Source organism: Lentzea sp. (assembly GCF_035525475.1).
GTDB lineage: Bacteria > Actinomycetota > Actinomycetes > Mycobacteriales > Pseudonocardiaceae > Lentzea.
Genome location: NZ_DATLEC010000249.1, coordinates 57,672 through 108,929, shown reverse-complemented (window position 1 = coordinate 108,929; position 51,258 = coordinate 57,672). Strand labels below are relative to the sequence as shown.

Sequence of the window (51,258 nt, the reverse complement as noted above, 5' to 3'; positions counted from 1 at the left end):
GGCGCCGGCACGGCCAGGGCGGCGACCGCGGTCACGCGGTCCCGCGGGGTTTCAGCAACGCTGGCTCGTGGCGGCAGAGCCCTCGCCGCCCGACCACTCGAGCTGGCCGTAGGCCTTGGTGCACACGTTCAGCGTGTTGGCGCCGGAGGACCACACTTCCTTCTGGTGGTTGCCGCCGCACTTGTAGTCCTCCAGCCCGGAGCTGGTGGAGACGCCGGAACAGGCCCACCACGTGCCGCTGTGCGAGCTGCGGAAGCCCTCCCACACGTAGGTGTAGGACCAGTTCTTGTTGCAGCCCTTGAACTGCTTCACCGACGCGACGGTGGTGCCGCCCGACTTGATGTAGGCGGTGGTGCCGATCTGCGTCATGTCGGACGAGCACGCCGGGTTGGTTTCGGCGTTCGCCGGTGACGCGATGCCGAGCAACGCCCCCATGACGAGCGCGGCGGTGCCGATGGTGCCGGCGATCCTGGTGAACATGCTTCTCCCTCTTGGCGGAACTGTGAATCGGTGCGAGTCAGTCGGTGATGTAGCCGGTCACGGCGAGCCCCTTCAGCAAGCGCTCGACGCGAGGCGGGCGGTGCGGTGCACGCCGCCGGAGTCGACGTAGAGCACCTCGCCGCGGGCGCAGCCGGGCGCGTAGACCATGTTTCCCCAGTGGTTCCCGGGCGTTCCCGGTGCGACGAAGCCGACGTGGTCGCTGCCGGACCACACCGTGATGCGCAGCGCGGAGTCACCGCCGGAGTAGTTCGAGATCCGCACCCAGTTGGTCTTGCAGCCGGGCGACCAGCGCAGCTCCGCGGTGCCACCGGTGTACATGGGCGCGGTGTCGGCGACCGTCGTGCTGCCGCCGCACCCGGCGGCGACCGGGTCCTTGTCGTTGCACCCGCGGCCGCTGCAGGACGCCGCCCGGGCGTCCGGCGCCACCAGGAGCGTGAGCGCGGCTGCTGCGATCAGGGCTGTCGACTTCATGGCGCTGACAATGCCGAAGCGCGCTCACAACGACCTGACAGCTGCACCCGGTCAGGTGTCAGCGGGGTGTCAGAACCGCAGCGCAGCGCTAGTTTCTCCCGGTGTCCGACCACCCGTTGAACGCCGTCAACAACATGCGGCTCCCGGACGTCGCGGCCGGGCCGGGCCCCGGACCGGTTCTGCACGGCCGGGAGCGGGAGCTGGCCGCGCTGCACGAGGTCCTGGCCGACCGCGGCATCGCGGTGGTCACCGGTCCGCCGGGCATCGGCAAGACCACCCTCGCCACCAGGCTGGCGCACGACGTCGCGGACCGGTTCCCCGACGGCGTGCTGCGCGCGGACCTCGCGAGAACGCGCGTGGACGACGTGCGCGCGTGGTTCTCGCGCGAGTTGCGCGGAAGAGGACGGCGGGTCCTGTTGCTGCTCTTCAACGTGCGCGAGGACCACGACCTGGAGGAGTTCCGGAACTACGGCGCGGCGCTGATCGCGACCAGCGTTGAACAGCGGCTCGGCGGCGTCCCGCTCGGGCCGCTGGGCGTCGAGGACTCGCTGGCCCTGCTGCGGACCCACCTCGGTCCGCGCCTCGACGAGGACCCCGGCCAGGCGCGGGCGCTGGTCGAGGCGTGCGGGCGGCACCCGCTGGCGTTGACCGTCGCGGCGAAGCTCGCCCACATGCGCAGAACGGCCCGGCTGGCGACCCTGGTCGAGGAGATCCCGGTGGAGCTGGGTGAGGTGCGCTCGACGTTCGCATGGGCGTACGGGCAGCTCTCCGCAGCCGACGCGGAGGTGTTCCACCTGCTCGGCACCGGCTTCGAGGACGAGTTCTCGATCGACGCGTTCACCGCGCTCGCGGGTGGCGACGCACGGCCGTTCCGCAACAGGCTGCTGGAGCTGCACCTGCTGGAGGACGGCCCCGACGACCGGATAGTCGTGCACGGGCTGGTGCGCGAGTACGCGAGGACGCTGGCGCCACGCGACCCGGAGGCACTGGGCCGGTTGCTCGACCACTACGTCGAGGTCGCGGACTCCGAGCCGGTGAACGCCGCGGCCGCCGTCTTCCTGGCCGACGACCGGCGCCGGGTCGCTCTGGCCGCCCGGCTCGTGGACTCGATGTCGGTGGAGGTGCAGACGGCAGCGGTGGCCGCGGCACGCGCGATCGGCGACAGGGACGGGGAAGCGCTGGCGTTGGCCCATCTCGGGCACGCCTACCTCGACCGGGAGAGCTTCGACGAGGCCGAGGAGTGCTTCGTGGACGCGCTGGAGATCCGCCGGGAACCGCGGGCGTTGAGCGGGCTGGGCAACCTGTACCTGGAGGACGGCGGCGTCGAGGAGGCGACGGCGCTGTTCGAGGAGGTGCTGTCGCTGCGGGTCTCCGAGAGCGACGAGGTCCGCGCGTGCCTGAACCTGGGCCGCGCCACCGGTGAGCTGTCGTGGTTCGAGCGGGCCCGGGACGTCTGCGCGCGGACCGGGGACGCCGAACGTCTCGGACGGGCGTGGAACGGCATGGGCGTCGTCCACCACAGGGCAGGCCGGTACGCCGAGGCGATCGCCTGCTACTCGACCGCGTTGAAGACCTTTGTGGACGGTGACTGCCTGCTCAACCTCGGCCAGGCGCAGGACGCCTGCGGAGAGTCGTCGCTGAGTTCGTACTCCCAGGCGGCCGAGTGCGCGATCCGCTCACGAGATCTCGTGCTGCTGGCCGACGCCGCGCGGTTGCTGCACGAGGCCGGGTACACCGAGGAGGCGCTGCGGCGGATGAAGCAGGCCGAGTCGCTGCATCAGGGGCTGCGCAGGTAGGCCAGCGCGAAGTCGGCGTCGGCCTCCGCCCCGTTCTGGTCGTAGCAGCGCACCTGCACCAGCACCTTCGGCGGGGAGGAGTAGCCGTTCCACGCCCAGATCCGGCAGTACCTCGGCGCCGGACCGGCGGCGCTGACCAGCACGGCGTCGGCCGGGTAGGTCCTCGGGTTGCCGATGCCCTGGTACCAGACGTCGTAACGCCCCAGCGCCGTCCTGGTCACGGCCGGGGTCTCACCGTTGCTGCTCCAGTGGTTCCTGCCGGTGGTGAGGTAGGCGGCCGACGCGGCCGGGTCGTGGTGGATCGCGGCGCCCTCGGTGTAGGTGAGGTTCCAGTCGGTGTCGGCGTCGCACTCCACCCTGGTGCGCGTGGCTTCGACCGTTGTGCGGCACCGCGCCTGGCTTGCACCGACCGCGGAAACCATCGCGAAACCGTTGCCCTTCAACGACGTCACGTCGTACTGGCCCGGTCCCGTGCGCGTGACTCCCGCCGCGCCGCCGCGATAACGCACGGCAGGACCGTCGCTGACGAACACGATGGCGAACGGGAGGTTCTTCCTGCTGCCGTCGGGACTGAAGCAGGCGACGTCGACGAGCAGGTCATCGCCGTCGCCACGGGTGTTCTGGCTCTGGCAGGAAAGAGCCTGCGGGTAACCCCAGCCGTTGCTGATCGCGACGTGCACCGTGCCGTTGGTGCCGCCGAGTTCCGGCAGCCGCACCTCGTACGCGCCCTCGCCCCTGCGGATCACCGTGATGAACCGCTCGACGCCGTTGCGGCGCCAGGTTCCCCACTGCCAGTCGCGGTGCAGCTCGACCTGCTGTCCGACCGGCTGGTCGTACGCGAAGTCCGGCGTGCTCGCGTAGGCCCAGCCGCGCCTCGCCGGGACGCTCGGGTCACCGGGCGCTCCGTTCACCGTGGACGTTCCCGGGATCGGCTGCTGCCCGTTCGTCGTGGTGACGCCGGGAACGGTCGAGCCCACGCTGACCGCCGGTGCGGTGCTGCCCGGTGACGCGGACGGGCCCGCGCCCGGCGGAGTGCTGGCGGGAGGCGTGCCGGACTCGGGAGACGGCGTGTCGTCCAGCGCGGACACGACGTCCTCCTGCTCCGGCAGCGCCTGGGAGCTCGGCAGCGCGAACAGCAGGGCCACGAGTCCCACCACGCCGACCCCGAGCTTGACCACGTTGGGATCGGACAGCACGGGGTGGTCCCTGACGAGGTTCGCCAGCGTCCTCAACGGTCTGGTGACGGCTTCGGGCACGGCGCGCACCGGACTCTGGAAGAACGCGACCCACCTGCGTTCCTCGTCGTCGTCGCGCGGCACCCCGACCAGCCCCGGCGCGGTGTACTCGGCGCGTTCGCGCAGCCGCCGCCAGCTGCGCGGCCGGCAGGCCCTGCACCGGGGCACGTGCTCCTGCAACGCGTCCCAGTCGTCGCTCGTGATCGCCGCGAGCCGCGCGCAGGCGGCCTTGCGCCGCGCCTCGAACACCGCCACCCGCCGCGCGAGGGCGTCGAAGGTCTCCTCGGTGGCCTGCCCGGCGGCGATGGCCTGCCGTTGCTCCGGCATGGTGTCGAGGGCGGCGGCCACCGACGACTCAGGTGTCACTCCGCCAGTCTGGCGCCGGCCGGGCACGCGCGAAATGACCAATCCCTGGACAAATCATGGACGTCAGCGAGCGGTGCGCGAGCGGTAAGCGCACGTTGCGATCGTCGGCGCATGACGTGGTTGCGCAAGCCTTGGGTGGGCCCGTTGGCCTTCGTGGTGGTGGCGTTCGTGGCGTTCTCGCTGCCGCCCTACCTGACCGGTGACCGTCTGCAAGCCCGCGTGCAGTCGGACTGGGGACCGCACTATCCCTTGCTCGTGGTGCACGTCGTGTGTGCGTCGATCGCGATTCTCACGTGTGTGGTGCAGATCTGGCCGTGGTTCCGCACGCGCTTCCCCGCGTGGCACCGCCGCATCGGCCGCGTGTACGTGTGGGCCGGTGTGCTGCCGTCCGGACTGGCCGGTCTGGTGATCGGCTGGATGACCCCGTTCGGCCCGGTCGCGCAGGTGAGCAACGTGCTGCTGGCCGTGCTGTGGCTGACGTTCACGTGGCTGGCGTGGCGGGCGGCCCGCACCCGCCAGTTCCGCGACCACCGCAAGTGGATGATCCGCAGCTTCGCGCTGACCGTCTCGATCATCACGAACCGGATCTGGGGCGTGGTCGCGTTCCTGCTGGTGGCCGGCAGCGTGCCGGAGGCGGAGTTGCCTCAGACGATCGCGGGCATTTCGACGTGGACCGGGTGGACAGTGCCGCTGTTGATCGCGCAGTGGTGGCTGGAGCGCAGGCCGGTGAAGCGCCGTGCCGCGGTCGAGCAGCGTGAGACCGTTCCCGTCTGACGGTTCGGCGACTACGGTCGGCTCGCATGAGGCTACTGCTCGCAGTTCTGATGATGGTCGTCCTCGCGCCGGTCGCGTCCGCGTCCCCGGTCACCCCGACCGCGCGGTGCGAGTTCATCCCGACGCCGGAGAACCCGGCCGCCCGCCCGGTCCAGCCGCCCGGGGCCGTCGTGCCCGCCCGCGGCACCGTCAAGGTCACCATCGTGACGAACTACGGCGTGGTGGTGGCGGACCTCGACCGCGCCAACGCGCCGTGCGGGGTGGAGAACTTCGCCCACCTGGCGCGGAGCTGGTTCTACACGATGTCGCAGTGCTGGCGCCTGACGGACACCACGCGCCTGGGCGTGCTGCAGTGCGGCGACATCTACCGGGCGGAGGAGGGCGGCCCCGGTTACCGGTTCGCCGACGAGGTGACCGGCGAGGAGACCTACCCGCGCGGCACGATCGCGTACGGCAACCAGGGGCCCGGCACGAACGGCAGCGAGTTCTTCATCGTGCACTCGTTCGCCAACATCAGCCCCGTGTACACCGTGATGGGCCATGTCACCTACGGCATGGACACGCTCGACCGGATCGTGAAGGCGGGGATCGTGCCGCGGCCCGACGGTCTGCTCGACGGCGCCCCGAAGAAGCCCGTCAGGATCCTGCACGTCCTCGCGGGGTGACGAGCACCATCCCGGACGGCCGCGTCCCGAGCCGTCCGGGACCGCGTTGTTAGTGTGGCGCGGTGCGGAAGATCCTGGTCATCGGTATCGGCGCGGGCAACCCCGACCACCTGACGGTGCAGGCCGTCAAGGCGTTGCAGACGGTCGACGTGTTCTTCGTGCTGGACAAGGGATCGGTGAAGCAGGAGCTCGTCGACCTGCGCGCGTCGATCCTGGCGGAGCACGTGACGCGGCCGTACCGGTGGGTCGAGGGCCGCGACCCGGATCGCGACCGCACCCCGTCCGACTACGAGGCCACGATCGAGGCCTGGCGCCGGGCCCGCGCGGACGTGTGCCTGGGACTGTTGTCGGAGCTGGGCGAGGACGAGGTCGGCGCGTTCCTGGTGTGGGGCGACCCGTCGCTGTACGACTCGACTCTGGCGATCCTCGACGACCTGCTGGGCCGCGGCGAGGAGTTCGCGGTGGAGGTCATCCCCGGCGTCACGTCGGTGGCGGCCCTGACTGCCGGCCACCGCGTCGCGCTGAACCAGGTCGGCAAGCCGGTCCAGATCACGACCGGCCGCCGCCTGGCCGCCGGGTGGCCGTCCGGTGTGGACGACGTGGCCGTGATGCTGGACGCGTCGTACTCGTTCGAGGGCGTCGACCCGGACACGTGGATCTACTGGGGCGCGTACCTCGGCATGCCGGACGAGATCCTGGTGTCCGGACGGGTCGGCGACGTGGCGGCGGAGATCCGCGCGGTGCGCTCCGAGGCCCGTGAGCGCAAGGGCTGGATCATGGACACCTACCTGCTGCGCAGGCACTGACCCCTACTGCCCCACCAGGCGCCGCACGGAGCGTTCGACGAGCTCGCGGGTCGCGTTCGGCGTGGTGAACGCGAGGATCGACAGGTGCACGACCATGCCCAGCAGGTCGGACGCGCTGAACTCCGCGGAGACCCTGCCCTCCCGCTGCGCCTTCGCGACGGCCTCGACGTCCGCCTTCGGGACGTCGCCGGAGCCGTTCCCGAGACGGTGGTAGGCCACGAGCCTGAGCAACCGCGGCTCGCTCGCGTACGCGTCGAAGAGCCGGCCCGCGTAGCCGGGCAGGTCCTCCGGGGTGACGGGGGCCGACGCGACCAGGCGGTCGACCTGGATCTTCAGCAGCGCGTCGAACAGCCCTTCCTTGCTGCCGAAGTAGGCGTAGATCATCGCCTTGTTGCAGCCGGCCCCGGCCGCGATGCGATCGACCCGCGCACCGGCGATTCCGTGCTGGGCGAACTCGTCCATAGCCGCGTCGAGCAGCCTGGCCCTGGTCGCTTCCCTGTCCCTCACCACTCCCCGCACTTTAACCAACCGGTTGGTTGACAGCGGGCCGCTGAGCCGGAGATCGGCCAGGTACCTTCGGTTCAGAACCACCGAGGGGAGTCGTGTGCACGAGGGGCTGTCGCCGGAAGCCGAGAAGCTGTACCTGGCGATGCTGCGCGGGGGTCGTGTGGAGCACGGCGCGGCGCACGACGAGCTGGAGCGGCTCGGGTTGGTCCGCGACGACGAGGTGCGCCCGCCGCGGTCGGCGCTGGCGGCGATCGCCTCCGGCCACGAGGTCGCTGCCGTCCGGGCCAGGGAGACCGCCGAGGTCCTGGCCGCCGCCTACGCCGAGCACGGTGCGAACGACGTCGACTTCGTCGAGGTGCTCAAGGACGCGGGCGAGGTGATCAGCACCTTCGAGGAGATGCAGAGCCAGGCCAAGTCGGAGATCCGGGCGCTCGACCCCGGCTCGTACCTCAGCCCGCAGCCGGAGGCCAGTTCCGCGCAGCCGCCGGCGTTGGCGCGTGGCATCGGCTATCGGGTCGTGTACGACTCGGAGCTCCTGCAGACGGAGCTCGGGTTCGCGTCGGTGCAGGGGAGCATCGCGGCGGGCGAGCAGGCGCGGACGTTTCCCGGGGTGCCGCTGAAGCTCGTCATCGCCGACTCGGACCGGGCGTTGATCGCCGTGCCGACGGTCACCGGCGGGAACGTCGTGGCACTGCTCATTCACCCGTCCGTGCTACTCAGCGCGTTGATCGAGTTGTTCGAGGCGTTCTGGCGGATGTCCGTGTCGATCACGCCGGGCGGCCACGACGACAGCCAGCAGGAGCCGACGACCGCGACCAGGAGGTTGATGGCACTGCTCAGCGCCGGTCTGACCGACGAGTCGATCGCTCGCGAGCTCGGCGTGAGCGAACGGACCGTGCACCGCCGGGTGAGCAGGGTGCAGCAGCTGCTGGGCGCGCAGACCCGGTTCCAGCTCGGCGTGCAGGCGTCACGGCGCGGGTGGCTCTAGCTACCCAAAGTCACTACCGCACGAACGTTCATCACTCTGTGAACATCTTTCGTGACGGTTTTCAGACATGGCGACTTTCTGCCACCACCCAGGAGTGTTAATCGAGCGTTTTCCCCTTTCTCCTCTGTTGCAAGCGCGGCCTCACACGGCCGTGCGGGGGCAGGAAGGGATCCACAAGTGAGGAAGTACTTCAGAGGCGGCATGGCCGCGGTGGCAGGGGTGTTGGTCGCCACCAGCGTCGTGCTCACGCCGACGGCGAGCGCCGCCGCCAAGGCCGACCCGGACACGCAGGCACTCGCGGGCGCGCTGGCCACCCAGAAGGTCACCTGGGAGGAGTGCGCGTTCCCCGGCGTCGCCGAGGAGACCGTCAAGCAGTTCAAGACCGTCAAGGGCCTCGCCTGCGCGACCGTCCAGGTCCCGCGCGACTGGCACGCCCCGGCCGACGGCAACACGATCGGCATCCGGGTCTCCAAGACCCAGACCGCGTTCAAGGGCACCAGCCGCCAGGGCATCGCGCTGGTCAACCCCGGCGGTCCCGGCGGCTCCGGCCTGCCGTGGGGCGCGGCGATGGCCCTGCGCGCGCCGGTCCTCGCGAGCCAGTACGACTTCATCGGCTTCGACCCGCGCGGTGTCGGCCTCTCCACGCCGCTCACCTGCAGCTACACCGTGCCCGAGAGCACGGACGTCAACGTGCTGAACAAGGCGAAGGTCGACGGCTGCCTCGAGAACCCGCTCACCAAGTTCATCACCACCGAGCAGACCGCTTACGACATGGACTTCATCCGTGTCCTGCTCGGTGAGAAGAAGACCAGCTACATCGGCTACTCCTACGGCACGTGGCTGGGCACCTGGTACGCCTCGACGTTCCCGTCGAAGGTCCACCGCATGCTGCTCGACTCGGCCGTCGACGCCTCGCAGTCGACGCTCGAGAACACCTGGGACCTGCAGCCGCGCACCCGCGACCGCCAGTTCCAGGAGGCGCTGCTGCCGTTCATGGCGCGCCACGACGACAAGTACGGCCAGGGCACCGACCCGATGGAGATCCGCCGCAAGTGGGAGAAGGGCGGCGGCACGCGCGAGTTCGTCGGCCAGCTCTTCGTCGCGTGGTTCGTGATCCCGGCGATGTACGACACCTCGCAGTACCACGCCGCCGCGTCCGCGGTCGCCTCCGTCATCGACGCCACGAACCCGGCGGGCACCGACTCGGAGAAGGTCGAGCAGATCGTCGCGAAGATGCTCACCTACCCCGGCCTCTCCGACGAGAACAAGGCGTTCATCGCCAAGGCCAGGCAGAACGCGCTCGCCGCGGTCGCCAAGAAGGAGCGCGTCGCGGTGAAGGCCACGACCGCCGCCGCCGAGGTCGAGACGTGGGACGCGACGTTCGAGGCGATCCGCTGCCAGGACGGTCAGTGGAACCAGAACCTGCACTACTGGAACTACTGGCTGGCCGACCTGACCGTGAACGCGCCGTTCATCGCGCCGTTCATGGAAACGCCGCTGTGCGCGTACTGGCCGGCCACGAACTCGATGCCGAAGCCGGACAAGAAGACGTTCCCGCGTCTGCTGGTCGCGCAGGCCGAGCTCGACGCCGCCACCGCCTACGAGGGTGGTCTGGCCACGGCCAAGGCCCTGCCGAACGCCAAGATGATCAGCGTCGACAACGAGGGCTCGCACGGCCTGTTCCCGTACAACACGGACTGCGTCGACGACCCGATCACGTTCTACTTCCAGACCGGTGCGACCCCGCGCAAGCAGTTCACCGGCTGCCAGGCGGTCCCGCTGCCCGGTGAGGACACGACGTTCGACGTCGGCGGCAAGCTCACCAACGGCAAGGTGAAGATCAAGATGATCACGCCGGCCGTCAAGCAGGCCAACAAGATCGTCAAGGACCTGCTGAGCGGTTCCTCGACGGCGGCGGCCGACGAGTCGGGCATGCCGGCGAACCTGTAACACCTTTCAGAGCCGCGGCCCTCGGCACGTTCGTGCCGGGGGCCGTTTCCATTCGCCCGTTCCGGGGTTGCCCTTCAGCGCTTCCACCACTTCTTCTTGACGACGTCGGTGATCACGCACGTGATGTTGTCCGGGCCGCCGTTGCCGTTCGCCAGCGCGACCAGCTGCCAGGCAGCCTCCCTGCCGTCCTCTGTGGACAGCAGGATCTCGTGGACGTCGTCCAGGTCCGTGTAGTCCGTCAGGCCGTCGCTGCACAGCAGGTAGCGGTCGCCGATGTACGCCTGGTGCCACGTCAGGTCCGGCTCGTGCGAGTTGCCGGACTGCAGGGCGCGCAGCACGTACGCGCGGCGCGGGTGGACCAGTGCCTCCTCCGGCGTCATGCGGCCCGCGTCGACCAGCGCCTGCACCATGGTGTGGTCGTGGGAGATCTGGCGGAGCTCGCCTTCCCTGAGCAGGTACGCGCGAGAGTCACCGATGTGCGCGAGCTCGAACTCCAGGCCCTCCCAGCGCATCGCGGTCAGCGTGGTGCCCGCGTTCTGCGGCACCTCGACGTCGAGCCTGCGCGCGATCTCGGCCACCGCGGGGCCGAGGTCGGCCCGCCACGTCGCGAGGACGTTCACCGCCAGGGCGCTCGCGAGCTCGCCGTGCTCGTGACCGCCCATGCCGTCCGCCACGGCCTGCAGGTCCGCGCGGACGTAGACCGAGTCCTCGTTCTGCTCGCGTACGAGCCCGGGGTCGGTCGCCACCGCGATGCGCAGCTCGTATGTCATCTCTCCAGTAGATCAGTTGTGAAGTGAGTTCACAAGCAATACGGTTGTGAACATGGATGAGACGGTCAACGCCGGCGACATCGCCCGCCTCGCCGAAGTGGGGCGGGCGGCGGTGTCGAACTGGCGGCGGCGGTTCGAGGACTTCCCGTCGCCGGTCGGCGGGACGGCCTCCAGTCCGTTGTACCTGCTGCGCGACGTCGAGTCATGGCTGCGGAGAAACGGCAAGCCGTTCGAGGTCTCCCCCGCCGAGCGCCTGTGGACCCAGCTGCGCACGACCGACGACCTGAAGCTCGGCGAGGCGCTGGCCCACGTCGACGCGGACGCGGAGACGTTCGAGTTCCTCCACGCGAGGTACGCGGAAGCGCACTCACGACTGCTCAACCCCACTCCGCCCGAGGTCATCGAGGTCGTGCTGGCCACGACGGACGGCGACACGGTGATCGACCCGGCGTGCGGCACCGGTTCGTTGCTGAAGGCGTCCAGGGGCCGCACCAAGATCGGCCAGGAGCTCGATCCCGTGTCGGCGGTCATCGCCCGGCGCCGGATGCCGGACGCGCAGGTCATCACCGGCGACTCGTTGCGGCAGAACGGGATCGCGCACCACGCGGACGCCGTCGTGTGCGACCCGCCGTGGCACGACCGGGCGTGGGGGCACGAGGAGCTCATCGGCGACGCGCGGTGGACCTACGGCCTGCCGCCGCGCGGCGAGCCGGAACTGGCCTGGCTGCAGCACTGCCTGTCGCTGGCGAAACCGGGCGGGCTGGTCGCGGTGCTGCTGCCGTCGGCGGCGGCGTCGCGCAGGCCGGGCAAGCGGATCCGCGGCAACCTGCTGCGCGCCGGTGCCGTGCGCGGGGTGATGACGGTGCAGCCGGGCCGCGACCTGTGGCTGCTGCGGAACCCGGTGGGCCGCGCGCCCGAGCACATCGCGCTGCTGGACGGCCCGGGCCCGGTCGAGCCGAACACGCGCGTCATCGACCTGCTCGACGACGACATCGACCTCAGCCCGGCCCGGCGCGGCGGCACGGACGTGTCCGCCTACCTCACGGCACAGCCGACGTTCGCGATCCCGAGCCTCCCCGAACTGCGGAACCAGGCCGCGCCCCCGATGACGACGATCGGCGAACTGGTCCGAGCCGCGCCGGGCACCCACGTCGTCACGTCCCCCACCGGCGCGACCTACGAGGTCGACCCGGCACGACTGGACCCGGACTTCCTGGAGGGCGCGCTGCGCGCGGCGTTCGCCCGCACCCCGACCGGCTCGACACGGCTCGACGTCCGCCGGACGCAGGTCCCGTCGCTGCCGATCGAGGAACAACGGCGGTACGGCGAGGTGTTCGCGCAGCTCAAGAACCTGGAAGCGGGTCTGCAGGAGGCGGCGGAGCTGGTCCGTTTGGGCTATTCTGGACTCCTGAGCGGGCAGACCAGGCCGGCATGATCGGACCGGATTCACCCGATCGGGATGTCCTGAAACGCTGTTACGGCCGCCTCGCCAACGAGGAAGCGCGCGGGACCAGCGACCCGGACATGGCGGTTAGGCTGCGCTGGTGCTGATCGCCGACCGCTACGAGATCGACGACCTGCCGCTGGGGCGGGGTGGCATGGGCGCCGTGCACAAGGGCCGTGACCTGCGCCTGGATCGACGGGTGGCGGTCAAGCTCCTGCGGCTCCCCGGCAGCGACGAGGAGGTGCGGCAGCGGTTCGCGCGCGAGGCGAGGATCGTGGCCGGGCTGGAACACCCCGGCGTGCCGGTCCTGTACGACTTCGGCACCTACGAGCAGCGCCTGTTCCAGGTGATGCAGTTCGTGGACGGCGTCACGGTGGCCGACCTGGTCGGTGAGTTCGGCCCGCTGCCGGAGGCGTGGGCGGCGAACATCGCCGCGCAGACCGCCGCGGTGCTGGCCACGGCGCACGAGCGCGGCATCTGCCACCGCGACCTCAAGCCCACCAACCTGATGCTGTGCCCGGACGGCGCGGTGAAGGTGCTGGACTTCGGGCTGGCGCTGTTGCGGGAGAGCGACGTCGCGCCGTTCAGCCGGGCCGGCCAGATCCTCGGCACGCCGTCGTACATGGCCCCCGAGCAGATCCAGCGCGGGATCGCCGAGCCGCGCAGCGACCTGTACGCGCTGGGGTGCGTGCTGCACGAGATGCTGACGGGCGAGCAGCTCTTCACCGGGCCGACGGCGTACGCGGTGTTCGACAAGCACGTCAAGGAGCCGCCGCCGCGGGTGGCGGGCGCGCTCGACCCCGTCGTGCAGCGGTTACTGGCCAAGGATCCCGGTGGGCGGCCCGCCACGGCGGTCGGGGTGTTCGGGGATCTGCGGGGGTTCGCGCAGGATCCGCCGCCGTTGCCCGGTTTCGTGCGGGAGGGGTCGACGGGCGCGATGTACGCGAGCGTGCAGATCACCCCTAAATCGAGCGTGCAGATCACGCCGGGATCCGGTTCACCTCGTGATCGCCTGTCGCCCACAGGTGCTGCACCGCGTACGCACGCCACGGCCGCCACGCCTCCGAACGCCTGACCAGCGCCGCGGGCGTCGTGGGCAGCCCCAGCGCCTCGGCCGCCAGGCGGATTCCCAGGTCCGTCGGCAGGAACGCGTCCGGGTCTCCCAGCGCCCTCATCAGGATCGTCTCCACCGTCCACGGGCCGAAGCCGGGCAACGAACCCAGCTGTTCCCGCGCCATCGTCCGGTCCGCGCCCGGCGAGAGGTCCACACCGGACTGGAGCGCGTCCAGCAGCGCGGCCATCGTGCGGCGGCGCGACTCGGGCACGGCGAGCTCGGCGGGGTCGAACTCCAGCGGGAACAGGAAGAGGTCGCCTACCGGAGTGCCGTAGGCCGACACGAGACGGGCGGCGTGCGTGCGCGCGGCTTTCGTCGACACCTGTTGGCCCAGCACGGCGCGGATGGCGAACTCCGCGCCGTCGACCGTGCGCGGGACACGGCGTCCGGGCGCGGCGGACACCAGTGGTGCCAGCAGCGGGTCGGCCGACAGGGCGTCGTCGACCGCCACCGGATCCACGTCGAGGTCCAGCAGGAAACGGCAAAGGTCTAGAGCACTGGCCAAATCGCGAGCATCGGACAACTCCACAGTGCACGCCACGTGGTCGGGAAACGGTGTCAGAGCAGCGATTCCGCATCCGTGGGGCAATCGCAGAGTGCGGCGGTAGACACCGTTCCTCCACTCCTCCACGCCGGGGACCGCGGTGGCGATGAGGTGGCCGAACAGGTTGTCGGGGCACAAAGGTGCTTGAAACGACAACCTTTCCGAGAACGTTTCCAGCCGCATGGGATCCCAGCATGCCCCGATTCCCGCCGGGACGCTGGCGGAAATGAGACATCACATTGGACGGGGCCAACCGGGTGACCTGCTTCGCGGCGCGAAAATCCGTGGCTAGTCTGGCTCCTGCGCCGTGCAACGAGAACAGGTTTCAGCAGGGAAGGGCGGCGTCGCGTGCGATGAGAGCGGCTTGGACGCGGTTGTCGCACCGCAGTTTCGTCAGCAGTCGGCTGACGTGGGCCTTGATCGCCCCTTCTGAGAGGTACATGAGCCGAGCGATGCGCGCGTTCGCCATGCCCTGTGCCAGGTACACCAGCACTTCCTGCTCCCGCCGAGTGAGCAGGCTGATGCGGCTGCGCGCGGCGTCGCGCCGTTCCGAGTCGGCGCCGGTGAAGTGGTCGATCAGCGCGCGCGTCGCGGACGGCGAGAGGATCGCCTCCCCGGCGGCGACCGCGCGCACGGCGCTCACCAACGAGTCGGGTTCGCCGTTCTTGAAGAGGAATCCCGCCGCGCCGGCGCGCAACGCGGGGAAGAGCATCTCCTCGGTGTGCGGCGTGCACAGCATGATCACCTGGGTTCCCGGCACGTGCCTGCGGACCATGCGCACGGCCGCGAGGCCTTCCATGCCGGGCATCGCCGCGTCCATCAGCAGCACCTGCGGGCGTTGGCGGCGGGCTAGCTCGAGGGCGCCGCTGCCGTCACCGGCCTCGCCGACGACCGCGACCCCGCGGGTTCGCTCCAGCACGCCGCGGACTCCCGTGCGGACCAGGGCCTCGTCGTCGGCGATGCCGACGGTGATCGTGCGCGGCTTGTCCACCAGCTGCAGACCCCCAGTCGCCCACGAGGTGCTCGGTGTCAACGTCATGCGTGCTCCCTGTCAGACCGGACCAGTCACCAGTTTGTTCCCGAACGAGAGCCGTCGGAAGGCAGGCATAACGACGAGGTCGCGAACCGTCTCGCGCACACAGGGGCGTAACGGGTCGCCCCGCGCACACCACCACCCACTACCTGCGCATTCGCCGGGCCGGGACGGGAACGCCCTGCCGTTACGGCTGGAGGAGAAGGACTCATGACCAGCACCGGACGTTGCGCGTTGTGCGCCGGCGAGCTGCCTCCCTCCGAGCAGCGCAGGTCCTACTGCTCCAACGCCTGCCGCCAACGGGCCTACCGCCGCCGTGCCACCGTGGCCGCGCCCGTCACCAGGCAGAACCCGCGGGTGCTGTCGAACCTCCCGGCCGCGCGCGACACGTTCGTCGGGCGCCAGCAGGAGCTCACGAAGCTCGACCAGCTGCTGCGCAGGCACCGTCTCGTGACGCTGGTCGGCAGCGCGGGCGCGGGCAAGACGCGGCTCGCCCTGGAGACGGCGGGGCGGTTGCGGCGCGGGCGGACGGACCGGGTCCTGCTCGTCGAGCTCGGCGAGGTCACCGACCCCGGCGACGTCCTGCCGGTGCTGGCGGCCGCGCTCGGCGTGCTCGCCCAGCCCGACGAGCCGTTGCGCGACACCGTCGTCGAGACGCTCGTCAACATGAGGGTGGTCGTGGTCCTCGACAACTGCGAGCACCTCCTCGACACGTGCGCCGAGCTCACCGACGTGCTGCTGAACCGCTGCCCCGGCGTCCGGGTGCTCGCGACCTCGCGCGAAGCCCTGTGGATCACCGGGGAGGTCAGCTTCCACGTCGGGGGTCTGCCCGTTCCCTCGACGGATCGCGACCTGGTCACCACCGCGGCGCCGCGGTCCGAGGCCGTGAAGCTGTTCGTGGAGCGGGCGCGTGAGCGCAAGCCCGACTTCCGGCTGACGGCCGGCAACACCGCCGCGGTCGCGCTGCTGTGCGCGCGCCTGGAGGGCATGCCCCTCGCGATCGAACTGGCGGCGCGGTGGGTGCAGTTGCTGCCGGTCGCGGACATCTGCGACCGCTTGGACGAGCCGCTGGAACTGCTGACGCTGGGATGCCGGAAGTCGCCGTCGCGGCAGCGTTCGCTGCGTGAGGCGATCGACTGGAGCTACCGGCTGCTGGCGCCGGACGAGCAGTTCGCGCTGCGGCGGCTGTCGGTGTTCGACGGCGGTTTCGACCTGGCCGCGGCCACCGAGGTCTGCTCGTCGGAGCGGTCGGCGGAGCCCGTGCTGGACGTCCTCTCCCGGCTGCAGGCGAAGTCGCTGCTGACGGCCGTCACCGGCGCGACGCGGTTCCGGCAGCTGGAGTCGATCCGGTTGCACGCCAGGGAGAAGCTGCTGGCGGCCGGCGAGCTGGACATCGCCTACGAGGCGCTGGCCCGCTGGTTCACCGATCTGTCGGACGTGCTGCTGACGGCGCCGCTGTCGGTGCCCGCGGACGTCCAGCACAGGCTCGACAACCACGTCGACAGCCTGCTCGGGACCGTCGAGTGGGCGGCAGACCGTTCTGACGAACGACTGCTGCTGCTCACCACGGCCCTGGCGGACTGCGCGGCCAGGAGCGGGCGTCTCGGGCAGGCGCGGGTGATGCTGCGCGACGCGCTGCGGCGACCGTCCACTCGCGACGACTACCGCTGCGTCGCGCTCAACCACGCCGCTCGTTTCGCCGCGGAGCAGGGCGACAACGCCGAAGCCGCCGAGCTGTCCGCCGAGGCGTCACGGCTGGTCCGCGCGCTCGGGCAGCCGGCGTTGCTGATGAGCTCGCGCAGCACGCTGGCGGCGGTGCAGCAGTCGTCGGGCGAGTGGGAGGCGTCGGCGAAGAACAACACCGAGTGCCTTCGGGTCGCCGAGCTGCTGGGTGAACCCCTGGCCAGGGCGAAGTGCCTGGTGGACCTGGCGCGCACGTCGTTGTCGCTGGGCAAGCACGAACGCGCCGAGAAGGACGTCATGAAGGCGTTGCCGATCTCGCGCGCGTCGGGCATGCCCGCGCGTATCGCCTCTGCCCTCAGCACACGCGGTGTGGTGGCGTTGGTGCAGAGCGACCTGGACGAGGCCGAACACGCCTTCCAGGAGGCGTTGCGGATGGACGGCATCAACCCGCTGAGCGCGCCGGACGCCTTGGAAGGTCTGGCTGTCGTCGCGTTGATGCGCGGTCAGGCGGAGCGCGCGTTACGGCTCGAAGCGACGGGTCGTGCGCTCAGGCGGTCCGTGGGCGTCGTGCCGGACCCGTTCTGGGCGGGGAAGGTCGCCGGGGCGATGCGCACCGCGCGTCTGATGCTGCCGATCGCGCGCGCCGAGGCCGCTTCGACGCCGCTGACCGCCGCGGAGACCGAGGCGTTCATCCAGGACGACGTGTGGCTGGACCGCACGGCGGGCGAGGCGCTGGACGACCACGAGCGGCGGGTGATCGCGTTGCTCGCCTCCGGCCTGACCAACCAGCAGATCGCGAACCGCTTGAACGTCTCCGTGAGGACCGTGGCCTCGCGGGTGCGGCGGCTGCGGGACAAGCTCGGGTTGCGGAGCCGCGAGGACGTCGTGGCCTGGGGCGCCGACCGAGCGATCGGCTGAATCCCCTCGCAGGGGAATGCTTTGGCACTGAACGACGATCGGGGCATTCGACACCGTTGTCGTACTACTCCATTCGAGTGACGGCAGAGGTCTAGACCTTGACCGGGAAGTGGTCTAAACCACATGGTTCCGGTACCCCCTGCGACTGAGGAGACCGATGTCCAAGTTCCGATGGCATCTAGCTGCTCTCTTCGCGGCCGTGGCCGCGATGGTCCTCGGTATCGTCGTCGTGCCCGCTGCTAGCGGTGCCGGTGGCGTGTCCGCCACGTTCTCCAAGGGTTCGGACTGGGGAACGGGCTTCGAGGGCAAGTACACGATCACGAACAACTCCACGACGGCCCTGACGTCGTGGACCGTCGAGTTCACCCTGCCGGCCAACCACCGCGTCACGTCGCTGTGGGACGGCTCCTACACGGCGAGCGGTCAGACCGTCACGGTCAAGAACACCTGGAACGGCAACGTCGGTGTCGGCGGGTCGGTGAGCTTCGGCTTCAACGGCGCGTACACCGGCACGTTCGGTGCTCCGACCAACTGCAAGCTCAACGGCGCTTCGTGCGAGGCGGGCGGGACGAACCCGACCACCACGACCACGACGTCGACCACCACCAGCACCACGACCACCACCACGACGACGACCACGACCGGTCCGCCGCCGCCTCCCGGGAAGATCAACCTGGGCTACTTCGCGGAGTGGGGCGTCTACCCGGCTCGCAACTACCAGGTGAAGAACATCGACACCTCGGGTTCGGCGAGCAAGCTGACGCACATCAACTACTCGTTCGGCAACGTGAGCAACGGTCAGTGCACCATCGGTGAGTCGTACCCGGCTCTCGAGAAGGCCATGACCGCGGCGGAGAGCGTCGACGGCGTCGCCGACGCGTGGGACCAGCCGGTGCGCGGCAACTTCAACCAGCTGCTCAAGCTGAAGAAGAAGTACCCGCACCTCAAGGTCCTGTACTCCTTCGGCGGCTGGACCTGGTCCGGTGGCTTCGGCCAGGCCGCGCAGAACCCGGCCGCGTTCGCCGAGTCCTGCTACAAGCTGCTCGAGGACCCGCGCTGGGCGAACCTGTTCGACGGCATCGACATCGACTGGGAGTACCCGAACGCCTGTGGTCTCTCCTGCGACACGAGCGGTCCGGCCGCCTACAAGAACCTGATGCAGGCGCTGCGCAGCCGCTTCGGCCAGAACTACCTCGTCACCTCGGCGATCACGGCCGACGGCTCGGCCGGCGGCAAGATCGACGCCGCTGACTACGGCCCCGCGTCGCAGTACATCGACTGGTACAACGTCATGACGTACGACTACTTCGGTGCGTGGGCGGCTCAGGGCCCGACGGCTCCGCACTCCCCGCTCACGTCGTACAGCGGCATCCCGACCGCCGGCTTCAACTCCGAGGCCGCGATCTCGAAGCTGCGCAGCAAGGGCGTTCCCGCCGGCAAGCTCCTGCTCGGCATCGGCTTCTACGGCCGCGGCTGGACCGGTGTGACGCAGGCGGCGCCCGGCGGCACCGCGACCGGCCCTGCTCCCGGCACGTTCGAGCAGGGCATCGAGGACTACAAGGTCCTGAAGACGAAGTGCCCCGCCACCGGCACGATCGCCGGCACCGCCTACGCGTTCTGCAACGGCCAGTGGTGGAGCTACGACACCCCGCAGACGATCACCAGCAAGATCCAGTGGGCTCGCAGCCAGGGCCTCGGTGGAGCGTTCTTCTGGGAGCTCACGGGTGACACCGCGAACGGAGAGCTGATCACCGCGATGAAGAACGCCCTCGGGTAGTCCTTCACCAACGCCGGGAGGGGAGCTGGTCAGCCCAGCTCCCCTTTCGTTTGCCCGAACTCAGCAGAACACCGCGCCGAGGAGCTTCACGTAGGCGTCACCGGGGTCGCCGGGAGCCGGCGCGCTGGTCGCCGACAGCTCCAGGCGCGTCTTGCTGTCCGGCGTGGTCAGCATGTCCGACGAGTAGCCGGGAATGCCGCCGCTGTGGCCCCACACCTTGGTCCCGCACGGCAGCGTCTGCACCGCCAGGCCGAGACCGTAGCCCGGACTCACCGCCGTGGTCCTGCTGATCTCCTGCTGCTGCGCGGGCTTGAGCAGCTTGCCGCTCGACAACGCGACGATGAACGTGTCCAGGTCGCGGGTCGTCGAGACGATCTCGCCGGCCGACCACGCGACGGACGGGTTGAGGCGGGTGATGTCGGACGGCTTGCCGTTCGCCGTCCAGTAGCCGTGCGCGTGCGGGCCCTTGATGTTCGGGTTGTCGCCGGGCACCTCGGTGTCGTCGAGGCGCAACGGCTTCAGGATCCGCTGCTCGACGGCCTTCTCGTACGGCTTGCCGGTCAGCTTCTCGACCAGCAGGCCCGCGACGACGTAGTTGGTGTTGGAGTAGTTCCACCGCGTGCCCGGCTCGAAGTCCAGCGGCTTGGCCGTCGAGATCGCCAGCAGCTCCTGGGGCGTCCAGTGCTTGTAGCGGATCTTCTCGAACTCCTCCGGGCTGAGCGGCAACGCGTCGGTGTAGTTGAACAGGCCGCTGGTGTGCTGCAGGACCTGGCGGACGGTGATGCGGCCGTCGACCAGGCCGGGCAGGTAGCGGACGACCGGCGCGTCCAGGTCGACCTTGCCCTCACCCGCGAGCTGCAGCACCACCGTCGACACGAACGTCTTGGTGATGCTGCCGACGCGGAACCGGCCGTCGAGCGGCACGGGCCTGTCGCTGTCCAGCTCGGCCTTGCCGGAACGGGCGGCGAAGCGCTGCCGCCCGTCCGTGACCCTGGCCTGCACGCCGAGCGCTCCCCCGCTCTGCGTGATCTGGTCCAGGGCCTGCTGGACGACCCCGCGGTCGGCGCTCGACGTGTCCGCCGTGGCGACGCCCGCGGTGGTCAGGGCCAGGAGGCTTGTTGCGGTGACGGTGGCTGCTAGTCGAATCCCCATGCCCCCACCTTGGCCAGGTGCGGCACCGGCCGCATCCCCCCTGAGTAGCAACGCATCTCAGGGTTTCCCCTGGGGCGTTCAGCAGAAGATCTCGTCGAGCACCTGGAAGTAGGCCTGCGTCGGGTCACCGGTGCCGAGGCCCGCGGTGCCGGAGAACTCCGCTCGGGTCTTCAGGTCCGGGCTCGCGTAGGCGTAGCTGGAGAAGCCGGGAACGCTGCCGGTGTGGCCGATGATCGTCGCGCCGCACGAGGCCCTGTCCACGAAGACGCCGAGCCCGTAGCCGGGACTGACGGCCGTGGTGCGCGTCAGTTCGCGCTGCTGTTCCGGTTCGAGCAGGTCTCCGCCGAGCAACGCGGCGTAGAAGGTGTCGAGGTCCCTGGTGGTCGAGACGATGTCGCCGGCCGCCCAGAAGACCGTGGTGTTCCACCTCGTCGTATCGGTCGGGCCGCCGTCGACAACCCCGTACGAGCGGGCGTGCGGCCCGTGGATGTCCAGGTCGCTGCCGGGAAATGTGGTGTCGTCGAGGCGCAACGGCTTCAGCACGCGTTGCGCGACGGCCTCCGCGTGGCCTTGGCCGGTGATCTTCTCGATCAGCAGGCCGAGGACCACGTAGCCGGTGTTGTTGTACTCCCACCGCGTGCCGGGCTCGGACTGGAGCGGCCTGCTCGTGGAGAGCGCGACGAGCTCCTCCGGTTCCCAGTGCCGGTACCGGATCGGCTCGAAGCCCTGCGGGTCGAAGTCGAGGGCGTTCGTGTAGTTGAACAGGCCGCTGGTGTGCTGCAACAGCTGGCGGACGGTGATGCGGCCGTCGACCAGGCCGGGCAGGTGGCGGGCGACGGGCGCGTCCAGGTCGACCCGGCCCTCGCCGGCGAGCTGGAGCACGACGGCCGAGGTGAACGACTTGGTGATGCTGCCCGCGCGGAACCGGCCGTTCAGCGGCACCGGACGCGGGTCGTCCAGCTCGGCGGTGCCGGAACGCGCGGTGAAGCGGTCCCGGCCGTCCGCGACGCGCAACTGCACGCCCTGCCCTGCCGTGCGGACGATCTCGTCCAGCCCCTCCTGAACGATCTGGCGGTCGATCCGCTGCTCACCGGCTGCGGCGGCGCCGGTGAAGAGCAGGGTGAATGCGGCGGTGGTGGCGAGCAAGCGTGTCCCCATGCCCCTGCAACGATCAAAAGGGGTGTTTTGCTGCCTTCATGGCCGAAACGAGCATGGGGCGCACTTTCGGCCAATGCACGTCCGTCTGGCACGCGAACGGCGGCACGAACCCGCCGCACCTGCCGGACGAAGCACCGATCTCCCACACGAAGCTCGGCACGCCCAGGGCGTCGTACAGCCAGTCGTCCGTGGCCCCGGAGGAGTTGTAGAGCAGCTCACCCGGCTGACCGGCGCTGAACCCGCTCAGCGACGCCATGTCCTGGGCGATCCTGCGCAGCGCGGCGTCGTTGCCGGTCTTTTGCGTGCTCCAGCCCCACGGGAAGAGCACGTAGTCGCCGTAGCTGTGCATGGAGATCACCGCGCCGGTGGTGTCCTCGGAGGCGGCCGCCGTGTCACCGGGAGCACGGGTGTCGCGGTAGAGCTTGCGCCACAACGACTCCAGCGCCCGCACCTCCACCTCGGAGTCGGCGCGCGCGCCCTGGTAGACCTCGCTGCACCTGTCCGTGGACGAGCCGACCTCGCCCCAGTGCGAGCCGGCGTTGCGGTTGAGGTCGACGCCGCGCGGGCCGTTCGAGCAGGTGCCGTTGGCGTTCTTGCGGTGCAGGACCGGGGTGTCGCCGCCGGACTCGACGATCTCGACGCCGTCGGGGTTGGCGATCGGCACGACCCAGACCTCGATCTCGTCGAGCAGCGCGGTGAGGTCGGAGCCGACCAGGTCGTCGACGAACCGCCACGCCATGTCGCCGGTGGTGATCTCGCGGGCGTGGAGCTGGCCCATGACGAACAGGCGCGGTTTCGGCGCGGTCGGCGTCAGCTCGCAGTCACCCGCGCTCTTCCGCGTGATGCAGATGGCTTTCAGGTCGTACCCGCCGCTGCCCTGCGTCTTGCGCCAGGAGTCGCCGTAGTCGACGACCGTCGCGAGGTCGGGGTGCGCCGCGGCGGTCTCGTCGAGATGCGCGAGGTGCGCGGTGACGGTCCGGTAGCCGCCGTAGTACGTCTCGTCCCCGAGAGACCGCGGAGCCCACGTGGACGGGGCCTTCACCGTCTCGACGGAGGAACGGAACCCGTCGGCGCCGAGCTCGCCGGCGGTGTGCGCGTCGCCGATGACGAACAGGTCCTCGCCGTCGCGCTGCTCCAGCACGTCGTAGCCGAGGGCGAGCAACCGTTGCGCGGACTCGCCCTTCGGGGCGGGCACGCGCAGCACGTACGTCGCTTGTGGACCGTCGGCCGGTGCCGGCGCGGGGCTGGAGAGGAGGGCGAGGCAGGCGAACAGGGCGAGGGCGGACCGCATGATCGACGATCATCGGCCGTTCGGCCGAGCGGCGCCAGGTCGTTCGACCGACCGGATGATTACCGTCCGGTCCTTGGGACACCAGGAGGGGCTGCTTGGCGCGTTGTGACGAAAATCAATACCATTTGGACCAGCACCGCAGCGGTTATTGTGCAGTGAAGCCGAAACCGACTCGACGGACAGCGAGGTTCGCACACATCCGGTCTTGAGAAGAAGCGGGGGCGCAAGCCGTGGACCACCTCTACAACGACGGCGTCGCTGAGATCTCGTTCCCCTGGCGCGGCTCCCCCGCGGACGACGACGAGGGACTGGAACCGACCATCGTCCGCAGCATGGACTGACAAAACCCGGGGGTCCCGCATGACCGGCCTGGCCACGCTCGTCAAGGGCGCAGGCCCTGCTCTGCTGCTCGTGCACGGCGCAGGAGGCAGCGTTCAGGCCAACTACGGACCGGTCCTCGCGCCCCTCGCCCAGCACTTCACCGTCGTGGCACCGGACCTGCCGGGCTCCGGCGGCTCACCGGTCGCCGCGGGGCCGCTCGACCTGGAGGAACTCGCCGACGACCTGGTGGACGCCGTGGTCGGGGCCGGGCACGAGTCGTTCTCCGTCTCCGGCTACTCGATGGGCTGCGCGGTCGCCGTCACGGCGGCCGTCCGGCATCCGGAACGGGTCCGCGGGCTGGTCCTGAGCGCGCCGTTCGTCAAGATCGACGCGGCGACGAGGGCGAAGATCGACCACTGGGAGTCGTTGCTGGACGGGTCGCGGGAGGTGCTCGCGCGGTTCATCCTTTCGGTGATGTGCGGCGAGGCTTACCTGGCGCGGCTCACACCGGCCCAGTCGGCGGGCCTCGCCGAGCTGATCGGCGCGAGCGTCCCGCCCGGCTCGGCCGCGCACGTCGACCTGCTCACGAGGATCGACCTGACCGGCGTGCTGCCGCGGGTCACGCAGCCGACGCTGGTGGTCGGCGCGTCCGGTGACCGGCTGCTGTCGCACGACCTCGGCAAGCAGGTCGCGGACCTCGTCCCCGGTTCGAGGTACACCGACATCGCGTGCGGCCACGCGATTGCGCTGGAGGCCGCGGCGCCGTGGGCGCGGCTGATCACTGACTTCCTGAAGCCGGCGTAGTGCGGAGGCGGTGGGCCAGCGCCGTGTGGCGGCGGCCCGCCCCGACCGTTCTGACGGCCTGCCCGATGGCGCGTTTGCTGCCCACCAGCACGACGAGCTTCTTCGCGCGCGTGACGGCGGTGTAGAGCAGGTTGCGCTGCAGCATCATCCACGCGCTGGTCGTGATCGGGATGACCACGCACGGGTACTCGCTGCCCTGCGAGCGGTGGATGGTCATGGCGTACGCGTGGCTGAGCTCGTCCAGCTCGGAGAACTCGTAGTCGACCTCCTCGTCCTCGTCGGTGCGGATCGTCAGCTTCTGCTCGACGGGGTCGAGCGCGATGACCACGCCGAGGGTGCCGTTGAAGACGCCGTTGCGGCCCTTGTCGTAGTTGTTGCGGATCTGGGTGACCTTGTCGCCGACCTTGAACACCCTGCCGCCGAAGCGCTTCTCGGGCAGGTTGTCCCTCGACGGCGTGAGCGCCTCCTGGAGCACGGTGTTGAGCGCGCCCGCGCCGGCGGGGCCGCGGTGCATCGGGGCGAGGACCTGGATGTCCTTGCGCGGGTCGAGCCGGAACTTGCGCGGGATGCGGTTCGCGACCACGTCGACCGTCATCGCCGCCGCCTCCTCGGCCTCGTCGGTGCTGAAGAGGAAGAAGTCCGGCAGGCCCTGGACGAGCGGGTAGTCGCCGCTGTTGATGCGGTGGGCGTTCGTGACGACGCCGGACTCCTGGGCCTGGCGGAAGATGTGCGTGAGCCGGACGTTCGGGATCGGGCTCCCCTGCGCCAGGACGTCCCTGAGCACCTCGCCCGCGCCGACGCTCGGCAGCTGGTCGACGTCGCCGACGAGCAGCAGGTGCGCGCCGGGCGGAACGGCCTTCACGAGCTTGTTGGCGAGCAGCAGGTCCAGCATCGAGGCCTCGTCGACGACCACGAGGTCCGCGTCGAGCGGGTGGTCGCGGTCGTACGCCGCGTCGCCGCCGGGCCGCAGCTCGAGCAGTCGGTGCACCGTGCGGGCCTCGTGGCCGGTCAGCTCGGTGAGGCGCTTCGCGGCACGGCCGGTGGGCGCGGCGAGGACGATCTTGGCGCGCTTGGCCTGGGCCAGCCGGACGATCGAGCGGACGGTGAAGCTCTTGCCGCAGCCCGGTCCGCCGGTCAGGACCGCGACCTTCTTCGTGAGCGCGAGCTTCACGGCGTCGGCCTGGTGCCGCTCCAGGTCGGTGCCGAGCCACGCGAAGGCCTTGTCCCAGTCGACGCCGGCGAAGCCCGGCATCCTGTCCTCCTCGCAGCGCAGCAGCCGTTTGAGCTGCGCGGCCATCGAGATCTCCGCGCGGTGGAACGGGACCAGGTAGACGGCGATCTCGTCGTCCGGCAGCTCCTCGCGGACGACGCCCTCCTCCTCGACGAGCTCGGCGAGGCAGTCGATGACCAGGCCGGTGTCGACCTGGAGGATCTTGATGGCCTCGGCGATGAGGGCCTGCTCCGGCAGGTAGCAGTTGCCGTTGCCGGTGGCTTCGGAGAGCGTGAACTGCAGGCCTGCCTTCACGCGCTGGGGGCTGTCGTGCGGGATGCCGACGGCCTTCGCGATCACGTCGGCGGTCTTGAAGCCGATGCCCCAGACGTCGCTCGCCAGCCGGTACGGCTCCTCCCTGACGACCTCGATGGCCTTGTCCCCGTACTGCTTGTAGACGCGGACGGCGAGGCTGGTCGACACGCCGACGCCCTGCAGGAAGACCATGACCTCCTTGATGGCCTTCTGCTCCTCCCAGGCGTCCGCGATGAGCTTCGTGCGCTTGGGGCCGAGCTTCGGGACCTCGACCAGCCGCTCGGGGGTGTGCTCGATGACGTCCAGCGCGTCCACGCCGAAGTGGGTGACGATCTTGTCCGCGAGCACGGGCCCGATGCCCTTGATCAGGCCGGAGCCGAGGTAGCGGCGGATGCCCTGGATCGTCGCGGGCAGGACCGTCGTGTAGTCGTCGACGTGGAACTGCTTGCCGTACTGCGGGTGCGAGCCCCAGTGGCCGCGCATGCGGATCGACTCGCCCGGCTGCGCGCCGAGCAGCGCGCCGACGACCGTGACCAGGTCACCGCGGCCCGTGTCGACCTTGGCGACGGTGTAGCCGTTGTCCTCGTTGGCGTACGTGATCCTCTCCAGGACCGCTTCGAGGACGTTCATGCTGCGAACCTACATCGAGGTCTGCACACGATCTTCACAACTTGTCCCGGCGTCCTCCACGACATACCCATAAAGTCGCCGCCATGACAGGTCAGCGCCGGGTTCTCGTCGTGGAGGACGACATCACGATCGCCGAGTCCGTGGCCGTGCGGCTGCGTGCGGAGGGGTTCGTGGTGGCGGTGGCCCACGACGGGCCGTCGGGGGTGGCCCAGGCGGCGTCGTTCCTGCCCGACCTGGTGGTCCTGGACGTGATGCTGCCGGGGTTCGACGGCCTCGAGGTGTGCAGGCGGATCCAGGCGTCGCGGTCGGTGCCGGTGCTGATGCTGACCGCGCGGGGGGACGAGACGGACCTGCTGGTCGGTCTCGCCGTGGGGGCCGACGACTACCTGACGAAGCCGTTCTCGATGCGCGAGCTGGCAGCACGTGTGCACGTGCTGCTGCGACGCGTCTCACGGGCGGTGTCGTCGCAGTCGCTGGAACTGGGCGACCTGGTGATCGACCTGGCCGCGCGCCGGGTGCGCAGGGCCGGCGTCGAGGCGCACCTGACGCCCACCGAGTACGACCTGCTGGTGTTCCTCGCGGAACGGCCCTCCGCCGTGCAGGCACGGGAGCGCCTGCTGGCGGAGGCCTGCGGGTGGCACGAGGGGGCGTCGTCGCGGACGGTCGACAGCCACGTGAAGGCGCTGCGGCGCAAGCTCGGGGCCGACCTCATCCGGACCGTGCACGGCGTGGGGTACGCGCTCGAGGTGCCCCGCAAGCAGGTGGCGCCGTGAAAAGGGCTCTGGAGCTGCTGGAGCTGCTGCCGCGTCCGCTGGACTCGGTGCGGTCGATCAAGCTCAAGCTCGGCATCGTGATCGTGGTGTCGGGGTGCGTGTCGTTCGCGTACTTCCGCTACGTGACGGGGTGGCTGCCGCCCCGGACGACCCTCATCGCGCTGGTGCTGGGCCTGCTGACCTCGCAGCTGCTGGCGCACGGCATGACGTCGCCGCTGCGCGAGATGACGTCCGCGGCCCGGTCGATGGCGTCCGGCGACTACTCGCGCTCGGTGCGGGCCACGTCGTCGGACGAGGTGGGGCAGCTGGCGGAGGCGTTCACGGTGATGGCGGCCGACCTCGCCGCCGCCGACCGGCAACGACGTGAGCTGATCGCGAACGTGTCGCACGAGCTGCGGACTCCGATCTCGGCGTTGCAGGCCGTGCTGGAGAACGTGGTGGACGGCGTGGCCGTGGCCGACGCCGCCACGATGAGGACGGCTCTGGCGCAGACGGAACGGCTGGGGCGGCTCGTGACGGAGCTGCTGGACCTGTCGAAGATCGACGCCGGGGTCCTGTCCCTGAACCGCGAGACGCTGTCGGTGTCGTCGCTGGTCGCCGACGTGGTGGCCGAGGCAGCCGTGGCCGCGCCGTCCGCGTCGTTCTCGATCGACGTCGACGGGGACCTCACCGTCCTCGCCGACGGGGAAAGGCTCCACCAGGTGCTGGTGAACCTGGTGGACAACGCCGCCCGGCACGGACCCACCGGGGGGTTGGTGTCCGTGGCCGGGTTCGCGTGCGGTTCGTCCGTCGTGCTGGAGGTCAGGGACCAGGGGCCGGGGATCGCCCTGGCCGACCGGTCGCGGATCTTCGAGAGGTTCACCCGCGGGGAGAGGGCGGGTGGCGGCGGTACCGGGCTCGGGCTCGCCATCGCCCGGTGGGTGGTGGACCTGCACGGCGGGACGATCGCCGTGGTGGACCCCGGGTCGTGCATCCGGGTGACCCTGCCCCGCTGACTTCCTTTCGCTGACTTGGTTCTTGTTCGCACCGCATGGCGGTGTGACGGTGACGCGCGCCCTTTTCGGGCTTGGGAGAGAGACATGACTGACTCTGAACGTGGTTCCGGCTCGACGCCGGACCCCACCGGCTCGCCTCGCGGGAAGGCCGTGGGGCGGAGGTACCGGCAGTTCCGGAAGGTGGGGTACCGGCCGGTGGAGGAGGGCTCGCCCGAGCGCAAGCCCCGGCCTGTGCCCGCGGCGGCGTCCGCGTCCGAGAAGAAGGCTCCTGAGGCACAGCCCGCGGACAGCGCGAGCATCGCGGGCGAGAAGCCGGCGGACAGCGCGAGCATCGCGGGCGAGAAGCCGGCGGCCGAGGCGCCACGCCACCTCGCCGCCGACGAGGCAGGCTCTCGCAGGGGTACCCCCGAGCCGGGAACCCCTGCATCTCAACCTACTCAGGAGGTCCGACAAGATCAGCCGGCGAGTGTGGCGGCAGCCGCGGCGTCCGAGCCCGCGGGCACACCGGCGGCGAAGGCCGCCGACCGGCCCGCAACGCCGACACCGGCGGCCCCCACGGCCCCGGCCGCAACGTCGAAGGCCGCCGACCGGCCCGCTTCGCCGACACCGGTGCCCCAGCCCGCCCAGGTCGCCACCGCCACCCTCCCGCCGTCGTCCCCGTGGCAGGGCCCGTCCCGCTACCCGAACCCGTCGGTGGTCATGTCCGCCCCCGGCGTCCCCTTCATGCCCTGGTGGAAGCCGCCCACGAGCGGCGCCCCCGCCCAGGTCATGCTCGTCGGTCTCATCGCGGGCCTCGCCGGGGCGTTCCTGGCCCCACCGAGCAACGGCATCGGCTGGTTCCTGGCCGGCCTGTGCTCCGTCGGCGCCGTGCTGTTCTACGCGGGCAAACCGACCATCGAGCGCGCGCTCTGGCTCGCGGCGGCGCTGGCGTTCCTCGCCATGGGCTTCCTGAGGGCGGCCGAGTGGATCTTCCCGCTGTGCGTGCTGGCCTCGATGCTCTGCGGCTCGATCGCGATGGCGGGTGGCAGGACCGTGCGGGGGCTGATCTTCGGCGCGGTCGGGCTCGGGCTGGCCGGTCTGCGGTCGATCCCGTGGGTCGCCAAGGGGTTCAGCCGGCGCGGGCCCATCGGGATCCGGCCGTTCCTCTCCGCCGGTGTGGCCGGGCTGCTGTTGCTGGTCTTCGGGTCGTTGCTGGCGGGCGCGGACAAGGGGTTCAACGACTTCCTCGAAGGTCTGGTGCCGGATCTCGAAGTCGGCGTCTACGTGCGAATGGGGTTCTTCGGGGTCGTCGCGGCGCTCGGGGCGTTGGGTGCGTGCTACCTCGTCGCGGCGCCGCCGGAGATCAACGAGGACGCCGAGGCGAAGCCGGGATCGTTGCGGCTCAAGGATTACGGGCTTCCTGTCGGTGTGCTCGTGTTGCTGTTCACCGGGTTCGTGGGAACGCAGCTCGCGGTTCTGTTCGGTGGCGAGGCTTATGTCATGAAAACCGCGGGCGTCACGTTCGCCGAGTACGCGCGGTCGGGCTTCTGGCAGCTGCTGTGGGTGACGATCCTGACGCTCGGCGTCATCGCGGGTGTGGCGCGGTTCGCCGTCAAGAAGACAGCGCGGGACCAGTTGTGGCTTCGGGTTCTGCTGGGTTCACTGGCTGTTCTCACGCTTGTCATCGTGGCGAGTGCCCTGAGCCGCATGTGGTTCTACCAGCAGGCGTACGGGTGGACGGTGCTGCGGATGCTCGTCTCGTCGTGCGAGGTGTGGCTGGCCGTGGTGTACGTGATGGTGATCGCGAGCGGGATCTCGTTGCGCGCCAACTGGTTGCCGAAGGCCGTCATCGCGACCGGGTCCGCGTTCTTCCTCGCGGTCGTGGTGATGAACCCCGAACGCGTGGTCGCCGACTACAACGTGTCGCGGTTCGAGGCCACGCAGAAAATCGACACGGTCTACCTGTCGCGGTTGTCGGAGGACGCGGTGCCCGCGCTCGTGAGGTTGCCCGAGCCGCAACGGTCGTGTTCCTTGCGGTGGTTGAAGGATCGCTACTCCGAGCAGGACTGGCGGGACTTCAACATGGCGCGGTACACCGCACGGAAGTCACTCGAAAGTGTTGCGGTGACTGAGGTCACCTGTGAGTCCACCTACTCCGAAGAGCGATAGTCCGTTGAGCGCAGGTAAAGTTGTTTATCTGCATGTTTTCCGAGAGGGTGAGAAGTGACGCTCAAGTGACCATTGCGGCCGAACCCGTTGTCCTTCGATCGATGTTCACGGCAGGCGAGGCGCCCACACCGCGCACGCTCCTGGACATCCTGCGCACGAGTGCCGAACAGCACCCGGAAGCGCCGGCCGTCGACGACGGCACCACCGCGCTGAGTTACCGCGCACTGCTCTCGGAAGTACTGGAGCTCAAGGAGAAGCTGACCGCCGGCGGTATCGGGGTCGGCGACCGGGTCGGCATCCGCGTGCCGTCCGGGACCGCCGACCTCTACGTCTCGATCCTCGCGACCCTCGCGGCGGGCGCCGCCTACGTGCCCGTCGACTTCGAGGACCCCGACGAGCGGGCGGAGCTCGTCTTCGGTGAGGCGCAGGTGAGTGCCGTGCTCGGCGAGGGCCGTTCCCTCGCGCTGCACGGCCCCGCGCTCGGCGCGCCCGGTGAACCCGGTCTCGACAACGACGCGTGGATCATCTTCACGTCCGGTTCGACCGGCAAGCCCAAGGGCGTCGCCGTGACGCACCGGTCGGCGGCCGCCTTCGTGGACGCCGAGGCGGGGCTGTTCCTGCGGGACGAGCCCATCGGGCCGGACGACCGCGTGCTGGCGGGGCTCTCCGTCGCGTTCGACGCCTCCTGCGAGGAGATGTGGCTCGCGTGGCGGCACGGCGCCTGCCTGGTGCCCGCGCCGCGGTCGCTGGTGCGCACCGGGATGGACCTCGGCCCGTGGCTGGTCGAGCAGGAGATCACCGTCGTCTCCACGGTTCCGACGCTGGCCGCGCTGTGGCCGGTCGAGGCGCTGGACGACGTGCGGCTGCTGATCTTCGGCGGCGAGGCCTGCCCGCCCGAGCTGGCCGAGCGCCTCGCCGTGCCCGGCCGCGAGGTCTGGAACACCTACGGGCCCACGGAAGCGACCGTCGTCGCCTGTGCCGCCCGGATGACCGGTGAGGGTCCCGTCCGCATCGGACTGCCGTTGGACGGCTGGGAACTCGCCGTCGTCGACGCCAGGGGCGAGGTCGTGCCGATGGGCGGGTCCGGCGAACTGGTCATCGGCGGCGTCGGCCTGGCGCGCTACCTCGACGAGGCCAAGGACGCCGAGAAGTACGCCCCGCTGCCCTCCGTGGGCTGGGACCGCGCGTACCGCAGCGGTGACGTGGTCCGCGCCGAGCCGGAGGGCCTCGTCTTCCTCGGCCGTGCGGACGAGCAGATCAAGCTGGGCGGACGCCGCATCGAGCTGGGCGAGGTCGACGCGGCGCTGGCCGCGCTGCCCGGTGTCGCCGGTGCCGCCGCCGCCGTGCGCACGACGCGGGGCGGCAACCAGATCCTCGTCGGCTACGTGGTGGTCGACGGCGAGTTCGACCAGGAAGCGGCCGTCGAGCAGCTCCGCGCCGAACTGCCCGCCGCCCTCGTGCCGTTGATCGCCGTCGTCGACACGCTGCCGACGCGCACGTCCGGCAAGGTCGACCGCGCGGCGCTGCCGTGGCCACTGGCGTCCATGGACACCGCGGGGGTGGTGTTCTCCGGCCTCGAGGGCTGGCTCGCGGAGCAGTGGGCCGCCGTGCTCGGTTCCGGGCCCGCGTCCGAGGACGCGAACTTCTTCTCGTCCGGCGGCAGCTCGCTGGGCGCCGCCCAGCTGGTCTCGATGGTCCGCACGCGGTACCCGAGCACGTCCGTGTCGGACGTCTACCAGAACCCGACGCTGTACAAGCTCGCGCGACGCCTGGAGTCGTACGGCGCGGCGGCCGAGGTGCACGAGGTCGCGCCGACGCCGCGCTGGACCGGCGTGCTCCAGTCGTTGCTGATGATCCCGCTGCTGACGATCTCCGGCGCGCGCTGGGTCGTCGCGCTGACGGCGCTGTCGAACGTGCTGGGCTGGACCTCCGTCTCGTGGTGGTGGGTCGCCGCCGGGGCCGTGGTGTTCCTCAGCCCCGCCGGACGCCTGGCGATCTCCGCCGGCGGCGCGCGGGTGTTGTTGCGCGGCGTGAAGCCCGGCGAGTACCCGCGCGGCGGCTCCGTCCACCTGCGACTGTGGACGGCCGAGATGCTGGCGCGGATGTCACGCGCCACCGAGCTCTCCGGCTCGTGGGTCACGCACTACGCGCGGGCGCTGGGCGCGAAGATCGGCCCCGGCGTCGACCTGCACTCGTTGCCGCCGGTCACGGGCATGCTGAAGGTCGGGCGCGGCGCCGCCGTGGAGCCCGAGGTCGACCTGTCCGGCTGGTGGCTGGACGGCGACAGGCTGCGCATCGGCCGCGTCCGGATCGGCGCCGGCGCGACCGTCGGGGCGCGCAGCACGCTGTTCCCCGGCGCGCGGATCGGCAAGCGGGCCGAGGTGGCGCCCGGTTCGGGTGTCGTCGGGTCCGTGTCCACCGGTCAGCGCTGGGCAGGCGTCCCCGCGGTCCGCGAGGGCAAGGCGGCGCGGTCGTTCCCGTCGTACCGTCCGGAACGGTCGCGCTTCTGGAACCTCATGTACGGCGTCTCGTCCGGCCTGCTGGCCGCGCTGCCGCTGCTGGCGGCGGCTCCGGCCGTGCTCTACGTGCTGCGGCGGCCGGTGACGCCGACGTCGGCGCTGTGGGACGTCCCGGTCGCCTCGGTGATCTGGTTCGGCTCGTACGCGCTGCTGGTGCTGGTGGCCGTGCGGCTGCTGGGCATCGGCATGCGCGAGGGCCACTACGCCGTGCACAGCCGCGTGGCGTGGCAGGCGTGGACGACCGAGCGGTTGATGAACAACGCGCGCTCGGCCCTGTTCCCGCTGTACGCCTCGCTGTTCACGCCGGTGTGGTTGCGCCTGCTGGGCATGAAGGTCGGCCGCGGCGTCGAGGCGTCCACCGTGGTGGCGCTGCCGAAGATGACCCGTGTCGGCGACGGCGCGTTCCTGGCGGACGACACGATGGTCGCGTCCTACGAGCTCGGCGGCGGCTGGCTGCGCATCGCCACCGCCCGCGTGGGCAAGCGGGCGTTCCTGGGCAACTCGGGCATGACCGCGCCCGGCAGGAACGTGCCGAAGGGCGGGCTCGTCGGCGTGCTGTCGGCGGCTCCGAAGCGCGCCAAGGCCGGCTCGTCGTACCTGGGCATGCCGCCGATGAAGCTGCCGCGCGCCGCCGAGGTGTCGGACCAGTCGCGCACGTTCGACCCGCCGAAGCACCTCATGTGGGCGCGGGCGCTGGTCGAGCTGTGCCGGTTCGTGCCGGTGATGCTCAACGTGGCCCTGGTCGTGCTCGTGCTGTTCGCGCTGAAGGAGCTCGGGCTCTGGTGGTCCGGAGTCGTGCTTCTGGGTGCCGGCGTGGCCGCGTGCCTGGTGGCGGCGGCCGCCAAGTGGCTGCTCGTGGGCCGGTTCAAGGTGCGCGAGTACCCGCTGTGGTCGGCGTTCGTGTGGCGCAACGAGCTGGCGGACACGTTCGTCGAGGTGCTCGCGGTGCCGTGGCTGATCGGGTTCTCCGGCGGCACGCCGATCATGAACCTCTGGCTGCGCTCGCTGGGCGCGTCGGTCGGCCGTGGCGTGTGGTGCGAGTCGTACTGGCTGCCCGAGGCGGACCTGGTGTCGCTGGGCGCCGGCGCGTCGGTCAACCGCGGCTGCGTCGTGCAGACGCACCTGTTCCACGACCGCATCCTGCGCATGGACCGGGTGACGCTGGCCGAGGGCGCCACTTTGGGCCCGCACGGCATCGTCCTGCCCGGGGCGTCCATCGGGGCTCACACGACCATCGGACCCGCCTCGCTGGTGATGCGTGGAGAGGATGTACCGTCGGGAACCCGTTGGCTGGGCAACCCGATCTCCGCGTGGACATGAGCTTCTCCGTACACCATTACGCGCTAGAGCTTGACTACAAGCCGCACTCCGCGCGCCTTTCCGGGCGCGCGGTGCTGCAGGCTTCCTGCGCCTCGCTGTCGTCGTTCTCGCTGTCCTTCGGCTCCCTGCGGATCTCGAAGGTGCTGGTGAACGGCAAACCCGCGCGGTACGGGCACGCCGGCGGCGTCCTGAACGTCCGCGCGGCCGTGCGGGGGTCCTTCTCGGTCGAGGTCCGCTACTCGGGCACGCCGGTGCCGATCGCGACGCCCGAGTGGGGCGACCTCGGCTGGGACCACCTGACGGACGGATCGCTGGTGGCCTCGCAGCCGATCGGCGCGCCGTCGTGGTTCCCGTGCCTCGACGAGCCGTCGTCCAAGGCGTCCTACCACCTCGAGGTGACCGCGCCTTCCTCGTACGCGGTGGTGTGCAACGGGGTCCTGGTGGACGGCAAGGTCTCCGGCAGCACCACGCGGTGGACGTACTCGATGGCCGCCCCGATGGCCACCTACCTGGCGACCGTCCAGATCGGACAGTACGTCGAGGCGTTACCGGGCGTGTGGGCGCCCTCACGGCTGCGCAGGGCCGTGACGCACGACTTCGCACGGCAGAACCAGATGATCTCGCTGTTCTCGTCGCTGTTCGGGCCCTACCCTTTCGCCACCTACTCGGTCGTGGTGACCGACGACGCGCTGGACGTCCCGGTCGAGGCGCAGGGGTTGTCGACGTTCGGCTCCAACCACGTCGACGGGCGCCGCGGCTCCGAACGGCTGGTGGCGCACGAACTGGCCCACCAGTGGTTCGGCAACTCGGTCGGAATCGCCGCCTGGGAGCACATCTGGCTCAACGAGGGCTTCGCCTCCTACTCGGAGTGGCTGTGGTCCGAGGCCTCCGGTGGCCGGTCGGCGGACGCCTGCGCGGCCGGGGCCCGGGATCTGTTGCGGCGCCTGCCCCAGGACGTCGTGATCGGACGGCCCGAGCGGGCCGAGTGGTTCGACGACAGGGTCTACAAGCGCGGTGCCCTGACGTTGCACGCCCTGCGCCGCGAGATGGGCGACGACTCGTTCTTCGCGCTGCTGCGGGAGTGGTGCGCGCGCAACCGGCACGGCGTCGTGACGACCGAGGACTTCCTTGCGCTGGCAGGACATCGGGACCTGCTGACGCGCTGGCTCTTCGAGCCGGAACTGCCGATCTAGTCCGTCCACTTCCACACCAGTGGAGGACGGCCCCCCTTGGGCAGCGCCGCGGCGTGCTCGCTGGTGCGTTCGAGACCGGGCACGCGGTCCATCGTGCGACCGAGGTTCGCCGGGTAGGGGCGGTCGCCGGTCAGGGACTCCGTCACGTCGAGCGCCTGCGCCGTGGTGAACTCACGGCCGAGCAGACCCGCGGTGAACGCCACGTCGCGCCACAGCTTGTCCGCCAGCAGCGGCCGGCAGTCGGCGACGATCCGGTCGTGGTCGAACGCCAGCGGCGGCACGTCGGCCAGGGGCGCCCACACGGTCAGGTCGCCGGTCGGGCGGGCGACCGTGGCCCACAGGGCGATCGAGAGGGTCGGGCCGCGCGGGTCGCGCGACGGCTCGTCGAACGTGGCGAGCTGGCCGGTCGCCGTCACGGACTCCTCGGCCAGGCCCAGCTTCTCCGTCACGGCCCTGGTGGTCGCCTCGCGCAGCCGCTCGCCCCTGCCCAGCAGGACACCCGGCAACGCCAGCTCGCCCGCGAACGGCTCCTGTGCGCGGGGCGCCACGCCCACGAGCACCGCGCGTGCGTCCGGGTCAAACCGGAGCGCGATCACGTCCACCGACACCAGCGTCGACTCGATCATGGCGTGGATTCTCCCGTACCGCGTAGTCGGCCCTGGACGGGCCCGCCCCGGTGACCAGCACCTCGACGCCGAGCAGATCTTCCAGGTGTGCCAACGGATCGGGCATGTCCTCCAGGACTCCGCCGGTGGCGACCTCCAGGCCCTGGGCGTCCAGGTGCGTCACTGCCAGCCCGTCGACGCCCCCGCAGCACCGCACGGAGTAGCGCAGCAGATCGGCGTCCAGGTGCCCGGCCCGCCACGCGCCCTGGTACTCCCCCGTGCCGTTGTGCGCCTCCGGGAACCGGTCGAGCACGGCCTGGTCCTCCGTCGGCAGCGGGCCCGCGCCGTGCCGGGTCTGGTAGGTCCGGGTCACGCCCAGCACGCGGGCCGGACGCCCGCCGAGCAACGTCCGCGCGTTGCGCGGCGTGACGGTCGACCAGGTCGTGTGCGGGTGGAACCCGTAGGTCTCGTCCAGCAACACGCCCTGCGCGCCCTCGAAAACGAGCCGTCCGGCATCCGCGAGGCGCCCGCACTCGTCGCCGGTCGTGATCCGCACGGCGTCCGCGAACGACCGGTAGAGCTCGACCAGCTCGTCCACGCCCGGTCCGTCGCCGATCAGCGGCTCGTAGAACCTGGCGAGCACGTCCAGCTTCTGCCGCAGCACGCGCGGGTCCAGGCAGTCGCCGACGGTCGGAGCCGGGCCCGGCTCGCCGAGCACCCGTTGTCCCTCGACCACCTCGCCCGGCGCTGCTCCCCGTTCGCCGAGCAGCCCGTACCAGACGGTCTCGCCGATCCCCTTGCCGCACGACCCGTGCCGGTCCTCGCCCCTGGCGTTCTCGCGAGCCCGGTTCGCGGCCACGTGGAACGGCGTCGTGAGGAGTGCGCCGGCGTCGATCGACACCAGCGACAGCGGGTCGGCGACGCCGACGGCCTCCAGCTCGCGCGACTCGGTCGCCAGCGCGATCGGCTCGACCAGCACGAAGCGGGACAGCCAGGTCGGCACGCCCGCGAGCGTGCCGGACCCGAACTGGCTGAACGTGTGGTGCCGTCCGTCGACGACCACGTTGTGCGCGGCCTGCGCTCCCCCGTTGAACCGCACGACCGCGGACACCGATCCGTCGGCGCACAACGCGTCGACCACCGCTCCCTTGCCCTCGTCGCCGAACCCGAGCCCGACGACGATGACGTGGTCCTCGTTCGTCATGTCAGCTCAGCGCCACGTCGTCGGGACCGTCGATGCCCAGCGGGGCGGCAGAGGCCGTGAGCGACCGCGCGCCGCCGACGGTGGCCAGTGCCTTGCCGACGGCCCTGCTCTCGGCGACCGAGCCGATCTCGGCGAGGTCGACCAGGGCCTGGTCGAGGTCCACCACGCTCTCCTCCACGCCGATCGTCGCGGCGATCAGCTCGCACACCGCGCCGGGGTCGTCGAGCTTGAGGAAGTTCTGCCCGAGGATCGCCCGCCAGTGCTCACCGATGCTGTCGTCGTGGAAGTACGACGACTGGTTGGGCAGGATGAAGTAGACGTGCCACTTCTTCGCGAGCTCGCGGTACACCGACACGGGGTCGATGTCCTGGGTGACCTCGTCACCGATGACCCGGCGGATGTGCCGGGCCTTCAGCCGCGTCTTGTTCAGCTCGTCGCCGATGATGAACAGGTACCCCTTGCGGCCGCGCTTCTGCCAGGCGTCGGTGACGACGTGGCGTGCGACGAAGTACGCGGCCAGCTCGTACGACTCGCTCTTCTGGCCACCGCCGTTGCCCTCGAGGAAGATGTCCCGCAGCTGCTCGTCCATGCGGTTGTCCGACTCGAACTGCCCGACCTGCAGCGGCACGCGGTCGCTGTCGGCGTCACCGATGCCGCCGAACATCAGCTGCGGGTCGGCGAGGTATCCCTTGCGCTGCAACAACCCGTGCAGCTTGCCGAGCTTGCCCTGCATGATCCGCGGCACCGCGCCCATCGACCCCGTCACGTCGAACAGCACCGCGATCGGTGTCGAGTCGGCGTGGTCGGGCGAGTCGCGGCACTCGCGGAACCCGACGTTCAGCGGGTCCAGTGCCGGGGCGGCCTTCCAGCTCGACGACGGCTGCGACTTGACGGAGGCGGTGTAGCCGAAGTCCGCGATCCCCTTGGCCGCGCGGAAGGTCTTCGCCGCGGCGTAGGCGTTGTCGTCCCACTTGCCGTGTCCCATGGTCATTCTCCTGTCTTGGGGAGGGCGAACGGGCGGAAGCGCCGTGCGCCGTAGAGGTCTTCGAGCAGGTCGTCGTACTCGCCCAGCAGGTCGGCGGCGTCAGGCCGCCCGCCCGGCTGTTCCTGAAGGCATCCGTTCGCGAAGGCTCGTTGCCGGTGTTCGTCGTGCGCCAGCAGGTCCAGCATCAGCGTGTGTGCCATGTGGACGTCCGTGGCCGCGGTGACCGGCCGGCCCGCTTCGACTTCCGGTGGGTAGGCGATGGCGCGGCTGGTCGCGAGGAGCCGCTGTCCTTCCTCGACGGCGAACGACCAGCCGGCCAGCACGATCCCGTGCTGCTCCGGGTGCACCATGACGTTGTCGGCGGTGACGGCACCGTGGACCAGGCCGATCCGGTGCGCGCCGGCCAGTGCCTTGAGCAGCCTGCGGTGCATCCACGCGTAGTCGCGCCCGTCCAGTCCGTCGGGGAACGCCCGCCTGACGTCCGCGAGCGTCACGAAACCGTCCCTCAGCGGGTCGAGCACCGTGAAGGCGCGAGAGCCCTGGGCGACGTCGCCCGAGGTGTCGAGCAGGCGCGGGTAGAAGGGCCGCAACCACTGGTTGACGTCGGTGAACCGTTCCAGTTCCCGCAGCGCCTGCCACTCGCCGTGCAGCAACGGGTTGAGGGCGGGGTTGCGCACGACCTTGACCACGTACGGCCCGTCCGCCTCGTACAGGTTGGCGATGCTGCCGACCGCGAACGGCTCCCCGACGCGGTAGACGGCGGTCCTGGTCCTGAGCTCGACGGTCGTGCCGTTCGACCACTCGTGGTGCAGGCGGGTCAGGGTCGCCGACGCCGCGTGCGCCCGTGTGTCGTCCGGGCCGACCGCGTCGGGGTGCAGAACGGAGGCCAGCGCGTGGTACAGGCGTCGCGCCTGCTTGCGCTGGTCGGGATCGGTGGTGCGGGGACCGAACAGCGCCTCGGCTGTCGCGGCGCGTTCCACCAGGTCCAGGGCCTCCGCTGTCGTGAACATGGTTTGAGTCTATGCAACTCAAACCTGGATGGCAAGCATGTTCTGGTTCATGTGACTCAAACCGCGTCCGCAGGCCCCGTGAGCCGCCTCATGGTGTTCCTTCACCCGAACGGCGGGTATCCGTTCTCGACACAGGAAGGCGGAAACCGTGCTGTTCGTCGTCATGGGCTGCTCCGTGGCCTTCGCACTGCTCGCGGTGGAGGTGATCCACCGGCTGGTGCGCCGCTTCACCCACAGCGGCAAGATGTACCGGCCCGGCCAGGTGTTCGGAGTGCTCCTGGCCGCCCAGATAAGCCTCACCGCCTACCCGATAGACGTACCCGTCGCCTCACACGCGCTGGGCGTCGCGTTGATCCTGGGCGGGGCGTGGCTGCTCTCCGCGCTCATCAGCACCCTTGTGGACGTTTCCCTGTCGCGGATCCGCACGGACGTCACGGACAACCGGCACGCGCGGCGCGTCCACACCCAGATCACACTGGTGCGCAGGCTGACGCTGGTGGTCATCGGCGTCCTGGCCATGGGCGCCATCCTGATGACGTTCCCCGGCGCACGCGCGGTCGGGTCGACGGTGCTCGCGTCCGCGGCCGTCATCGGTGCGGTCGCGGCGTTCAGCGCGCAGTCGTTGCTGGGCAACCTGATCTCGGGGCTGCAGATCGCGTTCAGCGACGCGGTGCGGCTCGACGACGTCGTGGTGGTCGAAGGTGAATGGGGACGGGTCGAGGACATCACGCTGACGTACGTGGTGCTGCACCTGTGGGACGACCGGCGGCTGGTGCTGCCCACGTCGCACTTCCTGAAGACGCCGTTCGAGAACTGGACGCGCACGCGGTCGGCGTTGCTCGGGACCGTCGAGCTCGATCTCGACTGGACGGTGCCGGTCGAGGCGATGCGGCAGGAGATGCGGTCCATGCTGGAGGGCAGCGACCTGTGGGACGGGCGGGTGTCCGTGCTGCAGGTGACGCAGGCGACCCAGGGGTTCGTGCGGGTGCGTGCGCTCGTGAGCGCGGCCGACGCCGGCAAGCTGTGGGACCTGCGCTGTCTCACGCGCGAGCACCTGGTGGACTGGGTGCACCGCCAGCACAGCGGCGCGTTGCCGCAGATCCGCACGAGGGCCGTCACGGGTGTCAAGAAGGCGCAACCGACCTCTGACCAGCACACGGACGCTCGGGTGTTCGGTGAGAGCGTGGACGGGACGCTGCGGGAGCAAGCGTTTGCGGGACCGAAGCAGTGATCGGCCGCGAAATTCGTGCAACCGGCCGCGGAGGCCGTTCCGTCCTCTGATCATGAGAAGACCGCTCGCCGTCGCGTTTTGCGCGCTGGCTCTCGGTGGCTGTGGTACGAACGGGACCGACACCGTGCCGTACGCGGAGGGTTCTGTCATGTCATCAGCCAAGCCGGACAAGAACCGGATCGAGCAGGCGAAGCGCGACGGCCACCTCACAGTGCCACTGATGATCTCCGTGCGGCCGGGCCGCGACGAGGAGGTCGAGCAGGCGCTGACGAGGCTGGGCGCGACCGTCGAGTCGCGGGATCGGAGAATCGGCTACCTGCGCGCCGAGATGCCGGTCGACAGGGTGGAAGACGCGAATCTGATCAGCGGTGTGTCCAAGGTGGACGTGGACGAGCCGCTCGGGAACAAGCTGCCGGAACCGTAGAAAGCCCCAGGATCTCGTGGACCCTGAGGCTTTCTGCGTTCCAGCGGTTGCTAGCTGACTGCCTGGACGATCACGGCGCCGCGGCCGACGACGTTCTCGTCCGCCGTGCGCACCTCGAGCTCACCGCGCAGCACGCGGCCGGCACCGGGCTGGCCCAGCGGCGTGATGACGCCCGACGCCGTCCACGACGCACCCGCGGCGCGGGCGGCGTTCGTGTCGGTCACGGACAGGGTGCCGAGAGCGGCCGAGGTGTAGACGTCGAAGTAGTCGTACTCCGTGGTGCCCGCGGGCACCGCGTAGCTGTCCACCAGGACGAGCCACGCGCCGGCTGCCGGGTTGGGGATGGTCACCGACTCCTCGGAGTCCGCGTCCGCCGACGAACCGGCCTGGACGCAGGAGCCCGTCGTGCAGTTGTACACGTACAGGTCGAGGTCAGCGCCCTGGTCGGCGGTGTTGCCGATGGTGGCGGTGAGGCTCGACGCTCCGGCGCCGACGACGACCTGGTACTGCTGGCTCGCCAGGTTCTCGATCGTCGGACGGGCCGACTTGGAGCTGCCGACGGCACCCGCCGCGAGCCGGCCGGTGAAGGCCGCCTGCGCGTTCGTGACGGTGTAGCCGCGCTCGACCGGGGTGCCCAGCGCCGCGGACGGGATGACGTCCGGGTTCGGGCTGATGGTCGTGCCCAGCACGGACGCGGTCACCGAGTACGGCGCCACGTCGGCGTCGGAGGTGCGGCGAGCCTCGATCACGATCTCCCACACACCGGCCATCGGGCTGGTCACCGTGCGGCTGGTGGGCGAGCCACCGGCACAACCGGCACCGGCGTCCGGGTTGTAGCAGTTGGTCGACGTGTTCGAGTCGTAGCCGACGCCCTGCGGGGTGTAGCGCAGGAAGCGGACCTGGCCCTTGCCGGCCTCGGTGCCGCCAGCGGTCAGGTCGACCTTCAGCGCGGTCGTGCCCTTGGGCACGTTCACGAAGAGGCTGGTCGACTGGTTGCGCGCGATCGTGCCGGACTTCGTGACCGAGAACTTGTTGGCGGCGTTGAAGTTCTCCGCCGCGAACACCGCGTTCAGGGTCTGCGCGTCGACGCCGGGGGTCTCCGGGTTGTCGAGCTGCAGCACGGCGCTGTGCGCGCCCGCCGTCTTGGCCTTGACCTTGACCGGGAACAGCACCGGCGTGTTCAGCGGCAGGCGGACCTTCTTCGCCGCCGTGAACGTGCCGTCGTTGCCCTTCCACGACACGTTGTACGTCTCGTCGTCGTGGCCCGTGGTGCGGGTCAGCGTGTAGGTGCGGGTGTACTCCTGGCCCGCGGTCACGCCTTCACGGTCGTGGATGCCGACACCGACGTTCGGGGTGGCCAGCAGTCCACTGAGGACGGTGTTGACCTGGACGGCCGTCGTGACCTTGTCCGGCACGGAGTGCTTGTCCAGCAGCTTCCACGCGGCGTTGGTGTTGAACAGACCGGCACCCTGCTCGTAGGCGCCGAGCGAGTCGACGTAGTTCGCGCTGCGCTGGATCGCGTAGCGCAGCTCGGCGCTCGTGGGGCGCTGGCCGTTGTGCGTGGCCTTGAACGCGCTCACGAGCAGAGCGGCGGCACCGGTCGCCTGCGGGGCGGCCATCGACGTGCCGTTGAACTGCGAGTAGCCGGCCGGGAGGGCGTAGGTGCCCGCCACCGGGCCACCCGGCTGCCAGCGCGGCGTGGTGGAGATCGCCGAACCGGGCGCGATGATGTTCGGCTTGAAGCCGCCGTCCTCGGCCGGGCCGCGCGACGAGAAGCCGTGCAGGTTCTGCTTCTGCGCGGTCTTCGAGCCGTAGTTGGAGAGCCAGGTCTCCTTGGTGATGTACGAGCCGACGCTCACCGCGTCCGTGGCGACCGACGGGTCACCGACGGTGTTCGAGCCCGCGCCGGAGTTGCCGGCCGAGATGAACAGCTGGACGTTGTACTCGTTGATCGTGCGGTTGTAGAGCTCCGCACGGGCGTTGTTGCCGTCGTTGAGCGCCGGGAGGCCACCGATGGAGATGTTCACGACGTCGGCGCCGTTGCGCGCGGCGTAGAGGACACCGTCGACGAGACCGGAGCTGGTGCAGGACGGCGTGGAGAGGCACGCCTTGATGGCGATCAGCTTCGCACCGGGGGCGGCACCGGCCATCTTGCCGTCGAACAGCTTGTTGGCCGAGGTGATGCCGGCGACGTGCGTGCCGTGCGCGGCGCCCGAGATGCCGAGGTTCACGTACGGCGTGCCCGCGTTGTCGTAGATCGAGCGGTCGGTCTGCACGACGAACGCGACGCGGTCGATCACAGGGGTGGCGGGGTTGTCGGCGCCGACGAAGCCGACGTCCTGCTTGACCTTGTAGTCGATCATGCGCTTGTTGTTGGTGAAGTTGCCGTCACCGTCGGTGTCGACGAAGACTTCCTTCGTCGTGATGTCCTGGAGGACGCCGAACGTGTCGAGGCGGTCACCGTCGCGGTTGATGTCACCGCCGGTCTCGGACGCCGCCGTGCCGAGGTCGCCCGCGGTCTCGGCGAAACGGCCGAACGAGTACGGGCCGCCGGTCGCCGGCGCGGTCCACTCGCGACCGCCGTCGGTGAACTTGCCGACGCGGCCGGTCTTGGTCATGGTGACCCAGGTGCCGTCGCCGGAGTTCGTGGCGTTCGCGTTGTACCAGTCGATGATCTTGCGCTCACCGGTGGTGGTCGTCTGCAGGGCCGGGGTGTCGAGGTCGATGCCGGAGTCGATGACGGCGATCGTCGCGCCGCGGCCGTCCCACTTCGGGTGCGCGGTGGCGAACTGCGCCGCCTGCGTGTCCTGGGTCGGCATGTACGGGTTGGTGCGCGGGGTCTTCGAGTCCGGCGCCTTCTGCGGCGCGGGCTGCTCCATGCCCTGCGGACGCGGGTCGTCGAGCGCGATGAGCCCGTCGACGTCCACGGTGCTGACCGAGGCCAGCTTGGCGGCCTTCTCCGCGTTCTCGCGCGGGATGGTCACCTTGACGTAGTCGACGTCCTTCTCGGTCTTCTGGACCGTGGCGCCGAGCGCCTTGAGGTCGTTGACGGCGGCGTCGGTCTTGCCGTCCTCCGCGGCGACCAGCAGGTCGACGGTCGGCTTGCCCTCGCGGCCGGCCTGCTCGACGAGCTCGCGGTCCTTCTTGTCCAGCTGCTTGTCAGCGGCCGGCTGCTCTTGCGGAGCGTTCTGCGCGTTGGCGGGGGTGGCGGCGAAGCCGAACCCGGCAGTGCCCAACACCGCGGTCAACAAGACCGTTCCGGTGCGGCGTCTCCAGTTCTTCACGGCGCATGTGCCCTTCGTGGGGTAAAGAGTGCTCCGAAGCACATCTCTTCGCCTGGCGAGGGGCAATCGTCGAATCGGACTATTCTCGCGCTCCACATTGGACTATTCAGCGTCTTGTCCGGACGCGCTTTTAGTGCTGCGTGTTTCTTTTCGTCCGTGGAACGAGCAGATGCCTTCCAGTCAAGAGCTGATGGAGGGGAATGTCAAGGCTGTGTCAACGGTGAACGACGTTGGCGTGTAACAGGTTCCCGTCACCGGACGATGGACCGATCACCATTTCCGCGCAATAGCGAACGCAATCGCGATCGCACCCTCGCGCCGAGGCTCCGGCCGGTCGCGACCGCTTTCGGCTGCGCACCGCACGCCGGGCAGCCGGCGCGGTGCTTTTTCAGCGCCTGCTGCAGTTCCGTCACAAACTTCTGGGTCCGTCCGGGAACGACGTCCTTCTTGACCGACAGCAGGCTCAGCTCGGTGAGCGCCTCCCTGCCGGAGCGGAGCACCACGACGGGCGCGACGGTGTGGAAGAAGATCAGGTTCCGGCGTCGCGCGGGCTCGATCGCGCGGACGTCGCACCACTCGATCGTGGTCTGGCGGTCGATGCCGCCGGACGTGATGCCCCGGGCGGTGACCTTGGTGCCCATGCCCAGGCAGCGCCACGCCACGGTGCCGCCCATGAGGAACCACAGGCCGCCGAAGACGTAGCCGTACCACGGGCCGCCCGCCATCGCGATCGGACCGCAGGCGGCCACGGCGGCGCCGAGGCCGAACAGGACCCATCTCCACCTGGTGTGCATGACTCCCTCCTGCGTACCCGAACCGTTCACCTCTCCAACGCCCGCCGCTCCCGGTTCGTTGAGCCGATTCGGCAGGACTGGAGACTGATCAGGCGCTACCTTGCGCGCATGGACCTCGAGTCGGTCGCCGACGAGCTCTACGGGCTGCCCCCGAAGGAGTTCACCGCCGCCCGCAACGCCGCGGCCAAGCAGGCGGGCGACAGGGACCTCGCGAAGGCCATCGCCGACCTGCGCAGGCCGACCGTGGGGGCCTGGGCGGTCAACAGGCTGGTCAGGGACGCCCCGGACGGCCTGGAGGAGGCGCTCGGCCTCTCCACGGCGGAGCTGACCATGCGGCAGCTCGGGCACCGGCGCAAGGAGCTGGTGGAGGCCCTGGTCTACCGCACGCTGGAGCTGACGGGACCGCTGGCCGACGACGCCGTCTCGCAGGTCCGCTCCACGCTGACCGCCGCCATGGCCGACCCGGACTCGGCCGCGCAGGTGCGGCGGGGACACCTCACCAAGCCGCTGGAGTACTCGGGGTTCGGGTTCGCCCTGCCCGCGCCGGAACCGGCGGGCGACGACGGCGAGGACGCGCTGGCCCGCAAGAGGCGCGAGCGGCAGGAGCGCAAGCGGGCAGAGGCCCAGCAGGCGCTGGACGAGGCCGAGCAGTCACTCGGGGAGGCCCAGGCCGACCAGCTGGCGGCGCAGCGCGCGTTCGACAGGGCCGCCGAACGGCTGGAGGACGCCAAGCGGGTCACGGCGGCCGCGGAGAAGGCCCGCAAGTCCGCGGAACGCAAGCTCAGCGATCTGAGCTAGGGCCGGCCTTGGAGCGGTCGAGAGGGCCCCACTCCTCCGAGTGCTGGGCACCGACCAGTTCCGAGCACTCGTGCAACGCGCTGTCGGCCACCCACGCCAGCGGTTCGGTGCAGCGGACCAGGGGCTCGTTGTCGGGGCCACGGCCCACCTCGTCGCCGCGCAGCACCCACGCGCGGACGTCCGGGCCGCGCAGGTCGCGCAGGTGCTGGTAGTCGAACAGGCGGCGCGCCACCCACAGCTCGTGCGAGCGGTCGCCCCACCAGGGCTCGATGCGCAACGGGCTCGCGGACAGGCCCGGCAGTTCCACGCCGGTCAACGAGTCGCGTGACTTCGAGGCGGCGTCGGCCTCCGGTCCTTTCGACCAGCGCACGTAGACGTCGTCACCCATGAGGCCGACCAGCTCGGCGAGGTTCGTGATCGTCGGGAGTCCTGCTGTCACGCCCGGTGACGTACCCGGCCGATCCTGAAGGAAACCTGAAGGAGTTGAGCCTGGTCACAGTGAAAACCGACCGGAACACCACGGTCCGGTTGTACGTTCAACGAAGTGGTTGGCCGCCGGCGCTCGAGCTGCGCGCCAGGGCGATCCGGCACCCCCAGGCCGGAAAAGCCCTTCCGCAGGCGTCGCGTGCTCGCGCCGCGGTCAGCCCGCCGTCGACCGGCACTCCGGAAACCCCCTCACCGGTAGTGGCGGTCGGCGGCACCCTCAACCCGATCGAGTTCCTGAAGGCGAAGCTCTTTCGGCTCTCGTGCGGTGCCAAGTCACGAAGGCGAGGTTCTTTCGGCTCTCGTGCGGTACCGGCGGCGGGTCGCGCCACTAAACTCGGCCGATGCCACATGACGCGGATGTCATCGTCGTCGGCGCGGGCCTCGCCGGTCTCGTCGCGACCGCGGAGCTCGCGGACGCGGGCCGCAAGGTCGTCCTGCTCGACCAGGAGCCGGAGGCGACGCTCGGCGGACAGGCCTGGTGGTCGTTCGGCGGCCTGTTCATGGTGGACACCCCCGAACAGCGCAGGCTGCGGGTCAAGGACTCCCACGACCTCGCGTTGCAGGACTGGATGGGCTCGGCGGCGTTCGACAGGGACAGCGACCACTGGCCGCGGCTGTGGGCACAGGCCTATGTGGACTTCGCGGCCGGCGAGAAGCGCTCATGGCTCTACAACATGGGCATGCGCTGGTTCCCGTTCGTGCAGTGGGCCGAGCGCGGCGGTTACCTCGCCGACGGGCACGGCAACACCGTGCCGCGCTTCCACGTCACGTGGGGCACCGGGCCGGGCGTGGTCGCGCCGTTCGAGCGGCGCGTGCGGGAGGCCGTGGCGAAGGGGCTCGTGACGCTCAAGTTCCGCCACCGCGTCACGAACATCAGCGTCACCGACGGTGTGTGCGACGGCGTGTCCGGTGAGGTGCTGGAGCCTTCGGCGGCCGGCAGGGCCGAGCCCAGCTCGCGCACCGTCGCCGGCGACTTCTCGCTCAGCGCGCAGGCCGTGATCGTCACGTCCGGCGGCATCGGCGCCAACCACGACCTGGTGCGGAGGAACTGGCCCGAGCGGATGGGCACGCCGCCGAAGTTCCTGCTGTCCGGCGTCCCCGACTTCGTGGACGGGCACATGCTGGAGGTCGCGCGGAAGGCCGGCGGCGCGATCATCAACGCCGACCGCATGTGGCACTACCCCGAGGGCATCGCGAACTACGCGCCGGTGTGGAGCGGGCACGGCATCCGCATCCTGCCCGGCCCGTCGCCGCTGTGGCTCGACGCGGACGGGAAGCGGTTCCCGATCCCGCTGTTCCCCGGCTTCGACGCGCTGGGGTCGTTGCAGCACATCACGACCCACGGTCACGAGCACTCGTGGTTCGTGCTGAACAAGAGGATCATCGGCAAGGAGTTCGCGCTGTCGGGCTCCGAGCAGAACCCCGACCTGACGGGCAAGGACACCCGTGCCGTCCTCAAGCGCGCACTGCCCGGTGCGGTCGCGCCGGTGGAGGCGTTCGCGCGCAGGTCCAAGGAGTTCATCCAGGCGGGCACGGTCGCGGACCTCGCGCGCGGCATGAACGCGCTGACCGGCGACTCGCGGATCGACGCGGCCGCGCTGGAGAAGACGATCATCGAGCGCGACCGCCAGGTGACCGCGGAACTCAGCAAGGACATGCAGGTCAACGCGATCCGCTCGGCCAGGCACTTCCTGACGGACAAGCTGATCCGCGTGGTCGAGCCGCACCGGTTGCTGGACCCGAAGGCCGGTCCGCTGATCGCGGTCAGGCTGTCGGTGATCACGCGCAAGACGCTGGGCGGCCTGCACACCGACCTGTCGTCGCGGGTGCTCGACTCGTCCGGTGAGCCGCTGCCGGGGCTCTACGCCGCCGGTGAGGCCGCCGGGTTCGGTGGCGGCGGCGTGCACGGATACCGCGCGCTGGAAGGCACCTTCCTCGGCGGCTGCCTGTTCTCCGGCCGGGTGGCCGGGCGTTCGGCCGCCGGCGCGGTGGCGTAGCGCAACGGTTCTCGCGTGGTGGACGCGGGTTGACGGTGCCTGGCCTTGCGGCTGTGCTGGGGGCATGACGCAGATCGGTGTTCTGGTCGGCAACCCGCGGCCCGCCTCGCGCACTCTGCAGGCGGCCCTGGCCCTGCGCGAGGCGCTCGCCGCCGCGCTGGGCGTGCCCGTCGACGGTCCCGTGGTGGACGCGGCGACGCTGGCACCGCAGGTCTTCACGGAACCGGCCGCGGTCAAGGCCGCGCTGGAGGCCCTCGGTCAGGCAGGGGTGCTGGTCGTGGCCACCCCGACGTACAAGGCCGCCTACACCGGGCTGCTCAAGGCCGTGCTGGACCAGGCGCCGTCCGGCTGGCTCCGCGGCAAGGTCGTCGTGCCGCTGCAGATCGCCGCGTCGGACAAGCACGCGCTCGCGGTCGAAGTGCACCTGCGGCCCGTGCTCACCGAACTGGGTGCGTTGGTACCGCAGGCGTTGTTCCTCAACGAGGCGTCGCTTCCCGCTCACGTCACGGACTTCGCGCTCGACACCGACGTGCTGAAGGCGTTGGTCCGATGAAGGAACAGCTGCGCGACGCGTTGAGACACCACGCCCAGGCCGTGACGATCGTGACGGCCACCGGGCCGGAAGGTCCGGTGGGCACCACGGTGTCGTCGTTCACCTCGGTCTCGTTCGAACCACCGCTGGTCGTCGTGTGGATCGGCGAGGGCGCCTCAGTGTGGCCGGTGCTGCGGACCGCCCCGCTGTTCGCCGTGCACCTGCTGAACGCCGCCCAGACCGGTCTCGCGGACCTCTTCGCGACGAAGGGCGTCGACCGGTTCGGTCCCGGCACGCGGTGGCGGCAGGACGACGACGGCGTGCCGTGGCTGCTCGACGCGCCGGTCCGGTTGCGGTGCAGGACCTCGCGGCGGATCGCCGTCGGCGACCACATCGCGCTGGTCGGCGAACCGCTCGACATCACGCACGCCGACATCCCCTCGCCCCTGGTGCGGCACCAGGGGCGCTACACCTCAGTCGCCTAGGAGTCTCAGGATCTCCCTTGCCAGCGCGTCGTTCTGCCGGAACGCGGGAGCGTTCGTCCTCGGCCTCGCGAACGCCGCGTAGGCCTTGCCGGTGACGTAGGGCCCGACCGCGAACCGGACCGGGTCCTCCTCACCGCGCTCGTTGACCAGGTTCCCCAGCGGCGAGACCCGGACCAGGCCGGCGGCGTCCTCGGAGACGTCGCCGGTCGCGCGCAACGACCGCAGCACCGGATCCGCCGTGCGCGACAGCGAGTGCGCGGGAAGGCGGGCTTCCACCAAACCGTTGGCGCGCACCACGTCCGATGTCGTCGCACTGCCGGCGAGGAACGCGCCTTCGACCGCCTCCACCCACATGTCGGCGCCGAGGAACCGCACGACCCCCGCGCGGGACAACGCGAGCAGCTCCTCCAGGCGGTCCGGCGGCGGGCCGGAGGCCAGGTAGCTGAAGTAGCCGTGCCACCAGCCGTCGAACGGCATCAGCCCCGCCAGCTGGCCGTAGACCGAGAGCAGGGCCAGGAACGCTCCCAGGTCGGCGCTGTAGCGGGGATCCGAGCGGCGGGCCACGTCCGCCTCGACGTAGGACCGCAGGTAGGTCTGGAACTCCTCCGCCGAGCCGAACGTGACGTGGGTCAGCGGGCGGTCGAGGCGTTCGAAGTCGATGCGGTCGGCCGGATCGGGCACCGCCAGCAGCTCCAGCTCGCGCATCTCCTCGCTGTACCAGGGCAGGGCGGCGAACGAGACGGCGAACTCGGTGAACGGCATGCGCACCAGTCCTGGGTGCCCGGTGAAGAGCTCGTGGTAGTGGCCCCAGGCGATCTCCTTGGCCATCAACGGCCACACGTCGTCCCGGAAGTCCAGTTCCCGCCCCTTCAGCTCCTCCGCCACGAAGAAGCGCGGCAGCGCCGGCCGTGTCCCCTGCAACCGGTAGCCGGTCTTCGAGTGGTACGGGACACCGCGCCGCGATCCCACGTGCAGCGTCGGTTCCGCGCCGGAGGGGATGTACGTGAGCTGACCGGACGAGCGCACGTACCTGCCGCCGCGCCCTTCGGTCAGCAGCACCATGAGGTCGATGAACGCGAGCCCGAACCCGCGCAGCACCACGTCACCGGTGACGGCGGACAGGTCCGCGTCTGCGGAGTACAGCGGCGGCACGTAGACCAGCCCGTGCTCCGCCGCGTGCTCGGCGAGCTTGCGGTGCTCGGGTTCGAGGTCGGCGTCGAGGTGTCCCAGCGCCAGCACGAGGACGTCGGCGTGCAGGCGCTCACCGTTGTCCAGCCGCACGGTGTGGCCGTCCACCTTCTCCGCCTTCGCCTGATGCACGGTCACAGAGATGTTCGGAGGCAGAGATTTCGTCGCGTGGTCGAAGAACCACGCGAGATACCTGCTCTGCACCTGACGTGACGGGAACGACACCGGGTCGATGTCCGTCCACTCCGCGAGCGACGGGCCGGGGCGGACAGGACCCTCGCCGTCGAAGGACTCGTCGGTGAAGACCGTCACGTCCTCGGCCATGGAGTTCATGCGCAGCAACGGGGACTGCGCGTGCCGCCACACCCGGCCCGCGCCGGGCGGGAACGGGTCGACGACGTGCACGGCGAACCGGACGGTGGGCGACTGGGCTGCGATGCGTTCCAGCAGGCCCGCGGTGCGGGGGCCGCCGCCGATGACGACGAGTGTGCGCATGCGCGTCTTTCCGTTGGAGGGCAACGAGAAACGAGCCGCGCCCCTCAACGCGAACACCACCACAGTACCCCGCGCGTGCAAGCAAATCCCGCACTGTGGACGTCGTTGCACCCGCCGGGCCCGAGGTGTGCACTCGAAGAGCGTCTCCCTCAACGCACCCACTCCCACTACCAGTTCTGGGGAATCGGTCATGCCAGTTGAGTTTCTCGGGATCGCCGCCACGAACGACGGGTCGGAGACGACACCGCGGTCGTCCCCCGGCGCGTTCGACAAGGACTACACGCTCAGGCTCGCCCGCGCGCACGAGGACCACGGGTGGGACCGCGTGCTGTTCGCGTACGGCTCCGGCGCGCCCGAGCCGGCGGCGGCGGCCGCCTTCCTCGCCGGCAAGCTCGACAAGCTGCAGATCCTGCTGGCGCACCGGCCGAACGTGTCCTACCCGACGTTCGCCGCCAAGACGTTCGCGACGCTCGACCAGATCAGCGACGGCCGGATCACGGTGCACTTCATCACCGGCGGTACCGACCACGAGCAGCAGCGCGAGGGCGACTACCTCACCAAGGACCAGC

At 70.4% G+C, this 51,258-nt stretch carries 42 protein-coding genes (1 of these 42 cut by a window edge); 23 read left to right on the top strand and 19 right to left on the bottom strand.

The window, feature by feature from the left end:
- Window positions 1-51 precede the first annotated feature (51 nt).
- Both VM306_RS37645 and VM306_RS37640 read right to left on the bottom strand, forming a co-directional pair.
- Window positions 52-480, bottom strand: a complete 429-nt coding sequence (locus VM306_RS37645; RefSeq protein ID WP_325523633.1) for a hypothetical protein — start codon at window positions 478-480, stop codon at window positions 52-54.
- 72 nt (window positions 481-552) lie between these two features.
- Window positions 553-972, bottom strand: coding sequence for a DUF2690 domain-containing protein (locus VM306_RS37640; RefSeq protein WP_325523631.1), 420 nt, complete (start codon window positions 970-972; stop codon window positions 553-555).
- Window positions 973-1,073: 101 nt separating this feature from the next.
- On the opposite strand from VM306_RS37640, the gene VM306_RS37635 reads away from it, so the two are divergent.
- Window positions 1,074-2,768 (top strand): tetratricopeptide repeat protein, encoded by a 1,695-nt coding sequence (locus tag VM306_RS37635; RefSeq protein ID WP_325523629.1) that lies wholly within the window; start codon window positions 1,074-1,076, stop codon window positions 2,766-2,768.
- Here the strand turns inward: VM306_RS37635 and VM306_RS37630 are convergent.
- Window positions 2,750-4,369, bottom strand: a complete 1,620-nt coding sequence (locus VM306_RS37630; protein ID WP_325523627.1) for a hypothetical protein — start codon at window positions 4,367-4,369, stop codon at window positions 2,750-2,752. The two genes, VM306_RS37635 and VM306_RS37630, sit on opposite strands and share 19 nt — an antisense overlap.
- A 111-nt stretch (window positions 4,370-4,480) precedes the next feature.
- On the opposite strand from VM306_RS37630, the gene VM306_RS37625 reads away from it, so the two are divergent.
- From VM306_RS37625 to cobF, 3 genes are all read left to right on the top strand, one after another.
- Window positions 4,481-5,143 (top strand): DUF2306 domain-containing protein, encoded by a 663-nt coding sequence (locus VM306_RS37625; RefSeq protein ID WP_325523625.1) that lies wholly within the window; start codon window positions 4,481-4,483, stop codon window positions 5,141-5,143.
- Between the two features lie 26 nt (window positions 5,144-5,169).
- Window positions 5,170-5,808 (top strand): peptidylprolyl isomerase, encoded by a 639-nt coding sequence (locus VM306_RS37620; protein WP_325523623.1) that lies wholly within the window; start codon window positions 5,170-5,172, stop codon window positions 5,806-5,808.
- A 62-nt stretch (window positions 5,809-5,870) separates the two neighbouring features.
- Complete coding sequence (cobF, locus tag VM306_RS37615) at window positions 5,871-6,614, top strand: precorrin-6A synthase (deacetylating) (protein WP_325523621.1); 744 nt, start codon at window positions 5,871-5,873, stop codon at window positions 6,612-6,614.
- Between the two features lie 3 nt (window positions 6,615-6,617).
- On the opposite strand, the gene VM306_RS37610 is transcribed toward cobF, so the two are convergent.
- Complete coding sequence (locus VM306_RS37610) at window positions 6,618-7,121, bottom strand: TetR family transcriptional regulator (RefSeq protein ID WP_325523619.1); 504 nt, start codon at window positions 7,119-7,121, stop codon at window positions 6,618-6,620.
- Between the two features lie 97 nt (window positions 7,122-7,218).
- Here VM306_RS37610 and VM306_RS37605 point away from each other — a divergent pair, with 97 nt between their 5' ends.
- Both VM306_RS37605 and VM306_RS37600 read left to right on the top strand, forming a co-directional pair.
- Window positions 7,219-8,109, top strand: a complete 891-nt coding sequence (locus tag VM306_RS37605) for a helix-turn-helix transcriptional regulator (protein ID WP_325523617.1) — start codon at window positions 7,219-7,221, stop codon at window positions 8,107-8,109.
- Between the two features lie 177 nt (window positions 8,110-8,286).
- Complete coding sequence (locus tag VM306_RS37600; protein WP_325523615.1) at window positions 8,287-10,059, top strand: alpha/beta hydrolase; 1,773 nt, start codon at window positions 8,287-8,289, stop codon at window positions 10,057-10,059.
- 74 nt (window positions 10,060-10,133) lie between these two features.
- Here VM306_RS37600 and VM306_RS37595 read toward each other — a convergent pair whose 3' ends face one another.
- The gene (locus VM306_RS37595) at window positions 10,134-10,829 is read right to left on the bottom strand and encodes a PP2C family protein-serine/threonine phosphatase (RefSeq protein ID WP_325523613.1); all 696 of its coding nucleotides are present in this window, start codon (window positions 10,827-10,829) and stop codon (window positions 10,134-10,136) included.
- Between the two features lie 52 nt (window positions 10,830-10,881).
- On the opposite strand from VM306_RS37595, the gene VM306_RS37590 reads away from it, so the two are divergent.
- Both VM306_RS37590 and VM306_RS37585 read left to right on the top strand, forming a co-directional pair.
- The gene (locus tag VM306_RS37590; protein WP_325523611.1) at window positions 10,882-12,264 is read left to right on the top strand and encodes an N-6 DNA methylase; all 1,383 of its coding nucleotides are present in this window, start codon (window positions 10,882-10,884) and stop codon (window positions 12,262-12,264) included.
- Window positions 12,265-12,373: 109 nt separating this feature from the next.
- Window positions 12,374-13,348: a serine/threonine-protein kinase gene (locus VM306_RS37585; RefSeq protein WP_325523609.1), complete on the top strand. Its 975-nt coding sequence runs from the start codon at window positions 12,374-12,376 to the stop codon at window positions 13,346-13,348.
- Here VM306_RS37585 and VM306_RS37580 read toward each other — a convergent pair.
- Both VM306_RS37580 and VM306_RS37575 read right to left on the bottom strand, forming a co-directional pair.
- On the bottom strand, window positions 13,254-14,114 hold the full coding sequence (locus VM306_RS37580) for a DNA-3-methyladenine glycosylase family protein (protein ID WP_325523607.1): 861 nt from the start codon (window positions 14,112-14,114) through the stop codon (window positions 13,254-13,256). The two genes, VM306_RS37585 and VM306_RS37580, sit on opposite strands and share 95 nt — an antisense overlap.
- A 142-nt stretch (window positions 14,115-14,256) precedes the next feature.
- The gene (locus tag VM306_RS37575; RefSeq protein WP_325523605.1) at window positions 14,257-14,970 is read right to left on the bottom strand and encodes a response regulator transcription factor; all 714 of its coding nucleotides are present in this window, start codon (window positions 14,968-14,970) and stop codon (window positions 14,257-14,259) included.
- Window positions 14,971-15,174: 204 nt separating this feature from the next.
- Here VM306_RS37575 and VM306_RS37570 point away from each other — a divergent pair, with 204 nt between their 5' ends.
- Window positions 15,175-17,565, top strand: a complete 2,391-nt coding sequence (locus tag VM306_RS37570; RefSeq protein ID WP_325523603.1) for an ATP-binding protein — start codon at window positions 15,175-15,177, stop codon at window positions 17,563-17,565.
- 157 nt (window positions 17,566-17,722) lie between these two features.
- Entirely contained in the window at window positions 17,723-19,342 is a 1,620-nt protein-coding gene (locus VM306_RS37565) for a glycosyl hydrolase family 18 protein (RefSeq protein ID WP_325523601.1), read from the top strand.
- Window positions 19,343-19,402: 60 nt separating this feature from the next.
- Here the strand turns inward: VM306_RS37565 and VM306_RS37560 are convergent, their stop codons facing one another.
- The 3 genes from VM306_RS37560 to VM306_RS37550 form a co-directional block, all read right to left on the bottom strand.
- Window positions 19,403-20,494, bottom strand: a complete 1,092-nt coding sequence (locus VM306_RS37560; RefSeq protein ID WP_325523599.1) for a serine hydrolase domain-containing protein — start codon at window positions 20,492-20,494, stop codon at window positions 19,403-19,405.
- A gap of 78 nt (window positions 20,495-20,572) precedes the next feature.
- Window positions 20,573-21,652 carry a serine hydrolase domain-containing protein gene (locus tag VM306_RS37555; protein ID WP_325523597.1) on the bottom strand — a complete coding sequence of 360 codons (1,080 nt, stop codon included), beginning with the start codon at window positions 21,650-21,652 and terminating at the stop codon, window positions 20,573-20,575.
- 13 nt (window positions 21,653-21,665) lie between these two features.
- Window positions 21,666-22,943, bottom strand: a complete 1,278-nt coding sequence (locus VM306_RS37550) for a M14 family zinc carboxypeptidase (protein ID WP_325523595.1) — start codon at window positions 22,941-22,943, stop codon at window positions 21,666-21,668.
- A 360-nt stretch (window positions 22,944-23,303) separates the two neighbouring features.
- On the opposite strand from VM306_RS37550, the gene VM306_RS37545 reads away from it, so the two are divergent.
- On the top strand, window positions 23,304-24,068 hold the full coding sequence (locus VM306_RS37545) for an alpha/beta fold hydrolase (RefSeq protein WP_325523592.1): 765 nt from the start codon (window positions 23,304-23,306) through the stop codon (window positions 24,066-24,068).
- Here VM306_RS37545 and VM306_RS37540 read toward each other — a convergent pair.
- Window positions 24,043-26,223, bottom strand: coding sequence for an ATP-dependent RecD-like DNA helicase (locus VM306_RS37540; RefSeq protein WP_325523590.1), 2,181 nt, complete (start codon window positions 26,221-26,223; stop codon window positions 24,043-24,045). The two genes, VM306_RS37545 and VM306_RS37540, sit on opposite strands and share 26 nt — an antisense overlap.
- 83 nt (window positions 26,224-26,306) lie before the next feature.
- Between VM306_RS37540 and VM306_RS37535 the strand changes: the two genes are divergently transcribed.
- From VM306_RS37535 to VM306_RS37515, 5 genes are all read left to right on the top strand, one after another.
- Window positions 26,307-26,996 (top strand): response regulator transcription factor, encoded by a 690-nt coding sequence (locus VM306_RS37535; protein ID WP_325523588.1) that lies wholly within the window; start codon window positions 26,307-26,309, stop codon window positions 26,994-26,996.
- A complete protein-coding gene (locus VM306_RS37530; RefSeq protein WP_325523586.1) occupies window positions 26,993-27,991 on the top strand; it encodes a HAMP domain-containing sensor histidine kinase in 999 nt (332 codons plus the stop codon). The genes VM306_RS37535 and VM306_RS37530 overlap by 4 nt, the downstream gene beginning before the upstream one ends.
- Window positions 27,992-28,075: 84 nt before the next feature.
- On the top strand, window positions 28,076-30,139 hold the full coding sequence (locus tag VM306_RS37525; protein ID WP_325523584.1) for a DUF4153 domain-containing protein: 2,064 nt from the start codon (window positions 28,076-28,078) through the stop codon (window positions 30,137-30,139).
- 101 nt (window positions 30,140-30,240) lie between these two features.
- Window positions 30,241-33,978, top strand: a complete 3,738-nt coding sequence (locus VM306_RS37520; RefSeq protein WP_325523582.1) for a Pls/PosA family non-ribosomal peptide synthetase — start codon at window positions 30,241-30,243, stop codon at window positions 33,976-33,978.
- Window positions 33,975-35,171, top strand: a complete 1,197-nt coding sequence (locus tag VM306_RS37515) for a M1 family metallopeptidase (protein WP_325523580.1) — start codon at window positions 33,975-33,977, stop codon at window positions 35,169-35,171. Before VM306_RS37520 ends, VM306_RS37515 begins: the two co-directional genes overlap by 4 nt.
- Here VM306_RS37515 and VM306_RS37510 read toward each other — a convergent pair.
- Genes VM306_RS37510 through VM306_RS37495 form a run of 4 tightly spaced genes read right to left on the bottom strand, consistent with a single transcriptional unit; the run spans window position 35,168 to window position 38,975 of the window.
- Window positions 35,168-35,797 (bottom strand): NUDIX domain-containing protein, encoded by a 630-nt coding sequence (locus tag VM306_RS37510; protein ID WP_325523578.1) that lies wholly within the window; start codon window positions 35,795-35,797, stop codon window positions 35,168-35,170. The genes VM306_RS37515 and VM306_RS37510 overlap by 4 nt on opposite strands.
- A complete protein-coding gene (locus tag VM306_RS37505) occupies window positions 35,748-36,980 on the bottom strand; it encodes an adenylosuccinate synthetase (protein WP_325523576.1) in 1,233 nt (410 codons plus the stop codon). Before VM306_RS37505 ends, VM306_RS37510 begins: the two co-directional genes overlap by 50 nt.
- 1 nt (window position 36,981) lies before the next feature.
- A complete protein-coding gene (locus VM306_RS37500) occupies window positions 36,982-37,965 on the bottom strand; it encodes a hypothetical protein (protein ID WP_325523574.1) in 984 nt (327 codons plus the stop codon).
- A gap of 2 nt (window positions 37,966-37,967) precedes the next feature.
- The gene (locus VM306_RS37495) at window positions 37,968-38,975 is read right to left on the bottom strand and encodes an adenylate cyclase (RefSeq protein ID WP_325523572.1); all 1,008 of its coding nucleotides are present in this window, start codon (window positions 38,973-38,975) and stop codon (window positions 37,968-37,970) included.
- Between the two features lie 148 nt (window positions 38,976-39,123).
- On the opposite strand from VM306_RS37495, the gene VM306_RS37490 reads away from it, so the two are divergent.
- On the top strand, window positions 39,124-40,206 hold the full coding sequence (locus VM306_RS37490; protein WP_325523570.1) for a mechanosensitive ion channel family protein: 1,083 nt from the start codon (window positions 39,124-39,126) through the stop codon (window positions 40,204-40,206).
- Window positions 40,207-40,354: 148 nt separating this feature from the next.
- On the top strand, window positions 40,355-40,630 hold the full coding sequence (locus VM306_RS37485) for a hypothetical protein (protein WP_325523568.1): 276 nt from the start codon (window positions 40,355-40,357) through the stop codon (window positions 40,628-40,630).
- Window positions 40,631-40,680: 50 nt separating this feature from the next.
- Here VM306_RS37485 and VM306_RS37480 read toward each other — a convergent pair whose 3' ends face one another.
- Both VM306_RS37480 and VM306_RS37475 read right to left on the bottom strand, forming a co-directional pair.
- Entirely contained in the window at window positions 40,681-43,869 is a 3,189-nt protein-coding gene (locus VM306_RS37480; protein ID WP_325523566.1) for a S8 family serine peptidase, read from the bottom strand.
- A 296-nt stretch (window positions 43,870-44,165) separates the two neighbouring features.
- On the bottom strand, window positions 44,166-44,708 hold the full coding sequence (locus VM306_RS37475) for a hypothetical protein (protein ID WP_325523564.1): 543 nt from the start codon (window positions 44,706-44,708) through the stop codon (window positions 44,166-44,168).
- A gap of 108 nt (window positions 44,709-44,816) precedes the next feature.
- On the opposite strand from VM306_RS37475, the gene VM306_RS37470 reads away from it, so the two are divergent.
- The gene (locus VM306_RS37470; protein ID WP_325523562.1) at window positions 44,817-45,506 is read left to right on the top strand and encodes a hypothetical protein; all 690 of its coding nucleotides are present in this window, start codon (window positions 44,817-44,819) and stop codon (window positions 45,504-45,506) included.
- On the opposite strand, the gene VM306_RS37465 is transcribed toward VM306_RS37470, so the two are convergent.
- The gene (locus tag VM306_RS37465) at window positions 45,490-45,945 is read right to left on the bottom strand and encodes a DUF6098 family protein (RefSeq protein WP_325523560.1); all 456 of its coding nucleotides are present in this window, start codon (window positions 45,943-45,945) and stop codon (window positions 45,490-45,492) included. The genes VM306_RS37470 and VM306_RS37465 overlap by 17 nt on opposite strands.
- Before the next feature lie 388 nt (window positions 45,946-46,333).
- Between VM306_RS37465 and VM306_RS37460 the strand changes: the two genes are divergently transcribed.
- The 3 genes from VM306_RS37460 to VM306_RS37450 all read left to right on the top strand — a co-directional run bounded on the left by VM306_RS37460 (window position 46,334) and on the right by VM306_RS37450 (window position 49,006).
- Window positions 46,334-47,989: an FAD-binding dehydrogenase gene (locus tag VM306_RS37460; protein WP_325523558.1), complete on the top strand. Its 1,656-nt coding sequence runs from the start codon at window positions 46,334-46,336 to the stop codon at window positions 47,987-47,989.
- A gap of 64 nt (window positions 47,990-48,053) precedes the next feature.
- Window positions 48,054-48,542, top strand: coding sequence for an NADPH-dependent FMN reductase (locus VM306_RS37455; RefSeq protein WP_325523556.1), 489 nt, complete (start codon window positions 48,054-48,056; stop codon window positions 48,540-48,542).
- The gene (locus VM306_RS37450) at window positions 48,539-49,006 is read left to right on the top strand and encodes a flavin reductase family protein (RefSeq protein ID WP_325523554.1); all 468 of its coding nucleotides are present in this window, start codon (window positions 48,539-48,541) and stop codon (window positions 49,004-49,006) included. The genes VM306_RS37455 and VM306_RS37450 overlap by 4 nt, the downstream gene beginning before the upstream one ends.
- On the opposite strand, the gene VM306_RS37445 is transcribed toward VM306_RS37450, so the two are convergent.
- Window positions 48,995-50,689 (bottom strand): FAD/NAD(P)-binding protein, encoded by a 1,695-nt coding sequence (locus tag VM306_RS37445; protein ID WP_325523552.1) that lies wholly within the window; start codon window positions 50,687-50,689, stop codon window positions 48,995-48,997. The genes VM306_RS37450 and VM306_RS37445 overlap by 12 nt on opposite strands.
- Window positions 50,690-50,879: 190 nt before the next feature.
- Between VM306_RS37445 and VM306_RS37440 the strand changes: the two genes are divergently transcribed.
- Window positions 50,880-51,258: the start of an LLM class flavin-dependent oxidoreductase gene (locus VM306_RS37440; RefSeq protein ID WP_325523551.1), read on the top strand. It continues 722 nt past the right edge of the window; the window shows 379 of its 1,101 coding nt (coding positions 1-379); its start codon is at window positions 50,880-50,882; its stop codon lies beyond the right edge, outside the window.

Excerpts from the sequence above, each read along its gene's own strand:
- VM306_RS37495 (WP_325523572.1), bottom strand. The coding sequence starts at position 38,975 with ATGTTCACGACAGCGGAGGCCCTGGACCTGGTGGAACGCGCCGCGACA.
- VM306_RS37540 (WP_325523590.1), bottom strand. The coding sequence starts at position 26,223 with ATGAACGTCCTCGAAGCGGTCCTGGAGAGGATCACGTACGCCAACGAG.
- VM306_RS37625 (WP_325523625.1), top strand. The coding sequence starts at position 4,481 with ATGACGTGGTTGCGCAAGCCTTGGGTGGGCCCGTTGGCCTTCGTGGTG.
- VM306_RS37575 (WP_325523605.1), bottom strand. The coding sequence starts at position 14,970 with ATGACGTTGACACCGAGCACCTCGTGGGCGACTGGGGGTCTGCAGCTG.
- VM306_RS37510 (WP_325523578.1), bottom strand. The coding sequence starts at position 35,797 with ATGATCGAGTCGACGCTGGTGTCGGTGGACGTGATCGCGCTCCGGTTT.
- VM306_RS37485 (WP_325523568.1), top strand. The coding sequence starts at position 40,355 with ATGTCATCAGCCAAGCCGGACAAGAACCGGATCGAGCAGGCGAAGCGC.
- VM306_RS37640 (WP_325523631.1), bottom strand. The coding sequence starts at position 972 with ATGAAGTCGACAGCCCTGATCGCAGCAGCCGCGCTCACGCTCCTGGTG.
- VM306_RS37525 (WP_325523584.1), top strand. The coding sequence starts at position 28,076 with ATGACTGACTCTGAACGTGGTTCCGGCTCGACGCCGGACCCCACCGGC.
- VM306_RS37475 (WP_325523564.1), bottom strand. The coding sequence starts at position 44,708 with ATGCACACCAGGTGGAGATGGGTCCTGTTCGGCCTCGGCGCCGCCGTG.
- VM306_RS37620 (WP_325523623.1), top strand. The coding sequence starts at position 5,170 with ATGAGGCTACTGCTCGCAGTTCTGATGATGGTCGTCCTCGCGCCGGTC.
- VM306_RS37580 (WP_325523607.1), bottom strand. The coding sequence starts at position 14,114 with ATGCGGCTGGAAACGTTCTCGGAAAGGTTGTCGTTTCAAGCACCTTTG.
- VM306_RS37460 (WP_325523558.1), top strand. The coding sequence starts at position 46,334 with ATGCCACATGACGCGGATGTCATCGTCGTCGGCGCGGGCCTCGCCGGT.
- VM306_RS37570 (WP_325523603.1), top strand. The coding sequence starts at position 15,175 with ATGACCAGCACCGGACGTTGCGCGTTGTGCGCCGGCGAGCTGCCTCCC.
- VM306_RS37645 (WP_325523633.1), bottom strand. The coding sequence starts at position 480 with ATGTTCACCAGGATCGCCGGCACCATCGGCACCGCCGCGCTCGTCATG.
- VM306_RS37450 (WP_325523554.1), top strand. The coding sequence starts at position 48,539 with ATGAAGGAACAGCTGCGCGACGCGTTGAGACACCACGCCCAGGCCGTG.
- VM306_RS37560 (WP_325523599.1), bottom strand. The coding sequence starts at position 20,494 with ATGGGGATTCGACTAGCAGCCACCGTCACCGCAACAAGCCTCCTGGCC.
- VM306_RS37515 (WP_325523580.1), top strand. The coding sequence starts at position 33,975 with ATGAGCTTCTCCGTACACCATTACGCGCTAGAGCTTGACTACAAGCCG.
- VM306_RS37590 (WP_325523611.1), top strand. The coding sequence starts at position 10,882 with ATGGATGAGACGGTCAACGCCGGCGACATCGCCCGCCTCGCCGAAGTG.
- VM306_RS37550 (WP_325523595.1), bottom strand. The coding sequence starts at position 22,943 with ATGCGGTCCGCCCTCGCCCTGTTCGCCTGCCTCGCCCTCCTCTCCAGC.
- VM306_RS37565 (WP_325523601.1), top strand. The coding sequence starts at position 17,723 with ATGTCCAAGTTCCGATGGCATCTAGCTGCTCTCTTCGCGGCCGTGGCC.
- VM306_RS37555 (WP_325523597.1), bottom strand. The coding sequence starts at position 21,652 with ATGGGGACACGCTTGCTCGCCACCACCGCCGCATTCACCCTGCTCTTC.
- VM306_RS37520 (WP_325523582.1), top strand. The coding sequence starts at position 30,241 with ATGTTCACGGCAGGCGAGGCGCCCACACCGCGCACGCTCCTGGACATC.
- VM306_RS37500 (WP_325523574.1), bottom strand. The coding sequence starts at position 37,965 with ATGGGACACGGCAAGTGGGACGACAACGCCTACGCCGCGGCGAAGACC.
- VM306_RS37505 (WP_325523576.1), bottom strand. The coding sequence starts at position 36,980 with ATGACGAACGAGGACCACGTCATCGTCGTCGGGCTCGGGTTCGGCGAC.
- VM306_RS37535 (WP_325523588.1), top strand. The coding sequence starts at position 26,307 with ATGACAGGTCAGCGCCGGGTTCTCGTCGTGGAGGACGACATCACGATC.
- VM306_RS37595 (WP_325523613.1), bottom strand. The coding sequence starts at position 10,829 with ATGACATACGAGCTGCGCATCGCGGTGGCGACCGACCCCGGGCTCGTA.
- VM306_RS37455 (WP_325523556.1), top strand. The coding sequence starts at position 48,054 with ATGACGCAGATCGGTGTTCTGGTCGGCAACCCGCGGCCCGCCTCGCGC.
- VM306_RS37545 (WP_325523592.1), top strand. The coding sequence starts at position 23,304 with ATGACCGGCCTGGCCACGCTCGTCAAGGGCGCAGGCCCTGCTCTGCTG.
- VM306_RS37445 (WP_325523552.1), bottom strand. The coding sequence starts at position 50,689 with ATGCGCACACTCGTCGTCATCGGCGGCGGCCCCCGCACCGCGGGCCTG.
- VM306_RS37470 (WP_325523562.1), top strand. The coding sequence starts at position 44,817 with ATGGACCTCGAGTCGGTCGCCGACGAGCTCTACGGGCTGCCCCCGAAG.